The following is a 54,095-nucleotide window of genomic DNA, read 5'->3' on the forward strand; positions in this document are numbered from 1 at the left end:
CACCTCCATCTGTCGATCCTACTACGAATACGACGTGAGAGGTGCTTTTATCTGTCTCATTTATTTAGGTCACTTCACTAAACTCCCGCCGGTGCTTTTTTATATTCGCCCCTGTAAGGTTTGTACCACATGCTTTAGCGTAGCCTGCTCCCCTACGTTTCCCGGGAAGATTACATACGGAATGTCCGGAAACCGGCTTTTGTCGTCTGTCTGCCAGACGGGCACGCCAGGGGCGATCTGCCCGAGAACTTCTGCTTTTTTTACAAGCAGGCCCTTCGTTCCCACGTCGCTTGACGTAATGCCGCCTTTGGCGACCACAAACGCCGGCTGATGAGCAGCATTTTTTACAAAATTTGTGACAGCATCGGATATTTTTACGGACAGTGCCAGTTCTTCCTCTTTTCTGTGCTCCCCTAAATCAAGGCGTTCCCGGGAAGTGTAGACGCAAACCGTAGTTCCCTGTGTGATAGAGTCATCCACTATTTGTTGAACACGGCGGGTTTCCGCCTGAAACGATTCCTCGTCCAGCACTGAAGAGCATTGAAATTCCACAAATTGTATATTAGTTAATTGCTGCAGGACTTCGAGCTGTTCTGTGGATTTTTTAACATGGGAACCAATAATAATCAGGCCGCCATTGTCACTCTCCTCACGAAAGAGACCATTCGCGTCTAAATAAGGTTTGCGGGTGATTCCGCCAATTTCTTTTGTAAACGTGGCGGCTGTCCGGAATAAAAAGCTTTTCCTGTTTTGAACGGCACGAAACAGGGCAGTGCAGAAGACTTTAACATCCGTTTCACTGACAGCGTTCACGACAATCTTCTGGAATGCAGATGCCTCTTCGAGTTTAGCCTCGATCGCTTCGAAGTCCAGAGCCCGGAGCTCATCGATAGAAATAGAAATAACGTCTTCCTTTTTGTACCTTCCATTCGTTTTTTCTTCGATATACTCGCCTAAGTGGCTCGAAACAAATCCAAACATCCGGTCTTTGGCAAATTCTGTGTCTGCCACGGGTACAAATGCTTCTCCCTGCTGAATATAGTGCACGTCGCTCACAGTACGGCGATTGCCCTGTTCAAAAAAGGGAAGAAGGACTTCTCCGTCGACCGTATTTCCTGTCTGTGCTTCAAGGGTGTCTTTTAATACCTCTGTTTCGAGTGGATAGTGCCCCCGAAGAGTGGAATCGCCCCGGCTGATCAGCAGAAACGGATGGTTTTTTTCTTCAGAGACACGCGCTATACGCTCTGCGATGTCCGTGTGCACTTTAATAGTTTCGGCTTCAGAGAAAGAGCGTGAATTTGTAAGAATGAACACCAGCTGTCGTTCGTCATCAAACGCTTCACGGATAGTTGATTCCTCCCAGTCTGTATACACTGGCACGCCGTGAACTGTCTGCACACCTGTCGGATCATCGTCGAGGGAAATAATTTTGTGAGGCATATTTCTGGCCGCTTCCGTAAAGAAAGCATCGACATTATTTTCATCATACGCAGGCAAAGAGTTAATATAATTACTTATCTGTGTCACCTGTGTTTACCTCCTTGTGGTACAGTGTAGTTCGCAAGCATTTCGTAGTGCTGGAGTACGCCGCTGTGATCGTCGGACTTTTTGCCATGAGCAACCATGGATTCATACATTTCAGCCACGTCGGAGGCAAGCGGCAGCGGAACCCCCAGCGATTTGCCTGTTTGAAGTACATTGGACAGGTCCTTTAAATTAATATCAATTCGTCCGCCTGCGGTAAAGTTCCGTTCAAGAATCTTCGGTATTTTTGCGTCAAGGACACTGCTTCCGGCTAAACCATTGCGGATAGCTTCGTATACTTTATCAATATCCGCCCCTGCTTTAGAAGCGAGGAGCACTGCCTCCGACATGGCAGCCATCGTCACATTTACTAATATTTGATTAGCAAGCTTCGTTGTCGATCCGGAGCCGACTTCGCCAACATGGGTGACATCTGTTCCCACAGCACGCAGAACCGGGTAAGCAGCAGCAAAGGAGTGATCATCCCCGCCGGCCATGATGGAGAGCGTCCCATCTATCGCTTTTGGTTCGCCGCCGCTTACCGGGGCATCCAGAAAGGCTGCTTCTTTTTCCGCAAGCTTCTCCGCCCAACGTTTGGAATCCACTGGAGATACGGAGCTCATATCAATAACTATTGCCCCTTTTTTTATGACTGGGAGGATATCTTTTATTATTACTTCATCGAGTATGGCTGTTGTCGGAAGCATCGTAATAATAATGTCGCTGTCTTTGGCTGCTTCCCCGGCAGCATCGACGGATTCCCCTCCTGCTTCTGTCACCCGTTTTCTGGCTGAAGGCTGAATATCAAAAGCTTTCAGCGCGAACCCAGCCTTCAAAAGGTTTTCGGCCATTGGTGCTCCCATAATACCTAAACCAATTTGTCCAATATTCATATAATGTCGCTCCTTCGATTAGATAATTGGGTGAAAACTTATTTTTAAATGATAGGCTTTCAATAAATATTATTGTACACATTATTTATATTTATGTATACATCAACTAATTAGCTGTTTTATTTATCAGGAAATAGGTATAATAATGACAGAGATTTTCGAAGAAAGAGGGACGACACAATGAAGCAGTACACCGCCTCGAATGCAGCATATGAAAAAATCAGGGATGCCATATTTGAGGAAAAATATGAACGTGGGGAAAAATTAACAGAGGTAAAGCTTGCGGACGAACTGGGGGTCAGCCGGACGCCGGTGAGAGACGCCATGCGCAAGCTTGAAGAGGAAGGATTAATTAAAGATAAACGCGTCATCAATCCAACCATTAAAGATTTGATGAACACGTTTGATGTGAGGATGTTACTTGAAGGTTATGCTGTCCGCCAGGCTGCCCGTTATATGGGCCCTGATCAGATTGAAGATCTGCAGCAATGCGTGGAGGCTGCTAAAAGGGGAAAAACTGAGGAAATTATGGACGCAAACAAAGAATTCCATGACATTATTGTCAAAGCAAGTAACAATGATGTCTTAATCGACACGATCGACCGGATGCAGTCGGTTATTTTTCTTTTTCGCCGAACAGTGGTGTATCATCAGAGGCCGCGCCTGATTGAAGAACACGAGGCAATACTGGAAGCGATCCGAAATCACGAAGAAGAACAGGCAGAGTGGTTAATGAAGAGTCACTTGAAGAAGGACCTGGATTTTTCCATTCACTCATGGTGATGCTAAGATTTTAAAACCTGGAAGACAAAGGGATTAAAAAAGCTAAAGCTGCAGGCTTCTAACGTCTTTCACAAGTATCGGAAGCCCCTTCGAAAATAAATGCTCCTCGCCCGGAAGAATACGCTGTATGCTTTGGGGAAGCTTTCGTGCATAAGCCTGGTGATGGGAGAAGGGGACCACGTTGTCCCTAAAGCTGTGATAAAGAAAAATATAGGGAAGGGCAGGAAGAGCCTTTTCAAAATCTGCATGAAGTGTGTAATTCTCCAGCTGCCACTCCGGACTCCGGCCCCAAAAAGGAGAGGCAATAATAAACAATCCTGAAACTGTACAAGATAACGATTCTTCTGAAAGATATTTCAATAACGCAGATCCTCCGAGAGAGTGTCCGATTAACAGTACCTCACCGCTGAGTCTCTGCAGCGCTAAGCTGATCTGTTTTTTCCACAGGACATATTGTGGGTTTTCCGGAGCAGGCATAGACGGGTGAAAGAAATGAACATCTTTGCTAAGCTCTTTCTGCAAATAAAAAGAAAGGCCGCTGCTTCCCTGATCTGGCCCCTGTGGCCCTGCACTGTGAATGAACAAAGCATGTTTTTTTACCGTAATTACTCCTTTATTTGTTATTTTTTCGCCAAGAATAAAAATCTCTCCTTCGATCAGGCGGGGGCTGCAGGGCGATCGAAAGAGAGATTACGAATATATTTTAATTGTTAAATGAAACCGAAAGCACGCGTTTTTCCCAATTGCTTTTTTCGGCAAGTTCAAGCAGGCGGATGACTCTGCTCGCTTCAATAGCTGGAACGGGATTTTTGCGGTCTTTTGTAATGGCTTGTGCCAGTTTTTCATAATAGGTTTCATAAGAACCCGCATGCGTAGGTATTTTTTCCGTTCCGCCATAGGCATCGGTAAACGTACCGTAATAAGCTTCTTCATCAAGAGCCCACCCCGGGTCTCCAGGCTTTTTGCCATTCATCAGCATTTCCTCCTGAGGGTCGGCCCCGTATTTCACGAAGCTGCCTTTTGTGCCGTGTACAATATACCGCGGCACTTCTCCGGCTGCCAGAAAACTGGACTGTAGAATAACCCGTTGGTTGGGGTAACCGAGAATGGCATGAAAATAATCGGTATTATTCATGTTCGGCCGCTGCGTTTCCAAATCCGCAAATATAGTTTCCGGCATACCAAACAGTTCAAGCGCCTGATCAATAAAATGGGCGCCTAAATCAAACCAGGTCCCTGATCCAGGGAGATCCTGTTCGCGCCAGAGGCCTTCCACTTCCGGGGCATAATCGTTCCAGGTGCCCTGAAAAGTATGGACGTCGCCGAGTGCTCCTGCCTCCATTAAAGAGCGGATCGTTAGGAAATCGCCGTCCCAGCGGCGGTTATGGTAAACACTCAAAACAACATCATTTGCTTCGGCAAGTTTAGTAAGCTCTACGGCTTCCTCATATGTAGGTACGAAGGGCTTTTCGAGTACAACGTGCTTGCCGTTTTCAATCGCCGCTTTAGCCAAGGGGAAATGTGTCGTGTTTGGGCTTGTAATGATAACAAGATCAATATCCTCCCGGCGGCAGGCTTCCTCAGCTTCTGAGGTAACTTCAACATCGGGAAGCCGTTCATGTACTTTTTCTGCGCTGGAGGATGATACAAGACGAATATCAAAATGATCGCTTTTTTCGATAATAGGTGTGTGAAATACTGAGCCTGAAAAACCAAAAGCGATAATTGCCGTATTGATTGCCTTCATGAATGACGACCTCCTCAAAAGTTATTAATAAACTTTTCCCTTCCGTCCTGAAAAGGAAACGTCGCCGTATAGAAAAAGCGGCAGTTCGCCTGCCGCTTTAAAATAGTTCGTATAAGCATGTTATTTCCATTTTGGCTGATCGAAAAATTTCGGACGGTATTTTGCGATAACAAACAGAATAATAACCGTAATGATAGTCTGTGGAATCAAATATGAAGCGTTGTAAAGTGCTGAGTACGCCACGACAGGCGTTCCCTCCGGTGCATAGCTTCCAAACCAAATAACGCCCGATACAAAATGGTCAATGTACCGCAGCAGGGCTCCAGAAACAATGCCGATAAGCATCAGAAGATACGGGATGCGCTCCCGGAATACAGCGTGGGTCGTAAAAATTGCAGCAAAGCCGAGCACCGTATAGGCGATCGGATATTCAAGTACAAGCTGAACGGGATGGACGATTGTCGCTCCCTGCAAAAGCTGAAGCATTCCAGCCAGAAAACCGGTGGCAAGCCCCGCTTTCCAGCCACGGCGGAAAGCCATCAAAAAAATAGGAACCATAATAAAAGAAATCGAACCGCCAGCGAGCCACGGTCCGCCGAATTCAAGAAATCCTAAAATAAAAGAGAGCGCGGCCATGAATGCTGTTTCTATCATAATTGCTAAACGTTTACCCCTCTCCAACAATGAACACCTCCCTAGAAATTACCGATACTATCTTAGCATAATAGGAAAAAGAAAGAAACGCCAAGCGAGGGGGGTTGTCTGATATAATTATGAAACAAGGAAAAAACAGGGAGAGGGTTGCATGGACACATCGACAGATATGCTGAAGGAGTATTTGAAGGGAAGCGGCGCGGCATGTACAGTGACCCTTCTGTTGTTCATTTTTTATACTATTATATTGGGAGAGGTACAGCTGTTTCCCAATCTGGCCTTTTTACTGGCGGTATGTACGTACCTTGGTTCCACGGTTGGGGTTTTGCTGCTGAAGCTCGTGGAGTCGTACCAGTATCATATTCTGTATCCAATTCTGGGTACGTTTTTTTTCGGTTTTCTTGGCATTTTTTACGGAGTGTCGATTATTTACGCATACCAGCTGGACGGCTTTTTTGTGGTTGTGACAATGGCGTCGTCCATGTCATTTTTCGTATCCCAGTTTGTCCAGGCACAGACGCTTGCCTGGATCATGGCAGGCTCAGGTCCGTTCTTTTTGGCGGTCATTATGTTTTCAAATCAGTTGGCCCGTTCGCTCGGGCAGTAGAGGAGGAAAAACAGTGAACTATCATGGCAGAAAGTTTGCAGGTGTAGAGAACAGCAGTGGCGGGGAAGTGTCGGGGCAGACCGTGTTTCATTACGAGCAGGAAGGATCAGTGCTGCGGGCACATTATTCTGGAGGCGAAGTCGTATCCGGTGTTTTAATTGGAAAAGTGTACGACAATGGTGATCTGGAATTTCGCTATAACCATGTTAACGATGACTGGAGCATCCGGGGCGGAAAATGTTACTCAAGGCCGGAAATGCTGGAAGACGGACGAATCCGCCTGCACGAACAGTGGCAGTGGCAGGATGAAAGCAGCGAAAAGGGCACGTCTATCGTAGAGGAAGTAACAAACGAAACGGTTTAAAGTGTTTGCCCAGGAGGAAAAGGAAGTCTGACTACACAGCATATAAAGGAGACTTTCAATATGGAACATACTTCCATTGGCGGTACGAGCCTGCAACCTTCCCGGATAGGGCTCGGCACTTGGGCGATTGGCGGCACTCAGTGGGGTGGAACGGATGAACAGCAGTCAATTGAAACAATACATGCAGCGCTTGATAAAGGCATCACCCTTGTAGATACGGCTCCTGCTTACGGGTTCGGGGAATCAGAGAAAATTGTCGGAAAAGCGTTAAAGCAGGATAATAAACGTCAAAACGTCGTACTGTCAAGCAAGTGCGCGATGAACTGGAATGATGAGGGCATGTTCCGGGACGGCACAGCCGCCCGGATCCAACGCGAAATTGATGATTCCCTGCAGCGGCTGCAGACAGATCATATTGATATTTACCATGTGCACTGGCCGGACCCCAAAGCAGATATGTCTGAAACGGCAGGGACGATGAAAGAAATACTCAACGCCGGGAAAATTCGGGCAATAGCGGTCAGTAATTTCACTGTTGCCCAGCTTGAAGAATTTCAAAAAACAGCGCCGGTTCATGTTATCCAGCCGCCGTATAACATTTTTGAACGGGGCATTGAAGAAGATCTTCTTCCATATGCTGAAAAACAGGATATTTCCACGCTTTTGTATGGATCACTGTGTCGCGGGTTATTAAGCGGGAAAATGTCGGAAAACACTACTTTTGAAGGCGATGACCTCCGCAACGGGGACCCGAAATTCCAGGAGGACCGTTTTCCGCAGTACATTGCGGCGGTAAATGAACTCGACCAATACGTTCAGAACAAATACGACAAGCGTGTGATTCATTTAGCTGTCCGCTGGGTGCTCGATCAGCCTGGAACAAGTACAGCCCTGTGGGGAGGCCGTCGTCCGGACCAGATGAACGGCATTGAGGAAATTATGAACTGGCAGCTCGACCAGACGGATATGAAAGCCGTGAACGAAATCGTGGATAAGCATGTAAAAGACCCGGTAGGGCCGGAATTTATGGCCCCGCCGACTAGATAAAAAATGAAAATGCTGCGCTTAGGCGCGGTATTTTTTATGAAATTAAAGAACTATGAGAAGAAGACGGCGCCAAGTACCCAAATAAAACAGAAAATTTTGGGTGACGGAGGCTGGCAGGCTTGCTTGTTTAATCATGTCAACATTGATTCTGTCGTATTTGTGTTTTCCTTTAATTGTGTTTCCGCAGCAATTCCCATAAAATAAGGATGTAAGCGAATACTAAAATCAAATGGTCCATATTTCATCCAGAATTTATTTCATTATTGTCATTAATATATTTGGGCCTGAAAAGGGGGAAACACAATGAGTGCATCAACAGAAAGTGCACCGCAGAAAAAAAGCATCCGCTCAAGGATTCAAAAGTTCGGCAGCTTTTTAAGCAGCATGATCATGCCGAACATCGGTGCTTTTATTGCATGGGGGCTGATCACGGCTTTCTTTATTGAATCGGGGTGGACGCCCAACGAAAATTTAGCTGTACTCGTCGATCCAATGATTGTTTATATGCTACCATTGCTAATTGGTTATACCGGCGGGAAAATTGTTCATGATGTACGTGGAGGAGTTGTAGGAGCTGTTGCCACCATTGGTGTCATAGCTGGTGCTGATATTCCTATGTTCCTAGGGGCGATGGCGATGGGCCCTCTTGGCGGTATTACTATTAAAGGATTCGATAAGCTGGTCGAAGGAAAAATCCGCCAGGGATTTGAAATGTTAGTGAATAATTTTTCAGCAGGTATTATAGGCTTTGGACTTTCTATTTTAGGATTACTTGCTGTTAGCCCTATCGTTCAAGGATTGACCACAATTTTAAATGGTGCAGTAGATTTTTTAATTAACACAGGCCTTCTGCCATTAACCAGTATTATTATTGAGCCGGCGAAGGTGTTGTTTTTGAACAATGCTATCAACCACGGAGTGCTAAGTCCTATCGCGGCAGAACAGGTTGCTTCTACTGGAAAATCAATCTTATATCTGCTTGAACCGAATCCGGGCCCTGGTTTAGGTATTTTGCTTGCGTTTGCAATATTTGGGGCTGGAGTATCGAAGGCTTCTGCGCCAGGTGCCATAATTATCCAATTCTTTGGCGGTATTCATGAAATTTATTTCCCGTACGTCCTGTCGAAACCTTTAACTATCCTTGCAGTTATAGCTGGAGGAATGACTGGAGTATTTACATTTTCACTATTTAATGTAGGGCTTACAAGTGTTCCGTCACCAGGAAGTATTTTTCTAGTGGCTGGCTTTGCGGCTCCCGGCGATCTTGTTGGGGTTTTAAGCGGGGTTTTTCTTTCAGCATTGGTTTCATTTGTAGTAGCTTCAATTATTCTTAAGTTCAGCTCCAATACAGGAGAAACACTTGAAGAATCCACAGCGAAAATGGAAAGCATGAAAGGCAAGAAAAGCTCGGCAGCGTCCGCACTTCATTCCAATGCGGAAACAGCTGAAGCTTCTGAAGCTGGAACCGGCGCTTATTTAAACAAAGATGTTAACAAAATTGTCTTTGCCTGCGATGCCGGCATGGGCTCGAGCGCCATGGGAGCCTCGGTCATGAAGGATAAGGTGAAAAAGGCCGGGCTTGATATCGGCGTAACGAACACGTCGATCTCAAACATTCCGGACGACGCTGACCTGATCATTACGCACAAGGATTTGACCGAACGGGCGCGGCAGAAACGGCCGGACGCTGAACACGTATCGGTGGAAAACTTCCTTGGAAGCGACAAGTATGATGAAGTAGTCGAAGACCTGAAGCAGAAAAAAGGCGTGGAGGAAAGCTCCTCGGCTGGAGCGGCGACAGCGAAAGCTCCAGTTAACAAAATTATCTTTGCCTGCGACGCGGGTATGGGTTCGAGCGCCATGGGGGCTTCGGTCATGAAGGACAAGGTGAAAAAAGCAGGACTCGACATTAGTGTATCGAACACCTCGATTTCCAACATTCCAGACGATGCGGATCTGATTATCACGCACAAGGATTTGACCGAACGGGCGCGGCAGAAACGGCCGGACGCTGAACACGTATCGGTGGAAAATTTCCTTGGAAGCGACAAGTACGATGAAGTAGTCGAAGATCTGAAAACAAGAGAATAAGGAGGGAAACCGATGGAATATCTCACCGGCCGGGAACGTGGATTGCTGCTGCATCTTCTGCAGCATCAGGAACTGAAGCCAGTGGCTGAAATAGCTGAAGAGATGAATGTAAGCTCCCGGACGATCCATCGGGACCTTGATAAGCTGGGGGGCTGGCTTGCCGGCGAACAGGTTGAACTCGAAAGACGGACGGGAAGCGGTGTGCGGCTTAAGGGGGCGGAGGAGGATCTTGAAGAAATCAGGCTCCGCCTCCAGCGTCCTGCCGTTATTGAATATACGCCGGATGAACGCCGTACCCTGCTGATCTGTCTCGTTTTGGAGTCAGATGGGCCTGTGAAATTGACAGCGCTTGGTGCAGAATTAAAAGTAACTATAGCAACAATTAGCCAGGATTTGGATAAACTCAAAGACTGGCTTGAGCTATTTTCACTCACGCTTGTAAGGCGCCGGGGCTACGGAGTAGAGGTGCAGGGATCAGAAGCAGCCAAACGCCGGGCAATGAGCAGTTTGATTGCTGAAAACGTGGAAGAAAAAGAACTGCTCAGCTCAATCAGGCACCACATCTACGAACGAAATGTCCAGACGGAACAGGGCCGCTTGGCGGAACGCCTGCTCGGGATGGTGGGAGAAAATCACTGGTCGACGGTCGAGCAGGTGCTGTCCAACATGCAGGACCAGCTTCCGCAGAATTTTGCCGACAGTGCGTATATCGGTCTGATTGTTCATTTGACCCTGGCGATTGAGCGCATCTCTGTAGGAGAAAGCATTGATATCAATGCCGACTATATGGAGAATCTGCGCGAAACAAAAGAATTTGCTATTGCAGAAGCTATTATTCAGAAGCTTGAGCGTGTACTCAAGCTGTCTATTCCCGAGGCGGAAATAGGCTACATTACGATGCATCTGCGGGGAGCCAAGCTTCGGACGCCGGTGGAAAACCAGCTGGAAGTAGATCATCTGCCCGTGGCGATAAAAGCAAAAGCGTTGATTCAGGAGATGGAAAAACGAACTGGAGAGTCGCTGAGGAAGAATCGTTCCCTGTACGAAGGATTGGTCGCTCATCTTGAGCCGGCGCTGTACCGGCTAAGCGAAAATATGAGAATTCATAATCCATTGATGGAATCTATTAAAGAGAATTATGCCGATTTGTTTGCGAAGCTTCGTCAGGCAGCGGATATCGTATTTACGGAGAGCTACCTTCCGGATGCCGAGGTCGGTTTTCTGGTGCTTCATTTCGGAACAGCAATGGAGCGTGAAGAAGCTGTCGCTCCTCTGCATGCGCTTGTCGTATGCTCGAGCGGCATCGGCTCTTCAAAGCTGCTTGAAAGCCGGCTGCGAAAAGAGGTACCCGTACTCGGAGACCTTGAGAATGTGAGCCTGCTGGACCTTGAGGAAATGAACATGGCCGGCTATGACTTAATTATCTCTACGATTCCATTGGAGCCACAGTCGCTTCCTCATTTAGTCGTTCATCCGTTTTTAAATGAAGATGATACAAGAGCAGTCCTTCAGGCAGCGGACTCCGTCTACCGTCAGCAGAGCAGAGCTGCAGTAGCAGTAAAACAGAAGGAAGCATATGAGACATCATCGCTTAATTTATACGAAATACAGTTTTGTGTAGATTTGTCTGTCCAGATGTACCATGGTTTTTATATGCGAGAAGTGGCCGGCGGCAAAAATGCGGAGCAGGCGGTTCATTGGATCATGAATGAAATAAAAAAAGAAAATATCGTTCAGCATGCCGGGAGTATCGCAGAAGAAATCTGGGAGAAGCAGGCGAAGGGATTTGCGATCCCGGAAACTAACGTGGCGCTGTTCCATACACGAAGCAGCCAGGTAAATGAACCATCACTGACGCTGTGGCAGCTCGAAACGCCTCGGGAGCTGACAGCTATGGATGGCAGGTCAACAATGGTCGACCGCATTCTCGTTATGCTCGCCCCGGAACAGGGCCGAAAAGAAGTGTTTGAACTTATGAGTACTATCAGTGAAGAGATGCTGATGAATCCGGATCGGCTGCATGTCCTCAGGAGTGGGACAGAAGATGATATTCAAAAGCATATCGATGACGTTTTTCGGGAATGGTTGAAACGGAAAATAAATTAAGGTGAAGGAGAGAAATCATATGACTAAACCAGTACTGCAGCAGGAAAATGTGAAAATGAATGTATCACTTTCAGGAAAAGAGGAAGCCATTCGTGAAGCAGGAGGCGTTCTTGTCGACAATGGCTACGTGCAGCAGAAATATATTGATAGTATGCTTGAGCGTGAGAAAGTAACGTCCACCTTCATGGGAAACGGTGTTGCTATTCCGCACGGCACAGAAGATTCGCGTGAATGGGTGGATCATTCCGGACTGTCCGTAGTTCAAGTCCCGGAGGGAGTGGATTTTGACGGCAATGAAGTGCGAATTCTGATTGGAATTGCCGGCAAAGGGGATGAACACCTAAACATCTTATCGAAAATTGCCATTGTATGCTCTGATGAGGAAAACATCGAAAAAATGGTTCAGGCTTCATCAAAAGAAGAGCTGCTTGAGGTGATCGGAGAGGTAGAAATCTCATGATCGCGGTACAGATAGGTGCTGGCAATATCGGTCGTGGGTTTATCGGACAGGTGCTTTCTGATGCAGGATATGAGCTGTATTTTGCTGATGTAAATGACTCTCTGATCGAACAGCTGAAGGACAAAGGTGAATATGTGGTGGAGCTCGCGGAAGACGGGGCATCCGCCCAGACTATTTCAGGGGTCCAGGCTTTTCACAGCGCAAGAGAGGAAGAGGCTCTTGTACAAAAGCTGGCAGAAGCTGACTTGATCACAACGGCAGTAGGTCCGCCTGTATTGAAGCACGTAGCTCCTGTGATAGCGAAAGCATTAAAACAAAAAATTGCTGATGGAAGCCCCGCCCCAGTGAATGTCATTGCCTGCGAGAACATGGTGGCTGGCACAGCAGAATTGAAAAAATTTGTGTGGGAACAGCTTTCGGAGGAAGAGAAAACGGAAGTCGAGCGTTTTGCCGGCTTTGCCAACGCCGCTGTGGACCGTATTGTGCCGAATCAGCCTGAGGGACAGGGACTGAAGGTAGTCGTTGAGCCATTTTTGGAATGGGCAGTGGAAGCACCGTCGCTTAAAGGGAAAACTCCGGATATCCCGGCCGTAACGTATGTGGAAGACCTGACTCCGTATATTGAGCGCAAATTGTTTACGGTCAATACCGGACACGCAGCGCTTGCATACGTAGGCTTCCTGTACGGGTGTGAAACGACGAAAGAAGCGATGGACCACCCTGAGGTTTCGGGAGCTTTTGAATCGGCTATCCGTGAGACGGGGCGCCTGCTTCAAATTAAACACGGGTTCAAAGAGAAAGAGCAGAACGAATACCAGGCAAAAATCAAAGGACGGTTTTCCAATGAATACCTCTCCGACCCGGTAACCCGCGTCGGTCGTGGTCCTATCCGGAAACTCGGGCCAAAGGACCGTTTGGTTCGCCCTGCGGTAGAGCTGCAGGAGGCTGGGGAACGACCGGAGGCACTGGCGTTTGTGATCGCCGCGGCTCTTCAGTTTAACGTACCTGAAGACGGAGAGGCTGTTGAACTGCAGAACACAATTGACCGGAAAGGATACAAGGAAGCTTTAAGCCATTACGCGGAGCTTCCCGTCCACCACCCACTGGTGGAATTGGTAGCCGGGCACCTTCCGGCCGAGTAGAAACAAATAAAGAAGCGGATCGTCCATTTGGGCGGTCCGCTTCTTTTATATGTCCAGACAAACCTTTTACAGAATCCGTGCCGTTGGTCAGGTTTCCTGCGCTTTTCGCTGTCCAGCTCCGGAAACCAACGGCGGCAGTCTCTTCAGAGTCCCCCAAGGGGGAAAAGCCCCTTTGGGGAAGCCTCTTCCAGATCCCGCGCCGTTGGTCAGGTTTCCTGCGCTTTTCCGGTTAAAAGCAGGCGGAGGTCTTCTGCACTTAGGGTGTGCAGACCAGCTTGTTCGTCGGTGATGACCTGATCATACAGGTGACGTTTTTGCTCCTGCATGTGCTGAATTTTTTCTTCGATGGTTTCATGGGTAATGAGGCGGATCACCTGTACTGTTTTTGTCTGGCCGAGCCGGTGGGCGCGGTCTGCGGCCTGCATTTCGACCGCTGGGTTCCACCATAAATCATACAATACTACAGTATCTGCTCCCGTAAGGTTAAGACCAGTGCCGCCGGCTCTTAATGAAATTAAGAAGACGTCCGGGCCCTCTTCTTTGTTGAAGGATTCAGCTAGGCGTACCCGTTCCTCTCCAGGCGTGCTGCCGTCAAGATAATAATAATCAATGTCTTCTTCTGCCAGCCGGTCTCTTATAAGAGCGAGCATAGAAGTGAACTGCGAAAAAACAAGCACCCGCTGGCCATTGGCCGTCCCTTCATGAAGAATTCGCACGAGTTCTTCAAGCTTACCTGAGGAGCTTTGGTAATCGGGTTGCACGAGCGCAGGATGGCAGCAGATCTGCCGGAGACGTGTCAAAAGCGATAAAAGGTGCATCCGGTTGGCTTCCGCACCTTCTTCAAGCAGAGTCCCAGCTTCCTGCTGCACGTTCTGCAGCGTTTTTTTGTACATATCCGCCTGGTTGGTTAACAGATCGCAGTACGTTGTGGTCTCTACTTTTTCTGGAAGCTCCTGAAGCACTTCTTTTTTCGTGCGCCGCATAATAAAAGGCGCTGCTCTGTCCCTTACTTCTTCCGGACTCCATGAAGAGAACAGCTTTTTGCTCGGAAACAGTCCGGGCATAACCACGCTAAAAATGGCCCGCAGTTCATCGAGTCTGTTTTCTACCGGTGTGCCGCTCAGGGCAAAGCAGTATTTTCCGCGGAGCTGCGTGATGGCTTTCGCCGTTTTTGAGCTGGTATTCTTGACTGCCTGGGCTTCATCAAGCAGAATGCCTCGGAAAAACGTTTTTCCGTACCATTCCACGTCCCGGCGAATCAAAGGATAAGATGTAATGAAAATATCGCTCTGCTGATAAATCTGCTGCTCGCGTTCTTTTTTGCTGCCGGAAACGACAGTGGCTTTTAAGGATGGAAAGAAGCGCTCCGTTTCTCTTTTCCAATTATATAAAAGCGAGGAGGGAGCAATAATAACGAACGGTGCTTCACCGGGAGCCTCCATGCACTCCGTGGCGATAAAGCAAAGCGCCTGAAGCGTTTTGCCAAGACCCATATCATCTGCCAGAATACCGCCAAATCGGTAAGAAGCGAGTTGCTTCATCCACTGGACGCCTTCGTGCTGATATGCCCGAAGTTCCACGTCCACTGGTTCCGCAAGTGCTGTATTGTTTTCCGCAGCGCGCCGGATGTTTTGAATCATATCCTCAACATCAAGAGAAGTCTGCCAGCGATCAGCACCGGATAGATGTTTGTCCAAATTGAACGCCTGGTGGGCCGGGTAGCGAACCGATCCATTCACTGCGGTCTGGTCCGGCTTTGGCATCTGCTGCAGGGCGCGGGCAAGGCGCTGCAGCAAGTCATCATCGAGAGGAAGGAACCGGTCGTCCTCTGTTTTATAAAATTCCCGGCCCTCCTGGAGAGCCTTCCAGATTCCTGGCGTTTCTAAAGCATCTGTTACGGAGGAAGTGAGGGACAGCTCCATCCATTTTTCCTCGACATTAATATCGGAAAATAGCGACAGGCTTTGTCCGGGAATAAGCATACGTTCGACTTCTTCACTCATGAAAATATCCATATACGGACGCAAGGCAGCCAGATCCTTCGATAGAAAATCGATGATGTTTTTAGGGGACGAAAGCAGAAGCCGGTCATTCTCCTGGATAAAGCCTTTTTTTTGCAGGCGGCGGAGCTGTATATGTTCCTGCTGCCGGTCTCTTGGTACAACGTCCGGGTCTTCGAAAGATGGAACAGTACCTGGGCGAAAAGCGCTGTATTCTTTCATCCCGTAACGGTAGATTAAATCACCGGCGATTTTGCCCCCTCGGCCCTTCGAAAGATATAACATTGTCTGCAGCGACTCCAGCTGCAGGCGGCCCTGCAGCTCACCGTCTATTTCCAGGCAGCAATGGTTCATTAACGGAGCGCCCCAGTGTAAAAAGGTGTCAAGAAATTCCTGCTGCGAAAAAATGAGGCGCTTCTCTGGTGCCTGTATAAGCATCCGCTGGGAGGCAGCCGCCGTTCGCGCCAGTTCTTTTTCGGGGGAATACAAATTCCCGGCCCATAAGCAAAAACTACTGTCGCTGACAAAAAAAGGCATTTCATTTTGGGATGTGGAGAAAATCAATACATCTGAATTCTTTTCGCAGTTCAAATAAAATGAATACGGCCAGTTTTCGGTTACAGTCCATGGCCTTTCTCCGTATGCATCGGTAATATAAGCGTTCGGGCAGTCGTTAAGCAGGCTGAAAAGCGTTTCGACTGCATAAGGGGGGACCGCCATCTCTTTTTTCGATCCGCTTCTGGCTGTCCATTGCTCCTGATAAGAAGACCCCCATTCTTCCTGACGAAGTATAGAAGCTAGCAGATGAAGAACATGAAGATTTTCTTCTGAAAAGTAGTGGTACATAGGATCGAAGGTCAAAGAAGGAGCAAGACGGTACGGAGCGTCATTTTTCATCGCTTCGATAAATTGGTGGATGTTTTTTACTACGTAGCGCTGATTCTCTCCGATTTTTACTTGGACAACAGGAAACAAAACCTCGGGCCTCCGGTTATCAATAGGAAAAGAAACCAGAAAGTCAGCGTGAATCTGAGTCCCAACGTCTTCGACGCGTGACTGAAAAGGCGAAAAGTATTCTAAAAACTGGTCTTTCACGGTATCGTTTCCGTCTGGCACAGCGGGAATGGGTGAAGCCGGAGCCCCTGTGGAAGCAGGGGCCTCAAGCAGCAGGGCAATAAGATGGCGGCAAGGGGCAGAAGAGGAATGATAAAACCGGTCGCAGGAACAGTACATTTCCTGAATGGTATAGCTGGCGTCCACAGCAACAAAAACGTCCTCTGGAAAAGGAGTATCCTTTACGACTGCTTCTATATGGCGAGTATGCATCAAGGTTTCTTCTGCCATGTGGGCAATTTTATATAAATCATACAGGTGTTTGCCTTCTAAATATGTAGTTTCATCGGTCATCTGGCGTATAGCGTCCGGGGCAAATAAAGCCAATCTTCATCCTCCTTGCAACGCTGGAAATACTATCTTCCGTACGTTTTTCCTTGTCCGTATTTTAGCATATTACTACTTGAAAAAGGGAATAAAAGTACATACAACAACGGTCGCAGCAGGTATAATGTAAAGAAAGAGATCGTCGGAAGGAGAGGTTCTTATGGATATCAGGCAGCTGATTTATGAAGCGAAACAGGAAGCGTGGGCGTTTTTTGCCCATACAGACCCTGCACATGATTATTGGCATACTGAGCGGGTGGCGGCGCTTGCGGGGGACATCGCTGAAAAAGAAGGGGCAGACCCTGATATATGCATCCTGGCAGCCTGGCTTCATGACATAGGGGATGAAAAACTTCTCAAGGAAGGGGAAGACGGAGAAGAAAAAATCATGCGCTGGCTTGAGGAGAATGAAGCCGGGGAAGAATTAAAGCAGCACATTATGCAGATTGTTTCTTCTATTTCCTTCCGGCATCACCATGAACGGGCGCCAGAAACTCTTGAAGGAAGAGTGGTGCAGGATGCAGACCGCCTCGATGCACTCGGGGCTATCGGAATCGCCCGGGCCTTTGCCTACACTGGGCACACCCATCAGCCGCTGCATGACCCTCGGCCGGAGTACCGAAACGAGAGAAACAGCGCCATTCAGCATTTTTTCGATAAGCTGCTGCGGCTTAAAGGGATGATGAATACAGACACAGGCCTTTCCATCGCTACGAAGCGCCAGCGGTTTATGGTCAGTTATTTAGAGGAGTTTTACAGTGAATGGGAAAGAAAGGCATAAAAAGCGGGCTGTCCGAATGTTCGGACAGCCCTTTCTACATTTAGGATGACGGGGCGTTTGTAACATATTCCAAAATTTCCTCAGGGCGTTCGAACCGCAGCGTCGGCGAGGTGTTTTCCGGATGTACGGCGCCCCAGCCGGCTAAACCAAAAGCAGTGCCCGCTTTTTCGGCACTATCGCTGTCGTGCTGGGTGTCGCCGATATAGATAGTATTGGAAGCCTCTGTCCCGCTTTTTTCCATAAATGCCCGGAGCGGTTCCGGGGAAGGCTTGTGATGGGTAGTGTCTTCGGCGCTAATAATGTAGGAAGCAAACTGCTGCAGCCCGAAGGGTTTCATTTCATGGTCAAAGGCTTCCCGTGTTTTGGAAGTAACGATGCCAACCTGGTATCCTTGAATATTCAGTCCCTCAAGCAGCTCCTGGATGCCGGGGAAAATATCAATCAAAAAACGATTTTCTTCAAGGTAAGCGGCCCACTTATCCTGGACCGTGCGTCGCTCGTCACCCTGCAGGCCCAGCCGGTTTAAAACTTCCACCTCGGGAATACCGAGAAGCGGCCGCAGGTTTTCGTTTTCAATAATTTCCCCCGTGGTTTCCTCTACAGCGCGCCTAAGTGATTTGATAAGGGCGTCCTCTGTATTAATCAGCGTTCCATCAACATCAAAAACAAATGTACCGTACATAATTACTCCTCCTAACAAATATCTCGCTATTTGGTTTTCCCGAGTTTTCCTATTTTCAATCAGCGGAAAAAGCCTGTTGCGAGAGAGCGTTTACATAAAAAACTTTTATGCGATCTATTGAAAATTCGAGGTGATATGCTACACTTTGATGGTTCGTGACGTTGGCTTTCATACAGATGAGAGCCTGAAAAAGAAAGCACGTGAGGCGCGAAACAGGCCGGAATGCCCGCGTGTACTATTGATAAAGAGTACAAAAAAAGAAAGGAGAAAAAAGTTTGAATTTTTCACAACTTAAAATGGAGTGGCTCGGAAACATTAAAGGAGATGTACTGGCAGGAATTGTCGTTGCGCTCGCTTTAATACCGGAGGCAATCGCCTTTTCAATTATTGCCGGCGTAGACCCGCAGGTTGGGCTTTATGCTTCTTTCAGTATGGCGGTAATGATTTCAATTGTAGGCGGGAGACCCGGGATGATCTCAGCAGCAACGGGGGCTATGGCTCTTGTGATGGTCACGCTTGTTGCTGATCATGGCCTGCAGTATCTGCTTGCGACCACCGTATTAACTGGGATCATTCAGCTCCTGATTGGTTTCAGTGGACTGGCCCGCTGGATGAAATTCATTCCAAGGTCAGTGATGGTAGGTTTTGTGAATGCTCTCGCTATTTTGATTTTCCTTGCCCAAATAGAGCATTTCCGGGGAAATAGTTTTTGGCCGTTTGTTTTGGCAGGTATGGCCCTTGCAATTATTTATCTCTTTCCTAAACTTACCGGGGCCGTGCCTTCCACGCTCGTAGCCATCATTGTCGTCAGTATGGTAACCGTGTTTGGAGGTATTAATGCCAGTACAGTAGGGGATATGGGGACGCTTCCGAGTTCTTTCCCTGTCTTTCTTCTTCCGGATATACCTTTGACGCTTGAAACATTGATGATCATTTTGCCGTACGCACTGTCATTGTCTGTCGTTGGCTTGCTGGAATCGCTGCTGACTGCCACTATCGTAGACGATATGACAGATTCAGAAAGCAACAAGAACCAGGAAGCGCGCGGCCAGGGAATTTCCAATGTTGTTACTGGTTTTTTCGGTGGCATGGCCTCCTGCGCTATGATCGGCCAGTCGGTGATTAACGTAAAATCAGGAGGGAGAGGCCGGCTTTCTGCATTTGTTGCCGGTGTATTCCTGCTTTTCCTAATTCTCGTGCTTCAGGGATTTGTAGTTCAGATTCCAATGGCAGCACTTGCGGGCGTCATGATTATGGTATCGATCAGCACATTCGACTGGGGCTCGCTTCCTATGCTCGCGAAGGCACCTAAAACAGACTCGATTGTCATGGTCGTTGTGGTTGCTACAGTCGTTTACACGCACAACCTTGCAATAGGCGTGGTTGCTGGAGTTATTTTGAGTGCTGTTTTCTTTGCGGCTAAAATTTCAAAGGTTCATGTGAGTACAACCATTAAAGATGAAATGACGCGTGTCTATTGCGTGGACGGGCCGCTGTTTTTCGCTTCAGTAACGGACTTTGTGAAGAGCTTTGATTACAAAGAGAATTTCGATAGAGTGGAAATTGATTTATCACGAACCCATCTCTGGGATGACTCTGCGGTCGAAGCGATTGAAAAAGTCAGACTGAAGTTTAAACAGGAAGGCACTAAAGTTCGTTTTACAGGTATTAACGAAGAAAGCTCGGAATTAATGCGCAAGCTGGAAGGAATGTCTTCTGGTCACTAAGAAATAAGTGAAGGATACAGAACTGTTAATGGGGGGATGTCTGTGTACCAAAAAGTATTGCTCGCAGCAGATGGGTCCGACCACGCCCGCCGTGCTTCAGGGCATGCGGTAAAGCTATTAAAGAATGTACCGGACGGCCATTTGGACGTTATTTATATTATTGATAAAGATCAATCCAAATCGGACGTGCTGCATTACGGAAACAAAGAAATTATTCAGATGAAGCGCCGGGAGCAGCTTGAAGATCTCGAGAATGACCTGAAAGAAGCAGGGATTTCTTATGAGGTTCATATCGAGCACGGGGAGCCGGGACCGACGATTGTTTCTTTTGCGAACGACGGAGCCTATGACTGTCTCGTGATCGGGAGCCGTGGACTTAACCAGCTGCAGACCATGGTACTTGGCAGTGTCAGCCATAAAGTTGTGAAACGCGTACACTGTCCGGTGCTTGTCGTAAAATAAAACCGTCTGTTGCGGCTTTTTTGCCGCAGCAGACGGTTTTTTATTGAATGTTTTTAGCGGGGTTCTGCTTTTCGCCTCGTAGAAGAAAGCACGTAGTCATATACAGCCTGAGCGACTCCGTGATCATCATTATGGCTCGTTTGTTCATCAGCAAGCAGTTTTACTTCCTGTTCGGAATTTTCCATGGCGATGGCTGTATCAGCATAGCGAAACATGGATACGTCGTTAAAGTTGTCACCGATCGCAAACGTGAAGGCTTCTTCCCATCCCGCCTGAATGCGCAGGTGATGGAGGCCCGCGCCTTTCTCGGTATTGGGGTGCATAAACTCAAGGTTGTCCCTGCCTGAAGACGTAATGGAAACGTCCTGGCGGATTTTCCACGCGCTTCGGACGGCAGCAAGCTTATCCTCAAGCGGAGAGAGCATCAGAAATTTATAAACGTGTACATCCTCGCCCTCGATGTCTTCGAGTGAGCGGAGCTGATGCATATGGAACCGTCCGGTATTGTATTCTTCTTTGCGTTTAAATTCTGCCATGCGGTCCTCATAGTCGTCTTCTTCTTTTACGAGCTCATGAGCGTCTTCCATAAAATACTGCCAGCCCTTTGGCATGTAAAACATGCCTTTATTCGTGTAAACATGAAAATAAACGCCAAAGTCTTCAAGTGACTGTACGACGCGGAGCGCTGTTTCCTTTTCCATCACGTTTTCATATACGACAGCGTGGCCACGGTTGACGATGGCCCCGTTTAACGAGACAATGCCATCTGCTTCAATCCCAGCATCTTCAAGCAGGTGCTCGACGTCTTCAATGCCTCTGCCGGTCGCAATGACGAGCTTGTGCCCTTCGGAGCGCAGGCGGTTTAACGCCCGGGCGTTTTGCTTGGAGATATATTTTTTTGAATGCAAAAGAGTGCCATCCATATCAATTGCTACTACATTCATTTTAGTCACCTCTTATGTAACGCCTGGGGCGTCCAAATTATAATTTCAGAATAACACGAAATCACGGGGGGAAGTTAATAATAGTTGACGAAATGAACAGAACAAGCTATACTTCCTAATTGGAAGAAAATTTGACAAACAAAAACGACTCGTATAATCGAACGAACTGGGTTCGATGTTTCTACCGGGAGCCGATTTTCCCGACTACGTGTCTCTGTGTGATTGTTCACGCAGGGGCACTTTTTTATGGTTAAAATCATATACGGGAAGCTAAAGGAGAATGAAAAATGCTAAAAAAACTATTTCAGCTGGAGGACCATCAGACGACCGTAAAAAAAGAATGGACGGCCGGAGTTACCTCCTTCTTTACTATTGCCTATATATTAATCGTCAACCCGGCTATTTTATCGGATACTGGAATGCCTTATGAATTTGCCCTTCTGGCTACGGCACTCGTGACGGCCGTCGGGTGCCTGCTTATTGGGCTGTGGGGCAATGCCCCGATTATTTTAACCCCCGGCATGGGCGTGAATGCTTTTTTTGCGTACACGCTCGTGATCGGCATGGGCTGGACGTGGCAGCAGGGGCTTGCAATTGTGCTCCTTTCGGGCGTGCTGTTTTTAATTACGGCTCTGACGCCGATTGCCGGCAGGCTGGCGCAGGCGGTGCCGCTGTCACTTAAACAGGGCATCACAGTCGGTATTGGCGTGTTTTTAACCTTCATCGGTCTGCAAAAGGGCGGGCTCGTCCAGGGAGACGAAGAAACATTCGTGGCTCTTGGCAATCTGGCAGACCCGGCTGCCATGCTGACAATTGCCGGGCTGGTAATTATGCTGATGCTTGTCGTCCGTAAAGTAAAAGGTGCTTTTTTGATCGGAATTGCTGTTATTTCTCTGGTCGCGGGGCTGTTTGGCATCAGCAGCGGTGGTGCTGGGGAGGCAGTAACAGCAACTGGTGCCTATACCACGGTATTTACGGCGGCTGATTTTTCTGCCTGGTCGTCTATTGCGTTTTGGACGGCAGTTTTTTCATTGACGATGATCGTTGTATTTGAAAGCATGGGGCTTTTGCACGGACTGCTCGAACGAAAAGAAAAATTTGGGCGTTCCTATCAGGCAGCAGCGGTTACGGCATTTGGCAGCGGGTTTCTCGGGACCTCACCGACCATACCGGCAGCGGAAAGTGCTGCAGGTGTGGCAGAAGGAGGAAAAACAGGATTAACGGCGGTTGTGACTGGCCTGCTGTTTTTAGTGGCACTTCTGTTCACACCGCTTTTAGGCTTTATTCCTGAAAGCGCGATCGCCCCGGTCCTGATTATTGTAGGGGGGATGATGGTACAGGAGATCCGCCATATTTCCTTTGACGATGCCTCGGAATGGTTCCCGGCCTATTTGGTTATAGGAATTATTCCGCTCACGTATTCGATTGCCGATGGCATTGCCTTTGGCTTTATAGCCTATCCGCTGCTGAAGATGGCGCTTGGAAGTCCAAAAGCTGTTTCTCCGGTAATGTACGCTATTTCGTTTCTCTTTTTCCTGCATTATGTATTTACCTACATGGTTTAACCCCGCCTTCCTGGCGGGATTTTTTTATTGGCAGAATTGGTTAAAACGCTTACGATAGATAAAGGATATGAATACATCATAGAATTACACATATTTTTTCTGGGGAAAAGAGATCCAATACGGGGGTATGCTGCGTAAGCTTATTACATACTGCTTTTCCCGAGCATTTTGAAAAAAGGAGAAGGCCTATGTCGAAGTTATCGGATAACGATCTGTATGAGCGCATACGCGAGCGCGACAGAGAAGCGCTTGAACTTCTGTATGACCGTTATGAGCGGCTGCTTTATTCATTTGCCTACAGGATGACTAAAGACCAACAAATAGCCGAAGAGATCATGCAGGATGTTTTTATGAAAATATGGCAGGGCAAGGGAAGTGCCGTCTATCAGAAAGATAAAGGCTCTCTTTCGTCCTGGCTGCTTACAATTACACGCAACGCCTCGATTGATGCCCTCCGCAGAAGAAAACCGGAAGTGGAATGGGATCCGAGGGATTCGAAAGAAGAAACGACAGGGGTGGAGGAGCAGGTGGAACTGAAAGAAAATAATGAAGAGCTTGAACGGGCAATAGCACTTCTTTCAGAGGAACAACAAAAGATTGTCCGCCTGTTTTATTTTCAAGGGCTGTCCCAGCGTAAAATTGCAGAATCCTGTGATATACCGCTTGGAACTGTAAAGGGCCGGATCAGGCTTGCCTTAAAGAAATTAAAAGAACACCTCTCCAGGGAACGGAGGGTTGATTATGGTGAATAACAAACAGGACTGGTTGTTTGATTATATAAATGGTCTTTTAACCAAGGAAGAAGAACAGGAATTTGAAGCCTGGCTCGAAACGGATGATGAAGCGAAGCAGGAGCTTGAAGAAATGCAGGCTATCATGGGGGAATTTCCGCAGCATATCGAGCCTCAGGACCCGCCGGCCGGCATGAAAAACCGGGTAATGGAGCATGTCATTGGCAAGGAGCCGGAGGAGAAGGTGACGGTGACGAAACCAAAAAGAAAATGGAGTGCCGTAGCCGGAGCACTTGCTGCTGTTCTGCTGGCTTCCATAGGAACCAACGTCTATCTTGGCACGCAGTGGCAGCAGGCTTCAGAAGAACGGGAAGAACTGGCCTCGGACCTCGGAGAAATGCAGACCGCGCTGTCAGAACTTGAAAATTCTTCTCAGGAAACGGGAGAAGTGATTGCTTCCCAGGAATTTGCAGCAACAGAAAATTCCCAGGGAAGTGGAACGGTCACGCTTCTTAATACAGAGCAGCAGGGCGAAATGGCTGTCCACGTAGAAGGGCTTGAAGATTTGGAGAATAGTGAAGTATATCAGGTGTGGATGGTTGGAGGCGATCAGACGGTCCCTGCTGGATCCTTTACTACAAATGAAAGTGGTATTGGCTCCGTAGTTGTGCCTTCAGATGCCGTCAATGAAGACTGGGACGCTGTAGCGATCACAAAAGAACCCCAGCCAAACAATGAAGCTCCGCAGGGAGAAGTGGTGCTCGAAGCTCCACTATCCTAAAGGATTGCGAAAAGACCGGAAAAATTTTCCGGTCTTTTTTTGTATGGTCAGAAGCGCTCATGGCAGGGGGTTAAGCTTAAAAAATAATGATTCACAAAACATTCATAAATTATGATCCAATCGTATATTTGTTTCGTTAGCTGAATGAAATTAAATATGAGGGAGAATCATTTATGTCATCAACTGGAAGCTCGCCGCCATAGCTTTGCTATCATCTGCTGCAATCATTACTTCGGCAGCATCGGGAATTGCTTTTGCACACTCGCGAAGGCCACGACGATATGGGAATGTTAGAGGAAATGATGGCGTCTGTGGCCACTCCGGCCGGCGGCCTCAGATGGAGCACTATCTTCCGGGACACGTTTATCTTTTGAGGAGTCCGCCGCCGCGAAGAAGCGTAATATTGATTATTGGGCAGGCTGCTCCGCAGAGGGCAGTCTTTTTGTGTGCGGGCGCTAAAAATGGTATGTATGAGATATTGGTAAACGGGAAAAGGGACAGGGTATAGATGTACAGGAGGGGAGAATGTGAAGCGGATGAATTGGAAAGTGATTGCAGCTGTAGGAGCAGTGCTGATAATTTCAGGGTGCGCAGGGGACACGGAGAAGAGCAGGACGTCCTGGGAGGAAGAGAACTGGGGGGATATTGAGGAAGAAGCCGCTGGAACCACTGTGGAATTACATATGTGGGGCGGGGATCAGGGGACTAACGAATACATAGACGAATGGGTGGCTCCGCGTTTAAAGGAGCAGTATGACATTACACTGAACCGGAACCCAATTGAAACCGAAGACGCGCTGCAAAATCTTTATTCTGAAAAAGAAGCCGGAACAGAGGAGGGAACGATAGATATTATCTGGCTGAATGGAGAGAATTTCCGTAACGCAAAAGAAAATGATCTTTTATACGGTTCTTTTGCAGATGCTCTACCGAATGTAAACGATCATATTGATATGGATGCCGATACAAACGCATATGATTTTGGGACCCCGGTTGAAGGAATGGAAGTACCATGGGGATCGGTGCAGTTTACGTTTATGTATGACACTGAAAAAGTCGATGCTCCGCCAAACAGTATTGAAGAGCTGGCCGCCTGGGTGGAAGAGAATCCGGGTGAATTCACGTATCCGGAAGCGACAGACTTTACGGGAAACGCATTTCTGCGTCATTTTATATATAACAATGTCGACGCTGAAGAAGTCGTTGAACGGGGTTATGACGAAGAATGGATTAATGAACAAAGCAGCAGTATGTGGGAAACGCTTGGAGAAATGGAGCCGAATTTGTGGAGAAACGGAGAAACGTATCCCTCCTCGCTCAGTCAGCTGGACCGTCTTTACCGGGACGGCGAAGTGTCTATGACTATGGGTTACAACGAAGCGAGAGCAGAGAGCCTGGTCCAGAATGGCACTTTCCCGGAAACAACGGACACTTTCGTATTTGAAAACAATTCGATCGGCAACACCCATTATCTATCTATTCCATTTAACAGTACCAATGTGCCCGGGGCAATGGCAGCAATCAATTATTTAGTGTCCCCGGAAGCGCAGCTGCAGAAGCAGGCACCATCGATGTGGGGGGACAGCACCGTGCTTGATCTTGATACGCTCTCCGAGGACATGCGCCAAAAATTCGTTGAACAGGACCGCGGCAGCTCTGTGCTTGATGCTGAAGTGTTAAATGAAGCCTATCAGCCAGAAATGGATGCAGGCTACGTGGAGTGGGCCGAAGACCGTTGGGAAGATGAAATTGTTCAAAGATAAAAGCACACTCATTATGCTTTTGCCAGCGCTTCTTATTACAGCGGGACTTTCTATCTACGCGGTTACAGTACTCTGGATGCGTTTAGGTAAAGAGAATAGTCCCTCAGGCATTCTCCGTGAAATAGTTTCTCTGCCTTCATTCTGGGAAAGCCTTGGCTTCAGCCTTGGAGTGACCGCTGTTTCCGCTGTGCTTTCACTGGGAATTGGCGTTGCGGCGTCCAAATTACTGTTCGGAAAAAAGCGCAGTACGGGCGCAGGTGCACTGTTCTGGGTGCCGATGGCTGTACCTCACTTTGTCGGTGCTTATCTGGTTATCTGGTTTTTCTCGCAAAGCGGGTGGGCAGCGTCGCTTACGCAGCAGCTGGGCCTGATCGATCAACGAACAGAATTTCCAATACTGACGAATGACAGAGGTGGAATTGGGATCATTTTATCCTACGTATGGAAAGAGATTCCCTTTGTCATACTGATGACAGCCCCGGTATATCTTGAAATGAACAATACGGCGAGACAGGCTGTAGCGACGCTTGGCGGCAGCGCGTTCCGTAAATTTAAAGACGCAGAGTGGCCCTATTTAAAAGCGGTCACCCTGGAGACAGGAGTAATCCTGTTTGCATTTGTATTCGGTGCCTTTGAAGTACCTGGATTAGTTGGAGCCACCCGCCCGGAAATGATCGGAGTCACTATTTTCGAATGGTACAGCGGAGGAAACTGGGAGGAAAGACCTTACGCCTACGCGGTATCTGCCTGCATTGGAATCATATTCATCGCTCTTAGTGCCCTTCTAATGTGGTATACCCGCCGTCTGCGGATACGGATATGGAGGAGGGAGTAGCATGAAAGGAAAAAGAAAAATAACCGCGGGGATTTTTGCGTTTTGCTTTGCAGCTCCTTTGCTTGCGCTTGTCCTCCAAAGCTTCGCTGCCGATTGGCCATTTGGCGAGCTCTGGCCGGTGTCCTGGACGCTCGACGGATGGGGTGTGCCCTTTGGGGATCCTCTGCTTGCAGGGGCCTGGCGGCAAACCATTCTCATCGCCCTATGTGTGGCAGCTTTAAACCTGGTCATTGGAGTGCCGGCAGCTAAAGCTCTTGTTGTCCGGGAATTCAGGGGGAAGGAACTGGTCGATGCCATGCTTTTAATTCCCGTCCTTTTACCAATTACTGCACTTGCTGTCGGCCTGCATATCTTTGCTCTGCAAAGCGGTACTGCAAACACGTGGTACGGGGTCGCTTTTTTTCATCTGCTTCCGACGCTCCCTTACACCATTCGCATTATCCGTGCCGGCTATGAACGGATGGGGAGAAGCCAGTATGAACAATCGCGGAGCCTTGGAGGCACGGCTTGGTCCAGGTTTTTGCTGATTGAGCTCCCTCAGATGACTGCCTCTATGCGTGCAGCTGTCTTTTTTGCAGTGGTTATTTCAGTCAGCCAGTTTGCCCTGACTGTTATTATTGGGGGTGGGATCGTTACGACAATGGCAGTATTGTATTATCCGTATACAGACAGTGCGGCCCCGTCAGCCGTCAGCGCCTTTTCCTTAATGACAGCCGCTCTTCCGGCAGCCGCAGCTCTGATTGCTGACGGAGCGCTCAGGCTTAGTACAAAAATTTTAAAATCGTGGTAGGGGTATGGAAATATGGCATATGTATCCGTTCAGAACGGGAGCAAGGTTTATCAGGAAAAGCAGGTGCTCCGAAATATCAATATCGAGCTCGAAGAAGGAGAAAACAGAAGCCTGGTCGGTAAATCCGGCACGGGGAAATCGACGCTTTTACGCTGCATTGCCGGCATTGATACGTTTTCGGGTGGAGTGGTGACCATTGAAGGCACAAAAGTCAATGAGATGCCGGCGGAAAAGCGTCCCATCGTCTTAATGTTTCAGCAGCCGCTGCTGTTTCCTCATTTAACGATTCTGCAAAACGTTACATACGGGCTGAAAATGAAACGAATACCTAAAAAAGAGCGTGTGAAAGCCGGCAGGGAACTGCTCAAAAAAATGGAAATAGCAGAGCTCGAAGGGCTGTATCCGTACCAATGCTCTGGTGGCCAGCAGCAACGGGTGGCTCTTGCACGGGCATTGGCGGTGAAGCCGAAGGTGCTGCTGCTTGATGAACCGTTCTCAAGCTTGGACAGTTATTTGCGCAAAACAATGCGCCGCTGGGTGAAAAAAATACTTGAAGAAGAAAACATCACCTCCATGTTTGTAACCCATGACCGGGAAGAAGCCTTCGATATGGGGGAGAACGTTAGCGTAATGGATGGGGGCGAAGTGATAGAAACAGGGAACAGAGAACAACTGATGCGTGAGCCTGCACGCCGGGAGACCGCTTCGTTGCTGGCAGATGGCTGGTGGTTTTCGGGTAGAGGCTTTGTGCCGGCTGAATCCTTACGGATTACAAAGGAAGCCGGAAACAATTCTTTTGAAGTTGAACCGGGACCTGTAAAGAAACAGTATGGCCTTTGGATCCAGACGTTTTACGAAGCCGGGGGGAGGCAGGCCGTTACGCTTGCTGTGAATGAACCGTTCCACGGAAGGGCATTTGTAACTCCGGCTTGAAAAAAGAGCATTAAAACCATTTATAAAACTGGTTTTGGTTGTCGATTTACGAAAAAAGGGTATGGACACGATATGAATAATATAAATGGGGACCTGCAATGATTGATACACACGCCCGAAAATGGGCAGACCCGGTTATAGACAAAACAGCTGAGTGGTTTCTGCGCCGGCACTGGACAGCCAACCAGGTAACTGTGCTCGCCTTCGGGATCGGCGTTCTTACGGGGCCACTCATTTATTTTAACGTCGGATGGGCAGCTTTTATTTGTTTGTGGATTTCTGGGTTTTTGGATACTGTAGATGGGGCGATGGCAAGAAAAACCAGGCCCTCTGCATTTGGGACAGTACTTGATATTACGTTCGACCGTCTCGTGGAAGCGAGCGTGCTGCTCGGCCTTGCCTTTCGGTATCCGGATTTAATGTGGCTGCTGCTTCTATTAAGCGTCTCAATTTTATTTTCAATTACTGTGTTTCTCACGGTCGGAAATATGTCGGAACGCAGCGGGGTCAAATCATTTTACTACCAGGCAGGGCTAGCCGAACGAACAGAGGGATTTATTTTATTTTCCATAATGATGCTTTTTCCATCTTTTTTACTATATTCCACTGCTTTATTTCTACTTGTCGAAACATTTACCGCTCTGCAGAGACTGTTGGAAGCAAAACGATTATTAAAGGAGCAGGATGAGAATGCCACAGAGTGACTACGATTTAATTGTACTGGGAGGCGGATCCGGCGGACTGACCGTGGCGTCCGGAGCAGCACAGTTTGGTATGAAGACTGCTCTGGTTGATGATCGAAAAAACCTGGGCGGGGAGTGCCTGCACGCCGGATGTATACCTTCGAAAGCCTTTGTAACCGTCGGAAGAGAAATGCAGAACGCCCGAAGAGCGGCAGAGGAATTTGGCCTGAAAATGAGCGGGGACGCTGATTTCGATCATGTAAAAGAAAGAGTGAGAAACGCGGTAGCCGATGTGCAGGAGCTTGATGACATAAGCGAATTCGAAGCGCTTGGGATTGACGTATACATGCGGCGCGGGGAATTCATGGACCCGCATCACCTGTATCTTGAAGACGGGAGCGTTATCGGCGGAAAAAGAATCGTTATTGCCACCGGTTCAAGTCCGAACGTTCCTCCTATTGAAAATCTGGAGCTTCTGCCTTACTACACAAACGAAACGATTTTCGAAGCAGAGAAGCTTCCGAAAAAATTAGTATGTGTCGGTGGAGGACCGGTAGGCATGGAGCTTGCCCAGACGCTTGCGCGCATCGGTTCTTCTGTGACGACGGTAGACTCGGGCGATCGTATTTTTTCAAAAGAAGAAAAGGAAATTGCCGAGCGGGCGCAGAAAGAATTAGAGAAGGAAATCCATTTTATTCCTAACAGCCGGGTGGTAAGGCTCGAAGAGGACAACGGGCACATTTACGCAGTCACAGAAGGAGAAACCGAACGGAGAATAGAGGCGGATGCTCTTTTGCTTGCAGCGGGACGTGTGCCAAACACGAACAACATAGGATTAGAAAAAGCAGGTGTGAGGGTAAGGAAAGATAGGAGTATCGATGTCTCAAGCACATTGCAGACGTCTGTTCCTCACATCTATGCGGTTGGCGACGCAAGCGGCGGCTATATGTTTACGCATGCTGCTGGCATGGAAGGCCAAACCGTCGTTTCAAATGCTGTTTTCGGACTGCGCCGGAAAATTAATTATAATGCGCTTCCCTGGGCGTATTATACGGAGCCGGAAATTTTTCATCTTGGCGTTACCGAAGAAGAAGCAAAGCGTCTTGAAGGCGTGGACGCCCGTATTTACCGCATTGAAGGAAAACAGGTGGACCGCTTTTTGGCTGAAGGAGACCCGGCGCCTTTAGTGAAAATCATAACGGACCAAAAAGGGAACATTATCGGGGCGCATGCGGTCGGGCGCCATGCCGCTGACTGGATGCAGCAGGTCACTGCTGCAAAAACGTGGAAGAAGAAGCTGCGGTCCTTTTCAAGTATCGTGTATCCGTATCCGGCTCACGGAGATATTGTGAAAAAAGCAGCCGATGAATACTGGCGGGAAGCTTTGTTTAACAGCCCGGTTAACAAGGTACTTAAAAAGTATGTAGCATGGTTTCGGTAATTGAAGAAACAAGGAGGAAATATAGTGACTAAACGAGTAATATTCGTAGGAGCAGGCCATACCCACCTTTCTGTAATAAAAGAATGGAAAAAAAAGAAAAAAGACGTAGAGTGGATTCTTATTTCCCCAGGACAGTACCAGTACTACTCCGGCATGTATTCAGGATACATGGAGGGACGTTACGCCATTGAGGACATTCGTGTTCCGCTCCGCTCATTCTGTAATGAAAATGGCGGCACGTTTGTTTCGGCCAAGGTTACTTCCATAGATCCCGAGCAGAATATCGTTTTGACCAATGCAGGTAAGGTAATGCATTTTGATTATCTTTCTGTAGACATTGGAGCACAGCCGAAAGGGCTTGAGATTCCACATGTGAAAAAGCATGCGGAGGTTTTAAAGGCAAATGAAAACTTCTCGGAAGCAGTGGAAAGCGTTCGTACAAGCCATCATCCAGTTATTGTCGGAGGCGGCTATGCAGGGGTCGAAATGGCGTTTACCACGCAGGCATGGAGAAACAAAAACAAGTTCCAGTCCCCGGTAAAAATCATTTCGGGCAGTAAGCTGCTCCCTGAAGATACAGATGAAACGCGCCAGCAGGTGTACGATCTTCTTGATAAAAGAGGGATTGAGTACTTCGAGAACGAAGAAGTGCACCAGGTGACAGACCGCACGGTGGAAACCGATTCCCTGTCCTTTCCATATGAAGATTTATTATGGATGACCGGTCCAAAAGCACCTGCCTGGTTTGAAGCATCCCGTCTTCCGGTGGACAGCGAAGGCTATCTGCTCGTCAACGAACATCTGCAGTCGGTAGCATACCCGCAAATATTCGGGGTTGGAGACTGTGTCACAATTGCCGGCCATGAAGATATCCCGAAAAACGGAATATCAGCTGTCAAAGAAGCCCCTGTGCTTCTCGAAAACATTAAGCGTTCCCTAAAAGGAAAAAAGCTGACGAAGTATTCACCACAGAAAAATTATATGGCTATTCTGAACCTTGGACGCAAGCAGGGACTGATGATTTACGGTGATAAAACCCGCCTGGGCAAAGCACCTTTTAAAATCAAGCACCGGATCGATAAAAAATTCATCAAAGAACTACAGCCATCAAGAAAAGCGTAGTCCCGCGTTTCAGGAGACTTATCCGGCTGGCCTGTTCCCTGGCTGGACTTGGCCAGAGCCAAGGAAGCCAGGGCGGCCAACGGAATAAGCGACTGCGGGACGAAGCTGGACAGGAAGAAAAGCGTAAGAAGCCGGGGAGTGGCGCGGGATCTGGAAGCTCTTTTGCCAAGTGGCTCTTTCACTTGGAAAGAAGAGCTGAAGAGACCTGCCGCCACTGGCTTCTGAAGCTGGACAGAGAAAAGCGTAGAGGCCCGTTCAGCCGCGACAGGCACTTCCCGGCCGTGCAGAGCAGCCTGCTGCTCGGAATCGGACGGAAAGTGATCCCGAGCGGTTGGGCATCGAAGCTGGCCAAAAAGAAAAGCGTAGAGGCCCGGTCAGCCGCGCCAGAGGAAAGCGTACGTTCCTATTGCAGGCACGTGCATGATGAAATTAAAAATGAATTGTATAACAAAAGCGGACTGCCAGTTAAAAAGGCAATCCGCTTTTTCATTCTTACGTTGTTTGGCTGGAAACAAAATAGGAATTTTCATGGAATGAAATATCAGGATATTTGTCTTTAGCCATGTTTAACTGAAATTCATTTTCAAACAAGGCAACCAGGCGATCGTTTCGGTCGAGAGCGAGATTTTTTTGTTTCCTGGTAAAGGTATTAAGTGCCTCGGCAGGCCCGTCCACCCACCTGGCGACCGACAAAGGAAGATTTTCCATTTTAATATGGGCGTTATACTCATTATTCAGCCGGTGCTCGAGTACTTCGAACTGAAGCACGCCGACAACGCCGACAATCTGCTGCTCCGGCACCCGCTGATACGTTTTGAACAGCTGAATGGCGCCTTCCTCGGTTAACTGCTGGAGGCCTTTTTCAAATGATTTATGCTTCATTGCGTCTTTCACAGAAATGGAAGCAAAATGTTCTGGTGAAAAGTGAGGCATCTCTTCAAAAGAAAATGTGCCTGCTTCTGCAAGTGTGTCGCCAATCCGGAAGGTGCCCGGATCATACAGGCCGATAATATCACCGGCATAGGCCTCCTGGACAATGCTGCGGTCCTTGGCAAGAAACTGGGTCGGCTGGTGCAGCTTCATGTTTTTGCCTATGCGGACGTGATTCACCTGCATGCCCGGGGAATACTTGCCGGATGTGATTCTCATAAATGCGATCCGGTCGCGGTGTTTCGGATTCATATTTGCCTGGATTTTAAAAATAAAGCCGGAAAAATTGTCACTAATAGGGGAAACGAACCCCTGATCGCTTTCCCTTCCTACGGGAGCCGGCGCCCATTCCATGAAATACTCGAGGAAATTCTGCACACCGAAGTTCGAAACGGCACTTCCGAAGAAAACAGGAGTCAGTTCGCCGCTTTTGATCCGCTCTTCGTCATACTCATCCCCGGCCACATCGAGAAGCTCGATTTCCTCCTGAAAAGCAGATAACAGCTGCGGATCAATGCGCTCTTTTAATATAGGATCGTCAGTACCGTTCACGTAAACAACTTCTGTCTGGGAAGGCGAGTCTGGATTGAACCATTCCACTTTTTTGGCGTGGCGATCGTAGATGCCGTGAAAGTCCTGGCCCATGCCGATCGGCCAGTTCACAGGGTAGGAGCGGATGCCGAGAATGTCTTCCATCTCTTCCATCAGCTCGAATGGGTCCCGTCCCTGACGGTCGAGCTTATTGATAAATGTGAAAATCGGAATACCTCTCATGCTGCAGACTTTAAACAGTTTTTTCGTCTGCGCCTCGACGCCTTTCGCTGCGTCAATAAGCATGGTCGCCGAATCGGCAGCAGTCAGCGTACGGTACGTATCCTCGCTAAAATCTTCGTGGCCGGGGGTGTCGAGGATGTTGATACGGTGGCCTTCGTAGTTAAATTCCATCACAGAGCTTGTAACGGAGATACCGCGCTGCTTTTCGATTTCCATCCAGTCACTAGTCGCATGACGCTGGTTTTTCTTTCCTTTAACGCTTCCTGCTTCGCGGATGGCGCCCCCAAAGTACAGGAGTTTTTCCGTTAAGGTTGTTTTCCCGGCGTCCGGGTGCGAAATAATGGCAAACGTCTTTCGGGATTCGATTTCGTTTTTCCATGCAGCCATTCGTTATATCCATCCTTCGTTTAAATTTGCTGATCGTCTAGCCGCGTTCGTAAGCACTCTTCCTATCTTAATAGATAAGCTTAGTTTTCGGCAACAATGAGCAGGGTAAAAGAAAAGTGGTGAGTACGTTATGTCAGGGAAGTTTTTAATTTAATTAATGTAAAATGTAGGACAATAGCCGCAATAATTTGTAAAATTCGTTGGAAATGTTTATTTTCAAGAAATTAATGGTAAAATTTTAATATAACGCTATCATTTATTTAGTTATCTATCATTTATAAGAGGTGAATGACATGAGATTTAAAAGAACAGCCGTCGTCGGTGCTCTGTCAGCAACACTTATTTTCCCATTGACCGCTCTCGGGCAGGATACATACATTGTAGAGTCCGGAGATACGTTAAATACGATTGCACAGGAGCACGGGGTGAGCGTAGAGGCGCTTATGGAAGAAAACAGCAACATTCAGAACCCTAATGTGATTAATGTAGGCCAGAGCATTGCTATTCCTGGCAGCGAAAGCAGTTCTTCATCAGAAAGCAGTTCAGCTGAAACTTCAGAGGCTGTTTCCTCCCAAAGCGAATCTGAGTTTGAGCAGGAAGTGGTCCGTCTGACAAACGAAGTACGTGCAGAAAATGGACTTGAACCGGTAGAAGCGGACAGCTCCCTGCAAAGTGTAGCGGACGCGAAGTCCCAGGACATGATTGAGAATGATTATTTTGCTCATGAAAGTCCGACATACGGCAGCCCTTTCGAAATGATGCAGGAGTTCGGCGTAAGCTATGATGGCGCTGGTGAAAACATTGCAGCCGGACAGGATACGCCACAGGACGTTGTAGATGCATGGATGGATTCTCCGGGACACCGCGACAACATTTTAAACCCTGATTTCACTCATATCGCCATAGGCTATGAGGAAGGCGGCGAATACGGACAGTATTGGACGCAGATGTTTTTGGAAAAATAAAGAATAAAGGTGAAGCGGCTGCCGGTGGGCGGCCGCTTTTTTTGAATGTGCGTCATGACAAAAAGCAGGCTTTTCTGTATGAAAATAGCCTGCTTTTTATTAAACCCATACCTCAGCCCAGTTTTGGATCGCATTAATGACTGGTTCGAGATTTTTTCCTTTATTCGTCAGCTGGTATTGGACGCGCACGGGTTTTTCCGGGAAAACGCTGCGCTCTACAATTCCTTTTTCTTCGAGCTCTTTCAACCGTTCTGTAATCAATCGGTCGCTCATATCGGGAATTTCTTTTTTAATATCCTTAAAGCGGAGCGGTCCCTGAAGAAGCACCAGGATCAACAGGCCCATCCATTTTTTACCGAGCAGTTCCGCTGCAAATTCGTATTTAGGGCAGATGGAAGTCTTCTGCATAATAGTTCACCTCTTTATGAACATAGTACCACAAAATCGTTGTTTCGTAGAGGAGGGGGAGGGGTATAGCCTGTAGGGTGAGTTGACAGTACGAATGTTTTCATGTACTTTCGAAAAGTAAGTAACTTTACAAATACAAGTAATAGAGGTGTTGTCAGTGAGCAAAGTATTGGTACCATTTTACAGTGCGTACGGGCATATACATGAAATGGCAAAAGCAGTAGCAAAAGGCGCGGAAGAAACCGGAGCCGAAGTACGGGTCGTAAGAATTCCCGAATCGCAGATGGCTAAAGAGGGCATGTCCACACAGGAGGCCTACGTAGAGGCACAAAATAAACAGGCGGACATTCCTGAAGCTACAACGGATGATCTCGTATGGGCCGACGGCGTTGTTTGGGGTATTCCGACACGCTTTGGCAACATGCCGGCCCAGGTGAAGCAGTTTATGGACGCAGCTGGAGGCCTTTGGGCGAATGGGTCCCTTGAAGGCAAGGTAGCCGGAATCTTTACGAGCACAAATACGGCTCATGGCGGCCAGGAAACGACAATTATTACATCGATCGTTCCGCTTCTTCATTTCGGCTTCATTTTCGTCGGTCTTCCTTATGGAGAGAATCCGGAAATGACTGAGCGCGAATTTGTCGGTGGAACGCCGTACGGTGCTTCTACGCTTGCCGGCCCCGATGGAACCCGGATGCCAAGCGAAGGCGAATTGACAATGGGCGGCCGTTTAGGCGCCCGGGTGGCAAAAGTGGCAGAGAAGCTGAGCACTTAACAGAGATCAAAAAAAGCGTCCGCATATGCGGGCGCTTTTTTATATACATGGCGTTAGTTACTGCCGTAAAGGTCAGACGGGTCTTTTGCTTCAATAGGCTGGTCAATTTCCCGGTGACCGTAAAAGTCTGTAACGACTTCGCCATCAATGAGAATCTGCGTTTGGCCGTATCCGAACTGGTCCATCAAAGCTGACAGTTGTTCTACAAAAGCAAGCTCAAGCGTACTTCCAACTGTAGTAGCCTCAAGCACAGAGGGTTCAAAGGAAACATAGGCGGTATTGCCTTTAAATTCAACAAACTGCACTTCTGTTTCCACTGGAAGCGGGCTCACCGCGTTTTCTGTTTCAGGGCCGTCGAGCCATGCCTGCACAGCTTCAAACGGCAGGTCGTTTTCCGTTGCTGCTTCGAGGCTGCGGGTTTCAGAAATCGTCTCCATTAAATCGCTGTCGAGGTAATAAACAGTCACTTCCTCTGTTACTCCCTCTTCTTCGTCAGAAGCTGGAGCGCTGTTTGTTTCCGCATTAGCATCTTCGGAAGCCTCAGCAGACTCTTCAATGGCTTCCTCTTCGCTCTTGGCTGTGTCGTCAGAAGCACTTTCTTCTGTCGCGTTATCTTCAGGCGAGGCATTTTCTAATGAAGCCTCTTCGTTGGAGGTATCTGAAGAATCTACGCTTTCCTTTTCATTTTCTGTGGCGTTTTCTTCTGTAGAGGAGCTATCTTCAGTGGAATTGTCGGATTCTGTCTCTTCATCAGCTTCGGAAGCTGTTTCTTTGTCTGCCTGTTCTTTATTTTCTTGGCTTTCTTTTTCCTCTTCTTTTCCATTGGCTTCAACAGAAGCCGTCTCGGATGTGTTTTCATTGTTTTCCGTGTTTTCATTGTTTGCGGTTCCGCAGGCGCTGAGAGTAATAATGGCTGTGGCAGCAATTGCTAAAAATGAGAATCGTTTCATGGAATCCCCCCGGTCAAATATTAAATTTAGTTTACAAATAATACAATGTTGTTACATAATTATACCATGTTTTGAAATAAAGAAAGGTTCAAATCCCTTAAAGGAAGATAAACAGGACTTTACTAATGTTAAATCCGAATGCGTCAGCATCAGTGGGTTTTTCAGAAAAAACTGTGAAAATGCTATAATAGTGCGAAGTATTTTGCTAATATCTTATGAGGCATCAGCAGAAGAATTAAATTTTGAATATACATAAAAAGAAAACGAGTGGAAACGTAATCCCTTTTTCCACTATCTATTAATAAAATTACCGGTGTAACTAATACAGACAGGGAACGTCTACATTAAGGAAGTGTTCATCATGCATGATGAGTTTGAAAGGCTATATGAACAATATCATCACTCCCTTTTCCAATACTTATTTTATATGGTCCGGGATCGTGAAACGGCAGAAGAACTGGTCCAGGAAGTTTATATTAAAGTTCTGCATTCCTTTGATACGTTTGAAGGTAAAAGCAGTGAAAAAACATGGCTTTATTCTATCGCCAGGCATGTTGGCATAGACTGGATCCGCAAGCAGAATAGAAAAAAGCGGAAATGGCTGGGCGTGCTTGGCCCTCTGTCAAAAGAAGAAATGCGGGACCCGGCGCCTCTTCCAGACGAAATTCTAACTGCCAAAGACGATGTGCGTGAAATTTACGAATGCATGAAAGCATGCTCGGCGGATCAGCGGCAGGTGCTTATGCTTCGTTACGTGGAATCGCTTTCGATCAAAGAAGCAGCTGAAGTGCTCGGATGGTCGGAAAGTAAGGTGAAAACGACACAGCACCGGGCCGTGAAAAAGATACAGGACTTAATGGAAAACAGGGAAAACTTAGAAGAAAGGAGGGCAGGAGATTGAAGAAGCATAATCGTTCCAGGGAACGGATTGAACATTCATTAAAGCAAATGCCCCGGGTGCAGGATAAACGGTCCAAAAATGAAATCTATCATAATATTCAGGATCGGCTGGATTCGAAAAAAAGACAACGCACGCACCGGCGATGGCCGGCTCCAGTTTTCACCTCGGCGGCAATCCTCTTACTCGCGATACTTATCGTTCCGGGAATATGGTGGACTTCGAATCAGACAGCTTCCCCTTCTCAGGAAGAAAACGCTGAAGACGAGAATGAAACTGGAGATTCAGAGTCAACCGAACGTCAGGAATCGGAAAATACAGATGAAGATGCTTCAGACAGCACCGGCGATGAAGAATCTGTGCCTGCAGAAAGCAACACCGAAGAAGAAGGATCTCCAGAGATCCAGGAAAACACGGAGGAGAGCGGAGAAGTGCCGGCCGGATATGTATCGGCGCTTACAAAGGAAGAAAGCAGCAGCGGTGTAAATGCTGTAACTATTCCTTTCGAAAGTATGGAGGGGTCAGTCATTGTCCCTTTGACGTTTGTGGCGGAAACAGATCTGAAGAATCTTTTGAGTTACATTACTGAAGAAATCGATGGTAATGACTTTGGGCTCGGGCCTGCGGTGACAGAAAAAGTTTCGTGGAAAGATACTGATAATGGCAGGCTCGAAGCAGCAGTGTCCTCTGAAACTACAAATGTGGAAGCCGGCCAGATTGAGCGGGGTATTGAAGAGCTTGCCCGTTATTTAGGAGAAGAAGGTATAGCGGTATCAAATATATCCACTGAAGACAATGAAGATGAAGAAATAGAGGCGGGGGACATCGAGCAGAATCGCGGCTACTATTTATATGATGTAAACGAATCCTCTTACTTGGTAACCGGTGAAGGGGCCGGCGTTTCTACGACGAATGGGAACGGTTCTCTTCTTTCCCTGGAGGAAACACTGGTAAAGATGAATGAAGGGCCTGAAATCTCCGAAGTGAGGGCCCCCATTCCCGCTTCTCTTACTGTGGGGAATGTAGAAGAGGAGGGTGAATCAGTCACTATCAGCCTGGCAGGGTCTCTTGAAGATACGTCTGCGGAAGTGCAGCAGGCGATGATGGATGCGGTTGGGCTTGCGGCTGCTGATTTTGGATATGATTCTATAGAGTTTATTTCTGAGAGCAGTGAACCAATCGGGGAGGTGCCGCTCAATCAGAGATGGGAAGTTCCTTCGGCTCCTAATACGATGAATTGGAAAGCCGGCTGACTCTAAATTTGTTATAAGGTATAGGAAACTTCTAATTATTTCATGTATAATGACGAGGGATATTTTGAATACATTGGAGGCTGCTTAAATCATGGAATATGATTCAAATATTAAAAATAGACTTCGCCGCGTTGAAGGGCAGGTGCGGGGTGTCCTTCGGATGATGGAAGAGGGCGAAGACTGCCGGAGCACTGTAGGGCAGATGTCAGCGGCACGTTCAGCGATGGATCGTGCGATCGGTGTAATCGTCAGTGAAAACCTGGAACAGTGCATGCGGGAGCAAATGGAACGTGGAGAAGACACGAACGAATCTGTACAGGAAGCCATCAATCTGCTCGTAAAGAGCAGGTGACGAAAAAGAGGCCACTTCACTGCGGGAAGGGCCTCTTTTCTATCTGGCGCAGGCGCTGATACATAGGTGGAAATATGGTTTCCCGCGTTACTGTTCGGCTTCTTCTGCTTTTCTATGTCCAGCTTCAGAAGCCAGTGACGGCAGGTCTCTTCAGCTCTTCTTTTCAAGTGAAAGAGCCACTTGTCAAAAGAGCTTCCAGATCCCGTGTCACTGTTCAGCCTCTTCCGCTTTTCTTCTTGTCCAGCTCCAATGCCCCCCTCTCGGGATTACTTTCCGTCCGACTTCGAGCAGCAGGCTGCTCTGCGCGGCCGGGAAGTACCCTTCGCGGCTACCAGGGCATTTCCGCTTTTCTTTCTACATCAAAGCTGTGATGACGAGCTGAAGCACACGAAGAAATACGGCTCCTACTATAATGTAGGCGATAATCAGGGCAATCCGTTTCCCTGCTTTCTGGGCAGTTACTGCCCGGATCTTCCGTCGCGGCCTGAGTATATCGGAAGAAGGCCCGTAGCCGTGAGAAAAATAAAAAGGAACAACGTTTTTTAAAAAGAGAGGGATCAGCCCGAACCCGGCAACAAATCCAAACAAGTGCGCCCATATGTTGACCCCGGAATTTAACAGAGTGAACACCATGCCTATCACAAGCAGGACAACAACTATCTGGGCACTTGAAGGGTCAATTAGGTGCCGGCGGTTCATCATAATAAATACATACGCACCAAACAGTCCGTAAATGGCGCCCGAGGCACCAAGGTGTGACAAATAGAGCCCGCCAAAAAACAGCGTGGCAATATTTCCAATGACCCCGGCTGTTAAGTAAAATGCCAGAAATTTGAGGCGGCCGAGCATGAATTCGAGAGGCGGCCCGAAAAGCAGCAGGGCAAAAGAGTTGAAAATCACATGACCGAATGACGTATGTAAAAACACCGGAGTAAGAAGACGCCAGTACTCTCCGCTCTGAATAGCGAAGTTGTTGCCTACCATCAAATAATAAATCACTTCTCCGAAAGGAATAAGGCCGTTTGTCAGGGCAGAAAGATTCACCCAGCAAAATAACAGCAGATGGATCACCAGTATTATAGAGATTACAGGGTAGCGCCTTAAAAAAGTAGAAAAAGTCTCATGGCGGATAAACAAGTGGGTTAATCCCCTTTCTGGTAACGGGTATACCAAGGTGTATAAGTATATACGGCCAGTGTAGCACGAATAAATAAAGGAATACACGAAAAGCGTTGCGGGAAGGGGAAGTGTATGATTAAGGGAATCGGCATAGACATTATTGAATTAGAGCGGATCGAACGCTCTCTAAAACAGAAAAAATTTTTGCCGCGAATTTTAAATGAGCAAGAATTAATAGCCTCCGAGCGGCTTTCCGGCAAACGACTGGTAGCATTCACAGCGGGAAGGTTTGCCGCTAAGGAAGCATTTGTCAAAGCAGCGGGAACTGGTATTTCTGCAGAGACAGGATTTCACGATATTACGGTGAGTAACGGAAAGAAAGGAGAGCCGCTGCTCCGCTGCAGGGGCTATGAAGCGTATACGATACACGTATCCATCAGCCATTCGCGGGACAGTGCAGTTGCACAGGTTATTATTGAAGAAAGGAGTGAAGGATATGCAGATCGTAACGAGTAAAGAGATGCAGCAGCTCGACCAATACACGATTGAAACAATTGGAATGAAAGAAGAGCTATTAATGGAAAACGCTGGACGTGCAGCAGCAGATGAGATTCATAAGATGCACTCTGAAGCGCATACGGCCGTTATTTTTGCCGGGAAGGGAAACAACGGTGGTGATGGCTTCGTTATCGGGAGAAATCTTTCGTCCCTTGGCTGGAACGTCAGCGTGTATTTGCTGGCCGCAGAGGACGCCCTTTCTGGAGGCGCACTGTACCATAAAAATTTATACTGTGCCTGTGGTCTTCCGATGACGGCAGGTACCGGCATCCCTGAACCAGATTCGCCGGAAGAAGGGGTCATTTATATTGATGCCATGCTCGGTACGGGAATTCATGGAGAGCTGAAGGAGCCTTTTTATTCTACAGCCAGATGGCTGAACAGCATAAAAGCACCAGTTACAGCGGTGGATATTCCTACCGGCGTGCCGGCAAATGAGGAAGAATTGCCCGAAACAGCTGTAATGGCAGATACCACGGTAGTTCTTGAAGCTCCTACGTTGAGCACGTACCTGTATCCGGCGAGGCATTATTACGGAGAGATCCGGACTGTGTCGATAGGCGTGCCGAGAATCTCATGGGAAACATTGAACCAGAAAAGACAGACGTGGGAGGCAGGCGACGCAGCTAAAAGTTTGCCGGAACGGACGCAGGAGTCCCATAAGGGCGATAACGGCAAAGGGCTGCTTATAGCAGGGGCTTATAATATGCCCGGCGCGCCGGCCATCGCTTCGAATGCCTGCCTGCGTTCGGGTATCGGGCTTCTGACCACCAGTGTACCGGAGTCTGCGTTGACAGCGGTCGCTTCTCACGTGCTCGAGGCAACATATTTTCCGCTGGCTGAAACGAAAAACGGGCAGGTGGCTGACCTGCAGCATACCCCATTCCCGTGGGCCAGCATGGACGGCGTTGCAGCCGGTTCAGGGCTGGGAAGGACGGACAGCACAAAAGTATTAACGAGAAGGCTGTTGACTGAGACACAAATCCCGCTTGTACTAGATGCAGACGGTCTTTATTTTCTCCCGGAGCTTGAAGAGGAAATGACCAACAGAGAGTCTCCGTTGATTTTGACGCCCCACCCCGGTGAAATGGGCCGGCTGACTGGCCTTTCCCCAAAAGAAATCAATGCGGAGCGGTTTACAGTTTCGCGCAATTACGCACGTGAATTTGGCTGCTACGTCGTGCTTAAAGGGCCAAATACGATTATTACTACACCTGAAGGCAGACAATACGTGAGTACGAGTGGCAGTAGTGCTCTTGCCAAGGGAGGCTCTGGCGATGCACTGACCGGAATTGTGCTTGCTATGATGCTTCAGGCCCCCACGGTGGAACAGGGCGTCTGTAATGCAGTTTATATTCACGGTTTAGCTGCAGAAATGGCGACAGCAGAAGGGGTATCGGATTATTCTTTTACTGCATCCAATTTGATCGATTATCTGCCGAAAGCAATTGCTTTCATCCAGTCACAAAAGAAATGATAGAAAAGAGGAATCATCATGGCTTTTTCCAGCGAATCCTACCGGGATACTTGGGCAGAGATTAATACAGAAAATATTAAATACAACGTCCGTGAAATACGGAAGCTCCATGCAGTGGACGTAGCCGTAATGGCCGTAGTTAAAGCAGATGGATACGGGCACGGCGCAGCAGCGACCGCTTTGGCCGCAGCAGAGGCAGGGGCTTCTTATTTTGGCGTAGCCCTTCTCGAAGAAGCACTCGAACTGCGGGAGGCTGGTATAGAGCTGCCGATTCTCGTACTCGGAAGAACGCGTCCGCAGGATGCCCCAGTGGCTGCCCGCAATGGTATCCGGCTCACGGTCTTTCAGGAAGAGTGGCTTAAAGAAGCTTCCAAGTATGCTTCCGGGGAATCGCTTTTAATTCATATGAAGGTGGATACTGGCATGGGACGTTTAGGATTGAGGGAAGATAGCGAAATTGCTTCTTTTCTGGACGCTGCAGCCCAGAATCCTTCTGTAGAGCTGGAGGGGATGTATACGCATTTTGCTACTGCTGATGAGCTCGAAACCACTTATTTTGAACAGCAGTACGCCCGATTTTCCCGGGTCGTCGACCTGGTACAGCATCTTGGACGTTCTCCCAGGCTGATTCATTGTGGCAACAGTGCGGCAGCTATGCGTTTTCCCGAGCATTGCTTTAACATGATACGCTTCGGTATTTCCATGTATGGATTGACCCCAGCGGAGAGCATTACCGAACATCTTCCTTTTACGCTTAAAGAAGCATTCACACTTCACAGCCGCCTGACTCAGGTGAAAGAAGTGCCGCCGGGCACAAGTATCAGCTATGGGGCAACCTATACCTCCGTGGAAAATGAATGGATTGGCACGGTGCCTATCGGTTATGCCGATGGCTGGCTGCGGGCGCATGCTGAAAATCAAGGCGAGGTACTGGTAGATGGATACCGCGTGCCTATTGTCGGCCGTATCTGCATGGATCAGATGATGGTACGGCTGCCGCATGAAGTTCCAGTGGATACGGAAGTAACGCTGATTGGCAGTCAGAGAGAGGAAACGATCAGCGTCACGGAAGTAGCCAGTCGTCTCGGTACCATTACATACGAAGTTCCCTGCATCATCAGTAAACGTGTCCCCCGGGTATATCCTCCTGATAACAGGCCCGGAGCTTGATTTTATAAAAAACGCGCTTTGCAAACAGCATATAGAAATGCTATGATGAGTTAAGTAATGATTAAGGGATGGTAATCTAAAAGGGTCAACCTGGAGGTGTGTGGAGTGCATCAGAAAAGCACTAAGCAGATTAAGGTCAGCCTGCCTGACTATCTTCTTGACGAACTTGATGGAATGATTGAAGAGGGGCAGCAGAGCTCAAACCGCAACGAGTTTATTCATCAAGCTACGGAGATGTATCTAAAAGAACGCCAACGTCTGGAGTTTCAAGAAGCGATGAAGCAAGGGTACGAAGAAATGAGCAGTATCAATTTAAATATTGCTGCTGAATCATTTCAGGCAGAAACAGAAGTGGATCACTCTTTGAATCGCCGGTTGCTTAGCGGAATCTAAAACACTCGAAATTATATTTCTTTTTTAAGAAACAAAAATTAATAAAAAGCTGCTTGCCTGTCTGTGAAAGGCGGGCAGCTTTTTTATTGTAATAAAGTTTCTTCAGGAGTATATATGAATGTAGCTATAATTGTTTGCGCTAAAGTACTATACATGGAATAATACTAAATAGAGTATGATAGTGTACAGGTGTATCCTTAACAAGCGTCACAATACAAAGTATGCACCAGTCCGGGCAGTAATATATATAACATACCCCGCCTATAAAACGGAAAATGGACAGACTAGATGGAGGAATTTACGATGCATTCATCTGTAGTGCAGGCCATCAATGACCATCAGGAACAGCTGGTCTCCAATTGGAAAAAAGAGATGGCCCGGGTCCAGGAAGAGTATTTTAAAAACTCCCTTCCTGATGATTTAGTATTCACAAACAACGAAAAATTTATTGATGTGCTGTACAGCTCAGTCCGTTTAGAGCGGTCGGAAGCCGAGGGCAAGATTAAGCATTTTGCGGAGCGGCTTATCCAGACCGATTGGCCATTGAGTTATTTTACGCAGGGGATGCAGGCGTTCCGGCGCATCGTTACAGCTTACATTGTTCCATATATTAATAACGCAGAAGAAGACAGCATGAACTTGATTGTAGAAGTGGAAGAATGGGTGGATGCGATCGTGAACCAGCTGGTTGATGATTATTCCGATTCATGGGTGAAAACACTTGAACTGCAGCAGATGGCTTTAAATGAACTTTCTGCTCCTCTTATTCCTGTCTTCGAAAAAGTTAGTGTCATGCCTTTGATAGGAGCGATTGACACCGAGCGGGCAAAGCTCATTATGGAGAATTTGCTCGACGGGATTATTCAGCATCGTTCCCAGGTGGTTTTGATTGATATAACCGGCGTGCCGGTAGTGGATACGATGGTAGCAAACCATATTATTCAAGCCTCTAAAGCGGTAAGGCTGGTAGGAGCGGAGTGTATTTTGGTCGGTATTCGTCCGGAGATTGCCCAGACAATTGTAAACCTGGGCATTGACCTGAGTACCTTTCCGACAAAGAGCAGCCTGCGCAAGGGTATTGAATCAGCGCTTGAATTAACGCAGCGCAAAATGGTCCGAATAGAGCATGGAGCAGAATGGAGGGCATAAGACGATGCGGATTCCAATCTTAAAACTAAGTCACTATTTATTAATTTCAGTGCAGGTAGATTTAGATGATCAAACGGCTCTTCAATTTCAGGAAGATCTGTTAAGCAAAATCCATGAAGAAGGCTCTACAGGGGTAGTAATTGATTTGACCTCTGTGGATATGATCGACTCATTTATCGCTAAAGTGCTGGGCGATGTCGTGGAAATGTCCAACTTAATGGGAGCGAAAGTCGTTTTGACGGGGATTCAGCCGGCAGTAGCGATTACTCTGATAGATATGGGCATTATGCTCGAAGAAGTACCAACAGCGCTAGATCTTGAGCAGGGACTTGAGAAACTTCAACAGGAATTGGAGGGGTAAATATGAGTATCCAATCCAGTGTTGAAGTGCAGACCGAATGGGGAATTGTGTCGGCCAGGCAGGCCGGACGGAATTTAGCCAAGGAAATAGGATTTGGCGGGGTGGACCAGGCGCGAATAACGACAGCCATTTCAGAACTGGCGAGAAACATCTACCTGTATGCTGAAAAAGGGGAAATCGTTATTGAGGCAGTGGAAGAAACCCGGGGAACCCAGAAAAAGAAGGGTATAAAGATTACGGCTAAAGACCGTGGTCCCGGCATTAAGAACATAAGAGAAGTAATGGAAGACGGGTATACTACTTCGGGTGGTTTAGGAGCCGGGCTTCCAGGAGTTAGAAGATTAATGGATGATTTTGACGTTGACTCGGTGATGGAAGAGGGTACAACGATAACGGCAATCAAATGGCTCCGTTAAGGAGGAAAAACATTGGCTGAGTCGAAGGAATTGTTGCATGACCAATATGCAAATATTTTAAGAGCTTATTTAGAGGAACAGAGTGAACAGGGGCTCTATTATGCCCAACAGTTCAGTAAGAGAGTACTTGAGGAACAGATTTCCCCGGAGGAAGTCGTCAGCCTTCACCTGGAGGTACTGGAAGAATTTTTCCCGGAGCTTCCTAAGGGAGCCCATGAATCATTTGAGCTTCTTCTCGAAGTGATGATGGGATACGGCCTTGCCTATCGCGAACATCAGAGCCTTCGTGATAAAACAAAGGAGCTCGAAGCGGAGATCAACGTAGCTGCGAACATGCAGCAGACGTTTCTTCCGGATGAAATCCCGCACGTGAACGGGTTGGATGTAGGGGTTCTAAGTGTACCGGCTTCAAAGATGAGCGGCGACTACTATCATTTTGTTAAAGACGACCATGACTGTGTCGGTCTTGCGATCGCTGACATTATTGGAAAGGGCATACCGGCTGCTTTATGTATGTCTATGATCAAGTACACGATGGACAGCTATCCGGAACAGCGCCTGCAGCCTGGAGCTTTGCTTGAAAACGTAAACCGGGTAGTGGAACAGAACATTGCTTCGAATATGTTTATTACGATGATGTATGGCTCATATGATTCGCGTTCCCATCAGTTTAACTACGCGGGAGCAGGGCACGAGCCCGGTTTCTATTACAAGGCAGCGGAGGATACATTTGAAGAGCTGCATGCCAAAGGCATCGTTCTCGGGATTAAAAGAAATACTAACTATAAGGAATACCAGCTCACGGTGGACCCGGGAGATTTTGTTGTGCTCTTGTCAGACGGCGTAACCGAATGCCGGACCGATGATGGCTTTATTGAACGCGAAGCTATCACACGCCTCATTCGTACGTATCAGCATCTCCCGGCCCAGGAAATTGTAAATCACGTATTTTATGAACTGGAGAGAGCTCAGGGGTTCCAGCTCCGCGACGACTTTACATTGATTATTCTGCGAAGAAATGTTTAAACCGGTTATGATTTGGGAAGAATGAGAAAGATGCACAAGTAAAAAATCGTAATTTATATATAGCAGCATGGTTATGAGGAGGTTTACTAAATGAATTTATCGACAGAAGTGATAGAGAAAGCAGATAAAAAGAAAATTTTAAGAGTGGCTGGAGAAGTTGATGCTTATACGGCTCCGGAGCTGAAAGCAAACCTGAACCCGCTGACGGAAGAAGAGGGCGTAGAAGTGATCGTGGACCTGACAGACGTAAGTTATATCGACAGTACGGGGCTTGGTATATTTATCGGCGCTTTAAAGTCAGCTGAAAACCACGGCGCCACACTGCGCCTGACAGGTTTGAATGAACGGGTGAAGCGCCTGTTTACCATTACCGGACTTGATGAAGTGATTACTATTGATGATGAAAATACAGAGGAGGCCAAATAATGGAACGTCAGTCAGATTATTTGGAAATGACCCTTCCGGCCAAGCCTCAATACGTGGGAATCGCCCGGCTGACAGTTTCTGGACTCGCAAACCGCCTCGGTTTTTCTTACGATGACATTGAGGACATTAAAATTGCAGTAGCGGAAGCATGCACGAATGTGGTGAACCATGCATACGAAGAAACCGGCAATATGAATCTGTCCTGTAATGTATTTGAAGACCGGGTGGAGATGGTGGTAGCAGACACCGGCCAAAGCTTTGTTCTTGAAGAACTGGATCAAAATCTGGGTCCCGTAGACAGCAAGAAGCCGATCGATGAATTAAAAGAGGGGGGACTTGGACTGTTCCTCATAGACACATTGATGGATAAAGTAGAAATCAGCGGCGAAAATGGAGTGGCTATTTCTATGACAAAGTTTCTGCAAAGAGACGAGGTGGAAAACAATGTCGACGGAGTCTCAACCGAAACAAACGCGCAAGAACAAAAATAATGGCACGAGTGAAGAAGTTTATGAATGGATCCGCCAGTTCCAGGAAGATCCCACAGAAGAAATTCAAACAAAACTTGTAGAGCATTATGAACCGCTTGTGCAGTCTTTATCGAGAAAGTTTTCCCGGGGACAGGATCACGATGACGACCTATATCAAGTAGGAATGATTGGGCTTCTAGCAGCGCTGCGCCGTTTTGACGATTCTTTTAAGAGAAGCTTTGAATCGTTCGCGGTTCCAACCATTGTAGGGGAAATCAAACGGTTTATCCGTGACAAAACGTGGAGTGTGCACGTCCCGCGCCGTATTAAAGAACTCGGGCCAAGAATTAAAAAAGCAGTGGAAGAGCTTACTACTCGCCTGCAGCGTTCTCCGTATGTGGACGAAATTGCCGAGTACCTTGAAGTAAGCGAAGAAGAAGTTCTTGAAACGATGGAAATGGGCAAAAGCTATCAGGCCTTATCTGTGGACCGTTCCATTGAAGCAGATCAGGAAGGCAGTGCCGTCACCCTGCTAGACCTCGTCGGTGCCAACGAAGAAGGGTATGAAAAAACAGATCAGCAGCTGCTGCTTCAAAAAGCTTTTGCTGTTTTAACAGACAGAGAAAAAGAAATTCTAAGATGCACGTATTTTGAAAACTTAAGCCAAAAAGAAACAGGAGAGCAGCTGGGAATTTCCCAAATGCATGTTTCAAGGCTGCAGCGAAGGGCTCTGCAAAAACTGCGTGAATCTATAAGAGTGGAGCCTTCGGAGTGCCTGTAATGACGGACTCTACCTCGAATACACAAGTGAATACCGCGGTCTTTCAAAAAACGAAGCCGGGCAACCGTGTTTGCGGGGACAGCTATCTCATAGTAGAAACAGAAGACTTCTTTCTCTGTTCTGTGACGGATGGCCTGGGAAGCGGTGAAGGTGCCAGGCAGTCCGCGGAGATTGCAATGAATATTATCAGAGCGCATAAACATGAGGCCATTCCTATGCTGTTAGAGCGCTGTAACCGTGCGCTCGTTTCTGAACGGGGAGTGGTTCTTGCAATAATTAAAGTCTGCTATAAAGAGCAGGAACTGATTTATGGAAGCATCGGCAACATTACTTGCTATATCAGCGCTGACAATGAAGACATTTTTCGTCCCATTCCGACAAAGGGATATCTTTCGGGGAGGAAATTTCAGTACCGGCTCGAATACGTTCCTTTTGAAAAGGGCGTCTCTTTTGTGCTTCACTCGGACGGAATGACTGTTTCTTCTGAAGACCAGCGTAGTTTGCCTTACATGCAATCGGCAGAAGAATACAAAAATAAACTCGCTGAAAAAGCTGAAAATGAAAACGATGATGTTACTTTAATGGTCGGTTCATTAGGTTAAACCTCTTTTATCACTGCCGGTGGTGAAGGGGTTTTTTGTACATAAAGGAAAAAGCAGGGTATGCGTTTTGATGTTATGATGAAGTTGTGTTTTATACATGCAGGCGTGTGTCATAATACAAGTAGGCATAAATTTTAATGGATGGTGCGCTAGACAGGAGGAAGTGTAAATGGAAAAAGAAATAAATAGTGTTACGACCCGGATAGCTTCTAATCTTCAAATACGGGAAAAACATGTCACAAACATTATACATATGATTGAAGAGGGTAACACGGTACCTTTCATTGCCCGTTATCGTAAAGAACAGACAGGCGCCTCGGACGAAACAGTCATTCGGGACGTTCAGCAGGCCTGGAATTATGCGAATCAGTTAGCAGAGCGTAAAGAAGAAGTACTGCGGCTGATTGATAAACAGGAAAAGTTAACGCCGGAGTTAAAAAAATCTATCAACGAAGCCGTGCAGCTTCAAGAAGTGGAAGACTTATACCGTCCCTACAAACAGAAAAGAAGAACGAAAGCAACAACAGCAAAAGAGAAAGGGCTTGCCCCGTTAGCGGAATGGCTTATGGACCAGCCGAAAGAAGGCATGCCGGAGGAAAAAGCGCAGGCTTATGTTAATGAAGAGGCGGGAGTAGTGGACGAAGCAGCAGCACTTGAAGGTGCAAGACATATTATTTCTGAACAGATTGCCGACGATGCTGATATTCGCCGCAGCATCCGTGAGCTCAGCTATAAACAAGGCAGGCTTCATTCAGCAGCCAAAGATGAAAAGAAAGATGAACGCGGCATTTACAGCATGTACTACGATCATGAAGAAGCGCTGGCCAAGGCCCCGTCTCACCGGGTGTTGGCCATGAACCGCGGGGAAAGTGAAGGTATCCTGAAGATCTCCCTTCAAGCGCCGGAAGAAAGAATTTTATCCGCTATAGAGAAAAAGGTAGTAAAGCGCTTTGGCTCACCTGTTGTTCCTCAGCTGAACGAAGCGATCGAAGACAGCTATAAACGTTTGATCGGACCGGCAGTGGAACGGGAGCTGAGAAAAGCTAAAACAGAGGAAGCAGAAACTCAGGCCATCTCCGTATTTTCCGAAAATCTTCGTAATCTCCTGCTGCAGCCTCCGATGAAGGGGAAAATCGTACTGGGCGTAGATCCAGCTTACCGTACCGGCTGCAAGCTGTCAGTCGTAGACGGAACTGGAAGACTGCTTGAGGTGGGAGTGATCTATCCGGTTCCGCCAAGAAATAAAGTAACTGAAGCAAAGGAAACGGTGTTCGCCTTAATTGAAAAGCACGAAATACAGGTGATAGCTATTGGCAACGGGACAGCTTCGAGGGAAACGGAAGAGTTTATCGCCGGAGTCGTTGAGGAGACGAAGGCGGATGTTTCATATATTATTGTAAACGAGGCTGGAGCGAGTGTTTATTCTGCTTCAGAGGTCGCGCGTGAAGAATTTCCGGAACTGCAGGTAGAAGAGCGCAGTGCTGCTTCTATTGCCCGCAGGCTTCAGGATCCTCTGGCAGAACTCGTGAAAATAGATCCGAAGTCCATCGGGGTCGGCCAGTACCAGCATGACGTTTCGCAGGCTAAATTAAATGAGTCGCTGACATTTGTCGTGGAAACGGCAGTGAACCAGGTAGGAGTAGATGTTAACAGTGCTTCGGGCAGCCTGCTTCAATACGTGGCGGGTCTTTCCAAGGCAGTCGCAAACAATGTGATCAAGCAGCGAGAGGAGCTTAAAGGATTTACGAGCCGGAAGGAGCTGCAGAAGGTTCCGAGACTTGGGGCGAAAACATACGAACAGGCAGCAGGCTTTTTGCGGGTACCGGAGTCGGCAAACCCATTCGATCGTACGGCCATTCATCCGGAGAGCTATCAGACAGCAGAGCGTCTGCTCAGCTACCTGAAGCTTGAAGCAGTGCAGGCGGGCACAAAAGAAATGAAAGAGGCTCTGGAAAACCAACAGGTGTCTCAGTTGGCTGAAGCACTTGAAGTAGGCGTTCCTACACTGCAGGATATTATTGAAGATTTAAAGAGACCGAACCGGGACCCTCGTGATACATTTTCGAAACCGCTCCTGAAAAAAGGCATTATGACCCTTGATGATCTGGAAAAGGGCATGGAGCTTCAGGGGACGGTCCGTAACGTAGTAGATTTTGGGGCATTCATTGATGTAGGTGTCAAAGAAGACGGGCTTGTGCATATTTCCAAGCTTGCCAATCGTTTCATCAAACATCCGATGGAGGTGGTGTCGGTAGGAGAAATAGTTACGGTTTGGGTGGAAGATATTGATCAGAAGCGGGGACGGGTAGCATTAACGATGGTAAACTAAGTCTAGACTGAAGAAGCAGAGGGCCGCGTGCCTTCTGTTTTTTAAAGGAGGCAGACAATGTCTGATGAAGAACTGACAGCTTTAACGAAGCGAATATCACTAGAAGAATTTAAAAAGCCTTTTAAGCATAGTGCATCGTTTAACCGAAGGCTGCGGACTACGGGAGGGAGGTATGTGCTTGCTACAGGAAATATTGAAGTGAATCCAAAGTCGATGGAAAGTTATGGCCTGCAGGAAGTAATTAATATTGTAAAACATGAATTATGCCATTATCATTTACACTTGGAAGGGAGAGGGTATAAGCATAAAGACAACGACTTCCGGACACTGCTGAAGTATGTGGGGGGAGTTAGGCACTGCCGCTCTTTGGAACAATACCGGGTAAAGCAGAAAAAACGTTATCGGTACGCCTGCAGAAATTGCCAAATTTCATTTGAAAGAGCGAGGCAGTTGGACACGCGAAAATATGTTTGCGCAGCCTGCAAAGGAACATTAAAAAAAATATAGAAAAACCTTGACCAGCGTTTTTTCGATGTGATACATTATAAAAGTCGCTTGAGAGAGGGCGCTTCAAAAAGCGGCAAAAAAAGCTTTAAATTCCCTTTCAAAAGCGTATTGACATTACATAATAGATCTTGTAGAATTTTCTTTGTCTCAAAAAAAGAAATGCTCACATTCCGCAGTAGCTCAGTGGTAGAGCAATCGGCTGTTAACCGATTGGTCGCAGGTTCGAATCCTGCCTGCGGAGCCATTGGAGAAGTACCCAAGTGGCTGAAGGGACTCCCCTGCTAAGGGAGTAGGTCGTGTAAACGGCGCGAGGGTTCAAATCCCTCCTTCTCCGCCATTTACTCTGGCCCGTTGGTCAAGTGGTTAAGACACCGCCCTTTCACGGCGGTAACACGGGTTCGAATCCCGTACGGGTCACCATTTACGGAGGATTAGCTCAGCTGGTAGAGCACCTGCCTTACAAGCAGGGGGTCGGCAGTTCGATCCTGTCATCCTCCACCATTTTCATTATATACTTTAGGGCCTGTGGTGTAGTGGTTAACATGCCTGCCTGTCACGCAGGAGATCGCGGGTTCAAATCCCGTCAGGCCCGCCATTTTTACCCAATACATTGGGCCATAGCCAAGCGGTAAGGCATCGGGTTTTGGTCCCGTGATGCGCTGGTTCGAATCCAGCTGGCCCAGCCAACAACACGCGGGTGTGGCGGAATCGGCAGACGCGCTAGATTTAGGATCTAGTGTCCTTGTGACGTGGGGGTTCAAGTCCCTTCACCCGCACCATTATATAAATTATCGGTGTACGCGGTCGTGGCGGAATCGGCAGACGCGCTAGGTTGAGGGCCTAGTGGGAGTTTATCCCGTGGAGGTTCAAGTCCTCTCGACCGCACCATAATATGCGCCTGTAGCTCAGTTGGATAGAGCGTCTGACTACGGATCAGAAGGCCAGGGGTTCAAGTCCTCTCAGGCGCACCATTTACTTATATTTTTCAGCAGCATCTGCGGGAAGTAGCTCAGCTTGGTAGAGCACTTGGTTTGGGACCAAGGGGTCGCAGGTTCGAATCCTGTCTTCCCGACCATGTATTTGCGGGTGTAGTTTAGTGGTAAAACCTCAGCCTTCCAAGCTGATGTCGTGGGTTCGATTCCCATCACCCGCTCCATTACTACAAAAAAATAAATAATTCTAAGTTATTTTTTTGTGCCTGTGGGCCTGTAGCTCAGTTGGTCAGAGCGCACGCCTGATAAGCGTGAGGTCGGTGGTTCAAGTCCACTCAGGCCCACCATTATTTCCATTGACATTTAGTTGTTTAAAGGTTATAATATATTTGTCACTTTAAAAAGTGTTGACAGTTAAAACACACCGTGTTAAATTGTTTAAGTTGCTTTTTTGAGCGACAGATCGTTCTTTGAAAAGGAAAGACAAGCCAGAGCCCCAATCAAAAGCAACATTTTTTTAGGGCATCACTGATGCCACAGCATCAAACTTTTTACGGAGAGTTTGATCCTGGCTCAGGACGAACGCTGG

At 47.6% G+C, this 54,095-nt stretch carries 53 protein-coding genes, 12 tRNA genes and 1 riboswitch; of the genes, 53 read left to right on the forward strand and 12 right to left on the reverse strand.

Features of this window, described 5'->3' with window-relative positions:
• Positions 1–99: 99 nt before the first annotated feature.
• Entirely contained in the window at positions 100–1,527 is a 1,428-nt protein-coding gene (locus ACTTK6_RS13065; RefSeq protein WP_462833622.1) for a four-carbon acid sugar kinase family protein, read from the reverse strand.
• Positions 1,524–2,417, reverse strand: a complete 894-nt coding sequence (locus ACTTK6_RS13070) for an NAD(P)-binding domain-containing protein (protein WP_462833624.1) — start codon at positions 2,415–2,417, stop codon at positions 1,524–1,526. Before ACTTK6_RS13070 ends, ACTTK6_RS13065 begins: the two co-directional genes overlap by 4 nt.
• A gap of 180 nt (positions 2,418–2,597) precedes the next feature.
• Here ACTTK6_RS13070 and ACTTK6_RS13075 point away from each other — a divergent pair, with 180 nt between their 5' ends.
• The gene (locus ACTTK6_RS13075; RefSeq protein WP_094907511.1) at positions 2,598–3,200 is read left to right on the forward strand and encodes a GntR family transcriptional regulator; all 603 of its coding nucleotides are present in this window, start codon (positions 2,598–2,600) and stop codon (positions 3,198–3,200) included.
• Between the two features lie 42 nt (positions 3,201–3,242).
• On the opposite strand, the gene ACTTK6_RS13080 is transcribed toward ACTTK6_RS13075, so the two are convergent.
• From ACTTK6_RS13080 to thiT, 3 genes are all read right to left on the reverse strand, one after another.
• Positions 3,243–3,785 (reverse strand): alpha/beta hydrolase, encoded by a 543-nt coding sequence (locus tag ACTTK6_RS13080; RefSeq protein WP_462833625.1) that lies wholly within the window; start codon positions 3,783–3,785, stop codon positions 3,243–3,245.
• Between the two features lie 118 nt (positions 3,786–3,903).
• A complete protein-coding gene (locus tag ACTTK6_RS13085; RefSeq protein WP_094907509.1) occupies positions 3,904–4,947 on the reverse strand; it encodes an oxidoreductase in 1,044 nt (347 codons plus the stop codon).
• 120 nt (positions 4,948–5,067) lie between these two features.
• On the reverse strand, positions 5,068–5,628 hold the full coding sequence (gene thiT, locus ACTTK6_RS13090; RefSeq protein WP_233133170.1) for an energy-coupled thiamine transporter ThiT: 561 nt from the start codon (positions 5,626–5,628) through the stop codon (positions 5,068–5,070).
• 124 nt (positions 5,629–5,752) lie between these two features.
• On the opposite strand from thiT, the gene ACTTK6_RS13095 reads away from it, so the two are divergent.
• The 7 genes from ACTTK6_RS13095 to ACTTK6_RS13125 all read left to right on the forward strand — a co-directional run bounded on the left by ACTTK6_RS13095 (position 5,753) and on the right by ACTTK6_RS13125 (position 13,418).
• Positions 5,753–6,208, forward strand: coding sequence for a hypothetical protein (locus tag ACTTK6_RS13095; RefSeq protein WP_079474988.1), 456 nt, complete (start codon positions 5,753–5,755; stop codon positions 6,206–6,208).
• Positions 6,209–6,221: 13 nt separating this feature from the next.
• Complete coding sequence (locus ACTTK6_RS13100; RefSeq protein WP_079474989.1) at positions 6,222–6,572, forward strand: n-acetylglutamate synthase; 351 nt, start codon at positions 6,222–6,224, stop codon at positions 6,570–6,572.
• Positions 6,573–6,632: 60 nt separating this feature from the next.
• Entirely contained in the window at positions 6,633–7,619 is a 987-nt protein-coding gene (locus tag ACTTK6_RS13105; protein WP_094907508.1) for an aldo/keto reductase, read from the forward strand.
• A gap of 303 nt (positions 7,620–7,922) precedes the next feature.
• A complete protein-coding gene (locus ACTTK6_RS13110; RefSeq protein WP_094907507.1) occupies positions 7,923–9,710 on the forward strand; it encodes a PTS mannitol-specific transporter subunit IIBC in 1,788 nt (595 codons plus the stop codon).
• A gap of 12 nt (positions 9,711–9,722) precedes the next feature.
• Entirely contained in the window at positions 9,723–11,816 is a 2,094-nt protein-coding gene (locus tag ACTTK6_RS13115; RefSeq protein ID WP_462833626.1) for a BglG family transcription antiterminator, read from the forward strand.
• 19 nt (positions 11,817–11,835) lie between these two features.
• Positions 11,836–12,276, forward strand: a complete 441-nt coding sequence (locus ACTTK6_RS13120) for a PTS sugar transporter subunit IIA (protein WP_462833627.1) — start codon at positions 11,836–11,838, stop codon at positions 12,274–12,276.
• Positions 12,273–13,418, forward strand: a complete 1,146-nt coding sequence (locus tag ACTTK6_RS13125; RefSeq protein WP_462833628.1) for a mannitol-1-phosphate 5-dehydrogenase — start codon at positions 12,273–12,275, stop codon at positions 13,416–13,418. The genes ACTTK6_RS13120 and ACTTK6_RS13125 overlap by 4 nt, the downstream gene beginning before the upstream one ends.
• Before the next feature lie 206 nt (positions 13,419–13,624).
• Here the strand turns inward: ACTTK6_RS13125 and ACTTK6_RS13130 are convergent, their stop codons facing one another.
• Positions 13,625–16,858, reverse strand: a complete 3,234-nt coding sequence (locus ACTTK6_RS13130; protein ID WP_462833629.1) for a DEAD/DEAH box helicase — start codon at positions 16,856–16,858, stop codon at positions 13,625–13,627.
• Between the two features lie 160 nt (positions 16,859–17,018).
• On the opposite strand from ACTTK6_RS13130, the gene ACTTK6_RS13135 reads away from it, so the two are divergent.
• Positions 17,019–17,639, forward strand: a complete 621-nt coding sequence (locus ACTTK6_RS13135; protein WP_079474996.1) for an HD domain-containing protein — start codon at positions 17,019–17,021, stop codon at positions 17,637–17,639.
• 40 nt (positions 17,640–17,679) lie between these two features.
• On the opposite strand, the gene ACTTK6_RS13140 is transcribed toward ACTTK6_RS13135, so the two are convergent.
• The gene (locus ACTTK6_RS13140) at positions 17,680–18,321 is read right to left on the reverse strand and encodes an HAD family hydrolase (protein WP_079474997.1); all 642 of its coding nucleotides are present in this window, start codon (positions 18,319–18,321) and stop codon (positions 17,680–17,682) included.
• Positions 18,322–18,596: 275 nt separating this feature from the next.
• Here ACTTK6_RS13140 and ACTTK6_RS13145 point away from each other — a divergent pair, with 275 nt between their 5' ends.
• Positions 18,597–20,048, forward strand: a complete 1,452-nt coding sequence (locus tag ACTTK6_RS13145) for a SulP family inorganic anion transporter (protein ID WP_462833630.1) — start codon at positions 18,597–18,599, stop codon at positions 20,046–20,048.
• A gap of 36 nt (positions 20,049–20,084) precedes the next feature.
• Positions 20,085–20,510 carry a universal stress protein gene (locus ACTTK6_RS13150; RefSeq protein ID WP_379919682.1) on the forward strand — a complete coding sequence of 142 codons (426 nt, stop codon included), beginning with the start codon at positions 20,085–20,087 and terminating at the stop codon, positions 20,508–20,510.
• 53 nt (positions 20,511–20,563) lie between these two features.
• Here ACTTK6_RS13150 and ACTTK6_RS13155 read toward each other — a convergent pair whose 3' ends face one another.
• Positions 20,564–21,454 carry a Cof-type HAD-IIB family hydrolase gene (locus ACTTK6_RS13155; RefSeq protein WP_079474999.1) on the reverse strand — a complete coding sequence of 297 codons (891 nt, stop codon included), beginning with the start codon at positions 21,452–21,454 and terminating at the stop codon, positions 20,564–20,566.
• Between the two features lie 129 nt (positions 21,455–21,583).
• Positions 21,584–21,681: riboswitch (purine riboswitch) on the forward strand.
• Positions 21,682–21,741: 60 nt separating this feature from the next.
• Here ACTTK6_RS13155 and ACTTK6_RS13160 point away from each other — a divergent pair.
• From ACTTK6_RS13160 to ACTTK6_RS13210, 11 genes are all read left to right on the forward strand, one after another.
• The gene (locus ACTTK6_RS13160; RefSeq protein WP_462833631.1) at positions 21,742–23,019 is read left to right on the forward strand and encodes an NCS2 family permease; all 1,278 of its coding nucleotides are present in this window, start codon (positions 21,742–21,744) and stop codon (positions 23,017–23,019) included.
• Positions 23,020–23,207: 188 nt separating this feature from the next.
• On the forward strand, positions 23,208–23,771 hold the full coding sequence (locus ACTTK6_RS13165; RefSeq protein ID WP_079475001.1) for an RNA polymerase sigma factor: 564 nt from the start codon (positions 23,208–23,210) through the stop codon (positions 23,769–23,771).
• A complete protein-coding gene (locus ACTTK6_RS13170; protein ID WP_094907499.1) occupies positions 23,761–24,531 on the forward strand; it encodes an anti-sigma factor in 771 nt (256 codons plus the stop codon). Before ACTTK6_RS13165 ends, ACTTK6_RS13170 begins: the two co-directional genes overlap by 11 nt.
• A 536-nt stretch (positions 24,532–25,067) precedes the next feature.
• The gene (locus ACTTK6_RS13175) at positions 25,068–26,294 is read left to right on the forward strand and encodes an ABC transporter substrate-binding protein (RefSeq protein WP_462833652.1); all 1,227 of its coding nucleotides are present in this window, start codon (positions 25,068–25,070) and stop codon (positions 26,292–26,294) included.
• Complete coding sequence (locus ACTTK6_RS13180) at positions 26,275–27,129, forward strand: ABC transporter permease (RefSeq protein WP_462833633.1); 855 nt, start codon at positions 26,275–26,277, stop codon at positions 27,127–27,129. The genes ACTTK6_RS13175 and ACTTK6_RS13180 overlap by 20 nt, the downstream gene beginning before the upstream one ends.
• A gap of 1 nt (position 27,130) precedes the next feature.
• Positions 27,131–27,919: an ABC transporter permease gene (locus tag ACTTK6_RS13185; protein ID WP_462833635.1), complete on the forward strand. Its 789-nt coding sequence runs from the start codon at positions 27,131–27,133 to the stop codon at positions 27,917–27,919.
• A 12-nt stretch (positions 27,920–27,931) separates the two neighbouring features.
• Entirely contained in the window at positions 27,932–28,852 is a 921-nt protein-coding gene (locus ACTTK6_RS13190) for an ABC transporter ATP-binding protein (protein WP_079475005.1), read from the forward strand.
• A 98-nt stretch (positions 28,853–28,950) separates the two neighbouring features.
• The gene (locus ACTTK6_RS13195) at positions 28,951–29,556 is read left to right on the forward strand and encodes a CDP-alcohol phosphatidyltransferase family protein (RefSeq protein WP_079475006.1); all 606 of its coding nucleotides are present in this window, start codon (positions 28,951–28,953) and stop codon (positions 29,554–29,556) included.
• The gene (locus ACTTK6_RS13200; protein WP_462833636.1) at positions 29,543–30,976 is read left to right on the forward strand and encodes a dihydrolipoyl dehydrogenase family protein; all 1,434 of its coding nucleotides are present in this window, start codon (positions 29,543–29,545) and stop codon (positions 30,974–30,976) included. The genes ACTTK6_RS13195 and ACTTK6_RS13200 overlap by 14 nt, the downstream gene beginning before the upstream one ends.
• A gap of 24 nt (positions 30,977–31,000) precedes the next feature.
• Positions 31,001–32,098 (forward strand): NAD(P)/FAD-dependent oxidoreductase, encoded by a 1,098-nt coding sequence (locus ACTTK6_RS13205; protein ID WP_462833637.1) that lies wholly within the window; start codon positions 31,001–31,003, stop codon positions 32,096–32,098.
• Between the two features lie 182 nt (positions 32,099–32,280).
• On the forward strand, positions 32,281–32,658 hold the full coding sequence (locus ACTTK6_RS13210; RefSeq protein WP_462833638.1) for a hypothetical protein: 378 nt from the start codon (positions 32,281–32,283) through the stop codon (positions 32,656–32,658).
• Here ACTTK6_RS13210 and ACTTK6_RS13215 read toward each other — a convergent pair.
• A complete protein-coding gene (locus ACTTK6_RS13215) occupies positions 32,591–34,189 on the reverse strand; it encodes a peptide chain release factor 3 (RefSeq protein ID WP_462833639.1) in 1,599 nt (532 codons plus the stop codon). The two genes, ACTTK6_RS13210 and ACTTK6_RS13215, sit on opposite strands and share 68 nt — an antisense overlap.
• 293 nt (positions 34,190–34,482) lie before the next feature.
• Here ACTTK6_RS13215 and ACTTK6_RS13220 point away from each other — a divergent pair, with 293 nt between their 5' ends.
• A complete protein-coding gene (locus ACTTK6_RS13220) occupies positions 34,483–35,154 on the forward strand; it encodes a CAP domain-containing protein (RefSeq protein ID WP_079475011.1) in 672 nt (223 codons plus the stop codon).
• A 99-nt stretch (positions 35,155–35,253) separates the two neighbouring features.
• On the opposite strand, the gene ACTTK6_RS13225 is transcribed toward ACTTK6_RS13220, so the two are convergent.
• On the reverse strand, positions 35,254–35,562 hold the full coding sequence (locus tag ACTTK6_RS13225; RefSeq protein WP_079475012.1) for a winged helix-turn-helix transcriptional regulator: 309 nt from the start codon (positions 35,560–35,562) through the stop codon (positions 35,254–35,256).
• 157 nt (positions 35,563–35,719) lie between these two features.
• Here ACTTK6_RS13225 and wrbA point away from each other — a divergent pair, with 157 nt between their 5' ends.
• Positions 35,720–36,337, forward strand: a complete 618-nt coding sequence (gene wrbA / locus ACTTK6_RS13230) for an NAD(P)H:quinone oxidoreductase (protein ID WP_079475013.1) — start codon at positions 35,720–35,722, stop codon at positions 36,335–36,337.
• A 53-nt stretch (positions 36,338–36,390) separates the two neighbouring features.
• On the opposite strand, the gene ACTTK6_RS13235 is transcribed toward wrbA, so the two are convergent.
• Positions 36,391–37,287, reverse strand: coding sequence for a GerMN domain-containing protein (locus tag ACTTK6_RS13235; RefSeq protein ID WP_079475014.1), 897 nt, complete (start codon positions 37,285–37,287; stop codon positions 36,391–36,393).
• A 361-nt stretch (positions 37,288–37,648) separates the two neighbouring features.
• Here ACTTK6_RS13235 and ACTTK6_RS13240 point away from each other — a divergent pair, with 361 nt between their 5' ends.
• From ACTTK6_RS13240 to ACTTK6_RS13250, 3 genes are all read left to right on the forward strand, one after another.
• On the forward strand, positions 37,649–38,188 hold the full coding sequence (locus ACTTK6_RS13240) for an RNA polymerase sigma factor SigX (RefSeq protein WP_079475015.1): 540 nt from the start codon (positions 37,649–37,651) through the stop codon (positions 38,186–38,188).
• Positions 38,185–39,438: a hypothetical protein gene (locus ACTTK6_RS13245; RefSeq protein ID WP_462833640.1), complete on the forward strand. Its 1,254-nt coding sequence runs from the start codon at positions 38,185–38,187 to the stop codon at positions 39,436–39,438. Before ACTTK6_RS13240 ends, ACTTK6_RS13245 begins: the two co-directional genes overlap by 4 nt.
• Positions 39,439–39,529: 91 nt before the next feature.
• Positions 39,530–39,790 (forward strand): metal-sensitive transcriptional regulator, encoded by a 261-nt coding sequence (locus ACTTK6_RS13250; RefSeq protein WP_079475017.1) that lies wholly within the window; start codon positions 39,530–39,532, stop codon positions 39,788–39,790.
• A gap of 354 nt (positions 39,791–40,144) precedes the next feature.
• Here the strand turns inward: ACTTK6_RS13250 and ACTTK6_RS13255 are convergent, their stop codons facing one another.
• Entirely contained in the window at positions 40,145–40,927 is a 783-nt protein-coding gene (locus tag ACTTK6_RS13255; protein ID WP_462833641.1) for a rhomboid family intramembrane serine protease, read from the reverse strand.
• Between the two features lie 114 nt (positions 40,928–41,041).
• On the opposite strand from ACTTK6_RS13255, the gene acpS reads away from it, so the two are divergent.
• The 26 genes from acpS (at position 41,042) to ACTTK6_RS13385 (ending at position 53,853) form a co-directional block, all read left to right on the forward strand.
• Complete coding sequence (gene acpS, locus ACTTK6_RS13260) at positions 41,042–41,425, forward strand: holo-ACP synthase (RefSeq protein WP_094907490.1); 384 nt, start codon at positions 41,042–41,044, stop codon at positions 41,423–41,425.
• Positions 41,406–42,944: an NAD(P)H-hydrate dehydratase gene (locus ACTTK6_RS13265; RefSeq protein WP_462833642.1), complete on the forward strand. Its 1,539-nt coding sequence runs from the start codon at positions 41,406–41,408 to the stop codon at positions 42,942–42,944. The genes acpS and ACTTK6_RS13265 overlap by 20 nt, the downstream gene beginning before the upstream one ends.
• A gap of 18 nt (positions 42,945–42,962) precedes the next feature.
• Positions 42,963–44,114, forward strand: a complete 1,152-nt coding sequence (gene alr, locus ACTTK6_RS13270) for an alanine racemase (RefSeq protein WP_462833643.1) — start codon at positions 42,963–42,965, stop codon at positions 44,112–44,114.
• A gap of 105 nt (positions 44,115–44,219) precedes the next feature.
• Positions 44,220–44,507 carry a CopG family ribbon-helix-helix protein gene (locus tag ACTTK6_RS13275; RefSeq protein ID WP_079475023.1) on the forward strand — a complete coding sequence of 96 codons (288 nt, stop codon included), beginning with the start codon at positions 44,220–44,222 and terminating at the stop codon, positions 44,505–44,507.
• A 303-nt stretch (positions 44,508–44,810) separates the two neighbouring features.
• Positions 44,811–45,656, forward strand: a complete 846-nt coding sequence (locus ACTTK6_RS13280) for an STAS domain-containing protein (RefSeq protein WP_462833645.1) — start codon at positions 44,811–44,813, stop codon at positions 45,654–45,656.
• 4 nt (positions 45,657–45,660) lie between these two features.
• Positions 45,661–46,017 (forward strand): STAS domain-containing protein, encoded by a 357-nt coding sequence (locus ACTTK6_RS13285; RefSeq protein ID WP_022792604.1) that lies wholly within the window; start codon positions 45,661–45,663, stop codon positions 46,015–46,017.
• Between the two features lie 2 nt (positions 46,018–46,019).
• A complete protein-coding gene (locus ACTTK6_RS13290; RefSeq protein WP_022792605.1) occupies positions 46,020–46,433 on the forward strand; it encodes an anti-sigma regulatory factor in 414 nt (137 codons plus the stop codon).
• Positions 46,434–46,445: 12 nt separating this feature from the next.
• Complete coding sequence (locus ACTTK6_RS13295) at positions 46,446–47,459, forward strand: PP2C family protein-serine/threonine phosphatase (protein ID WP_079475025.1); 1,014 nt, start codon at positions 46,446–46,448, stop codon at positions 47,457–47,459.
• Between the two features lie 90 nt (positions 47,460–47,549).
• Positions 47,550–47,885, forward strand: a complete 336-nt coding sequence (locus ACTTK6_RS13300; protein ID WP_079475026.1) for an STAS domain-containing protein — start codon at positions 47,550–47,552, stop codon at positions 47,883–47,885.
• A complete protein-coding gene (rsbW, locus tag ACTTK6_RS13305; RefSeq protein ID WP_079475027.1) occupies positions 47,885–48,376 on the forward strand; it encodes an anti-sigma B factor RsbW in 492 nt (163 codons plus the stop codon). The genes ACTTK6_RS13300 and rsbW overlap by 1 nt, the downstream gene beginning before the upstream one ends.
• Positions 48,330–49,136: an RNA polymerase sigma factor SigB gene (gene sigB / locus ACTTK6_RS13310; RefSeq protein ID WP_079475028.1), complete on the forward strand. Its 807-nt coding sequence runs from the start codon at positions 48,330–48,332 to the stop codon at positions 49,134–49,136. Before rsbW ends, sigB begins: the two co-directional genes overlap by 47 nt.
• Positions 49,136–49,738, forward strand: coding sequence for a PP2C family serine/threonine-protein phosphatase (locus ACTTK6_RS13315; RefSeq protein ID WP_462833647.1), 603 nt, complete (start codon positions 49,136–49,138; stop codon positions 49,736–49,738). Before sigB ends, ACTTK6_RS13315 begins: the two co-directional genes overlap by 1 nt.
• 169 nt (positions 49,739–49,907) lie before the next feature.
• Positions 49,908–52,067 (forward strand): Tex family protein, encoded by a 2,160-nt coding sequence (locus ACTTK6_RS13320; protein ID WP_462833649.1) that lies wholly within the window; start codon positions 49,908–49,910, stop codon positions 52,065–52,067.
• A gap of 57 nt (positions 52,068–52,124) precedes the next feature.
• On the forward strand, positions 52,125–52,574 hold the full coding sequence (locus tag ACTTK6_RS13325) for a SprT family protein (protein ID WP_462833651.1): 450 nt from the start codon (positions 52,125–52,127) through the stop codon (positions 52,572–52,574).
• 169 nt (positions 52,575–52,743) lie between these two features.
• Positions 52,744–52,818, forward strand: a tRNA-Asn gene (locus ACTTK6_RS13330).
• 2 nt (positions 52,819–52,820) lie between these two features.
• Positions 52,821–52,911, forward strand: a tRNA-Ser gene (locus ACTTK6_RS13335).
• 8 nt (positions 52,912–52,919) lie between these two features.
• Positions 52,920–52,994 (forward strand) — tRNA-Glu (locus tag ACTTK6_RS13340).
• Between the two features lie 5 nt (positions 52,995–52,999).
• Positions 53,000–53,075, forward strand: a tRNA-Val gene (locus tag ACTTK6_RS13345).
• An 18-nt stretch (positions 53,076–53,093) separates the two neighbouring features.
• Positions 53,094–53,169, forward strand: a tRNA-Asp gene (locus ACTTK6_RS13350).
• Positions 53,170–53,185: 16 nt separating this feature from the next.
• Positions 53,186–53,260, forward strand: a tRNA-Gln gene (locus ACTTK6_RS13355).
• 7 nt (positions 53,261–53,267) lie between these two features.
• Positions 53,268–53,353, forward strand: a tRNA-Leu gene (locus ACTTK6_RS13360).
• 21 nt (positions 53,354–53,374) lie between these two features.
• Positions 53,375–53,462: transfer RNA gene (locus tag ACTTK6_RS13365), tRNA-Leu, on the forward strand.
• Between the two features lie 6 nt (positions 53,463–53,468).
• Positions 53,469–53,545 (forward strand) — tRNA-Arg (locus tag ACTTK6_RS13370).
• 27 nt (positions 53,546–53,572) lie between these two features.
• Positions 53,573–53,649 (forward strand) — tRNA-Pro (locus ACTTK6_RS13375).
• 7 nt (positions 53,650–53,656) lie between these two features.
• A tRNA-Gly gene (locus ACTTK6_RS13380) sits at positions 53,657–53,730 on the forward strand.
• Positions 53,731–53,776: 46 nt separating this feature from the next.
• Positions 53,777–53,853 (forward strand) — tRNA-Ile (locus ACTTK6_RS13385).
• Positions 53,854–54,095 lie beyond the last annotated feature (242 nt).

The organism is Marinococcus salis (assembly GCF_054971365.1).

Bases quoted from the DNA above. Each gene is read 5' to 3' on its own strand.
- ACTTK6_RS13070 (WP_462833624.1), bottom strand. From the start codon at position 2,417: ATGAATATTGGACAAATTGGTTTAGGTATTATGGGAGCACCAATGGCC.
- ACTTK6_RS13075 (WP_094907511.1), top strand. From the start codon at position 2,598: ATGAAGCAGTACACCGCCTCGAATGCAGCATATGAAAAAATCAGGGAT.
- ACTTK6_RS13085 (WP_094907509.1), bottom strand. From the start codon at position 4,947: ATGAAGGCAATCAATACGGCAATTATCGCTTTTGGTTTTTCAGGCTCA.
- ACTTK6_RS13095 (WP_079474988.1), top strand. From the start codon at position 5,753: ATGGACACATCGACAGATATGCTGAAGGAGTATTTGAAGGGAAGCGGC.
- ACTTK6_RS13105 (WP_094907508.1), top strand. From the start codon at position 6,633: ATGGAACATACTTCCATTGGCGGTACGAGCCTGCAACCTTCCCGGATA.
- ACTTK6_RS13110 (WP_094907507.1), top strand. From the start codon at position 7,923: ATGAGTGCATCAACAGAAAGTGCACCGCAGAAAAAAAGCATCCGCTCA.
- ACTTK6_RS13115 (WP_462833626.1), top strand. From the start codon at position 9,723: ATGGAATATCTCACCGGCCGGGAACGTGGATTGCTGCTGCATCTTCTG.
- ACTTK6_RS13120 (WP_462833627.1), top strand. From the start codon at position 11,836: ATGACTAAACCAGTACTGCAGCAGGAAAATGTGAAAATGAATGTATCA.
- ACTTK6_RS13125 (WP_462833628.1), top strand. From the start codon at position 12,273: ATGATCGCGGTACAGATAGGTGCTGGCAATATCGGTCGTGGGTTTATC.
- ACTTK6_RS13135 (WP_079474996.1), top strand. From the start codon at position 17,019: ATGGATATCAGGCAGCTGATTTATGAAGCGAAACAGGAAGCGTGGGCG.
- ACTTK6_RS13140 (WP_079474997.1), bottom strand. From the start codon at position 18,321: ATGTACGGTACATTTGTTTTTGATGTTGATGGAACGCTGATTAATACA.
- ACTTK6_RS13150 (WP_379919682.1), top strand. From the start codon at position 20,085: ATGTCTGTGTACCAAAAAGTATTGCTCGCAGCAGATGGGTCCGACCAC.
- ACTTK6_RS13155 (WP_079474999.1), bottom strand. From the start codon at position 21,454: ATGAATGTAGTAGCAATTGATATGGATGGCACTCTTTTGCATTCAAAA.
- ACTTK6_RS13160 (WP_462833631.1), top strand. From the start codon at position 21,742: ATGCTAAAAAAACTATTTCAGCTGGAGGACCATCAGACGACCGTAAAA.
- ACTTK6_RS13165 (WP_079475001.1), top strand. From the start codon at position 23,208: ATGTCGAAGTTATCGGATAACGATCTGTATGAGCGCATACGCGAGCGC.
- ACTTK6_RS13170 (WP_094907499.1), top strand. From the start codon at position 23,761: ATGGTGAATAACAAACAGGACTGGTTGTTTGATTATATAAATGGTCTT.
- ACTTK6_RS13175 (WP_462833652.1), top strand. From the start codon at position 25,068: ATGAATTGGAAAGTGATTGCAGCTGTAGGAGCAGTGCTGATAATTTCA.
- ACTTK6_RS13180 (WP_462833633.1), top strand. From the start codon at position 26,275: ATGAAATTGTTCAAAGATAAAAGCACACTCATTATGCTTTTGCCAGCG.
- ACTTK6_RS13185 (WP_462833635.1), top strand. From the start codon at position 27,131: ATGAAAGGAAAAAGAAAAATAACCGCGGGGATTTTTGCGTTTTGCTTT.
- ACTTK6_RS13190 (WP_079475005.1), top strand. From the start codon at position 27,932: ATGGCATATGTATCCGTTCAGAACGGGAGCAAGGTTTATCAGGAAAAG.
- ACTTK6_RS13195 (WP_079475006.1), top strand. From the start codon at position 28,951: ATGATTGATACACACGCCCGAAAATGGGCAGACCCGGTTATAGACAAA.
- ACTTK6_RS13200 (WP_462833636.1), top strand. From the start codon at position 29,543: ATGCCACAGAGTGACTACGATTTAATTGTACTGGGAGGCGGATCCGGC.
- ACTTK6_RS13215 (WP_462833639.1), bottom strand. From the start codon at position 34,189: ATGGCTGCATGGAAAAACGAAATCGAATCCCGAAAGACGTTTGCCATT.
- ACTTK6_RS13220 (WP_079475011.1), top strand. From the start codon at position 34,483: ATGAGATTTAAAAGAACAGCCGTCGTCGGTGCTCTGTCAGCAACACTT.
- ACTTK6_RS13225 (WP_079475012.1), bottom strand. From the start codon at position 35,562: ATGCAGAAGACTTCCATCTGCCCTAAATACGAATTTGCAGCGGAACTG.
- ACTTK6_RS13235 (WP_079475014.1), bottom strand. From the start codon at position 37,287: ATGAAACGATTCTCATTTTTAGCAATTGCTGCCACAGCCATTATTACT.
- ACTTK6_RS13240 (WP_079475015.1), top strand. From the start codon at position 37,649: ATGCATGATGAGTTTGAAAGGCTATATGAACAATATCATCACTCCCTT.
- ACTTK6_RS13250 (WP_079475017.1), top strand. From the start codon at position 39,530: ATGGAATATGATTCAAATATTAAAAATAGACTTCGCCGCGTTGAAGGG.
- acpS (WP_094907490.1), top strand. From the start codon at position 41,042: ATGATTAAGGGAATCGGCATAGACATTATTGAATTAGAGCGGATCGAA.
- ACTTK6_RS13265 (WP_462833642.1), top strand. From the start codon at position 41,406: ATGCAGATCGTAACGAGTAAAGAGATGCAGCAGCTCGACCAATACACG.
- alr (WP_462833643.1), top strand. From the start codon at position 42,963: ATGGCTTTTTCCAGCGAATCCTACCGGGATACTTGGGCAGAGATTAAT.
- ACTTK6_RS13280 (WP_462833645.1), top strand. From the start codon at position 44,811: ATGCATTCATCTGTAGTGCAGGCCATCAATGACCATCAGGAACAGCTG.
- ACTTK6_RS13285 (WP_022792604.1), top strand. From the start codon at position 45,661: ATGCGGATTCCAATCTTAAAACTAAGTCACTATTTATTAATTTCAGTG.
- ACTTK6_RS13290 (WP_022792605.1), top strand. From the start codon at position 46,020: ATGAGTATCCAATCCAGTGTTGAAGTGCAGACCGAATGGGGAATTGTG.
- ACTTK6_RS13300 (WP_079475026.1), top strand. From the start codon at position 47,550: ATGAATTTATCGACAGAAGTGATAGAGAAAGCAGATAAAAAGAAAATT.
- rsbW (WP_079475027.1), top strand. From the start codon at position 47,885: ATGGAACGTCAGTCAGATTATTTGGAAATGACCCTTCCGGCCAAGCCT.
- sigB (WP_079475028.1), top strand. From the start codon at position 48,330: ATGTCGACGGAGTCTCAACCGAAACAAACGCGCAAGAACAAAAATAAT.
- ACTTK6_RS13315 (WP_462833647.1), top strand. From the start codon at position 49,136: ATGACGGACTCTACCTCGAATACACAAGTGAATACCGCGGTCTTTCAA.
- ACTTK6_RS13320 (WP_462833649.1), top strand. From the start codon at position 49,908: ATGGAAAAAGAAATAAATAGTGTTACGACCCGGATAGCTTCTAATCTT.
- ACTTK6_RS13325 (WP_462833651.1), top strand. From the start codon at position 52,125: ATGTCTGATGAAGAACTGACAGCTTTAACGAAGCGAATATCACTAGAA.